The following is a 54363-nucleotide window of genomic DNA, read 5'->3' as shown; positions in this document are numbered from 1 at the left end:
ATCTTGTAGGCGGCGGTGTCGTAGGCCTGGGCGAAGACCTTGCCGAGGATCAGATGCGGCGCGTTGAGGCCGTTCAAATGATCGATCCGCGCCAGCAGCTCGGACGCCATGCCCTGCACCAGCCGGTGGGCCTCGCCGTAGACATTCCCATGCAGGCCGCAGAAATTGGTGACGCCGGCAGCGGTGCCCATGCCACCGAGAAAGCCGTAGCGCTCGATCAAGAGCGTCTTCCGTCCCGCGCGTGCACTTGAGGCCGCCGCGACGATGCCGGCCGGACCGCCGCCGAGCACCACGACTTCATATTCGCCGTAGAGCGGCACCTGGCGCGCCGGTTCTTCGATCGTGGTGGCCTGCATGGCGCGTCCCGTCCCTGAAAATCTCTTGCTTGGGCGGACTATGAATTAACGCAAGTGGGGCTACAATCTACCAAAATAAGCGATCACCTTTCTCGAATCGCGAAAGGCCGAAAATGGACATCCTGGTAAACCTTCAGGCGTTCCTCGCCACCGCAGACGCCGCCGGATTTTCCGCCGCGGCGAGAAAACTCAATGTCGCAACTTCGGTGGTCGCAAAGCGGGTCACCCAATTGGAGACGCGGATCGGCACGCCGCTATTTCATCGCTCGACGCGGCAATTGCGGCTGACCGCGGCCGGCCAGGAATATGTCCAGAGGGCGCGGAGCGTGGTCGCCGATGTCGGCGATCTCCTGTCGCGCATGGGCGAGAAAGGCCATGATCTTATCGATCATTTGCGTATCAAGGCACCGACATCGCTGACCATCGCCCGGCTTGCCGATGTGTTCAGCACCTTCCAGACCCAAAACCCGAAGCTGAAACTCGAAATCGTCTTGATCGACCGTCCCGTCGATCCGGTGACCGAAGGCTTCGATATCGCCATCGGCGCGTTTCCGCATTCGTTCGGCGGTGTGGTCGACGAGCCCCTATGCCGATTGAAGCGCTTGTTGTGCGCGTCGCCGGCCTATCTCAGGGCGCACGGCGTGCCGCGACATCCGCGCGATCTGGTCGATCATCGTTGCCTGAGTTTTCTTCCCACCGGTCCGGACTGGGTGTTCGACGGGCCGCGCGACCGTATCACGGTTCAGGTCCGGCCGCTGTTGAGTTCGAACGAGGGCCACGTGCTCGTGAAAAGCGCGATCGCCGGCAACGGCATCGCCTTCATCTCGCACTACCTTGCGGAAGAGGCCCTACGTCAAGGCACGTTGCAGGTCGTGTTGCCGGATTTTCCAATCCCGGATTTATGGGTGAAGGCAACCATTCCAGAGCGACGGGTCCAGGCTGCAGCGGTTCAGGCGTTATTGCGCGAATTGAAGAGCTCGCTGTTGCCGGTGCTGTGAGGCCCGTTTCGTTGGCACCCGCGGCATCGCCGGTTTCTCGGGAATTCAGGCCGCCGAGCGGATGGTGTGGAGGAAGTCGTCGACGTTCGACTTCATTGAATCCGCCTGCTGCTTCAGGGCCGCTGCGACCGTAAGAGCGGCTTCGGCACCGGCGTCGGTCTCGCCCGCCACCGCGCGCACCTGACCGATTTCCTGCGTCACCGCCGTGGTGCCGTTGGCCGCCTCTTCGACGTTGCGCGCGATTTCGCCCGTTGCCGCGCCCTGCTCTTCGACCGCCGCGGCGATCGCGGTGGCGATGTCGGCCATTTCCTTGACGGTGGTGCCGAACTGCTTGATCGCCTCGACCGATTGGCCGGTCGCGCTCTGGATCGTCGCAATCTGGCTGGCGATCTGCTCGGTCGCCTGCGCTGTCTGGGTCGCGAGACTCTTGACCTCGCTGGCGACGATCGCGAAGCCCCGGCCGGCGTCGCCGGCGCGCGCCGCTTCGATGGTCGCGTTCAGCGCCAGTAGATTGGTCTGGCTGGCGATGGCCTGAATCAATTGAATGATGGTACCGATCTTTTCAGCCGCATCCGACAACCCATGGATCAAATCGGAGGTTCGGTTGGTCTCGTCGGTCGCCCGGTTCGAGACCGCGACGGAGCGGTGCACCTGGCTCGAGATTTCGCGGATCGAGGCCGCGAGCTGCTGGGTGGCGGAGGCGACGGTCTGCACGTTCATCGATGCCTGCTCGGCGCGGGTCGCGACCGCTTCGGCGAGCCCGCGACCGCGCTCGGCGACCTTTGCCAACTCCTCGGCGCTACGCCCCATGTCGTCGGCCCGGCCACCGACACCGGCAATCACCCCCTGCATGCCCTGCTCGAAGCGGCCGGCAAGATCAGACATCATGCGGGCACGGTCGGCCTCGGTGGCTTCGCGCTGTGCCGTGGCCTCGCCTTCCATGCGACGAACCGCCAGTGCATTTTCGCGGAACACCTCGACGGCACGCGCCATGCGGCCGATTTCGTCGCGCGATTCGCCGCCGGGAATGGGCTCATCGAGCTCGCCCGCCGCCAGCGATTGCATCCGGTCCGTCATGCCGCGAATCGGGCCGGATACGCTGGCTCCGATAAGCCATGCGAGCACCGCTCCCAGCAGCAGCGCGCCGGCCGCGGTCGCGATGACGGTCCGTTTGGTTTGATCGACCGCTGCCGAGGTCTTGTCGCCCTGCTCGGCGCGCACGGTGCCGAGCTTCGCATTGATCTTGTTGACTTGATCGTCGATCGCCGCACTCGCCTTCTTCAATTCGGCCTGCCTGGCGCGCAGATCGGCGGCGACCTTGATGACCTCTTCGAGCGCCGTCGTGTCGGCGGCGATCGCGGTCTTGAGTGCTGCGACCAGCGTCTTCAATTTGGGGGCGTCCACCGTCGCCAGCTCAGCCTCGGTGTCTGCGATCGCCAATTGGGCGTAGGACAACGCCTGCCTGGCGTCGTCGGCATCGCCCGTCGACAAAGTGGATCCATAGCGCATCACGGTGACGCGCAGCGCGTCGACGACGCCGGCCAGGCGCATCGGGTTGACAAGTCGTTCCGCATCTTCCGGGCGATTGGCAAGCGCAACCTGAATGCCGCCGACATTGAGGCCGGCGGCCGCGCCCTGGGCGTCGGTCTTCGTGGTGGCGGCGCGCAGCCGATCCGCGGCATCCGCCGCCGCGGTGAACGACGCACGATAGGTTTCCAGCGCCGTCTTGACCGGGCCGATGCCTTCCGCGATCGCTTGCAGTTTGCCGAATTGCCGATCGGCCTGATCGGCCAGTTTGCCCACGCCGTCGATCGCCTTGGCTGCGGCATCCTTGTCGCCGACATTCCAGGTCCGGATGAATTTCTCGACCGCCGAGTTCGCTTCCAAGAGCGCGGCACGCGCCTGCGACATGCCGGCGTCGCCAGCCGCGCTGGTCACGAGGTCATTGACCGTTCCGCCGATCCGCTCGACCTGAACCACGGCGAAGCCCGCGAGCAGGACCAGAAAGCTGAGAACCAGCGCGAAACCGCCGAACACGCGCGGACGGACACCGACCCGGGACATCATGTGCGATAATTTCATGGGAATCCCGAAATTCTTACTGGGTGGACCGGATGGTGGCGAGCAGATCCTTGCCGAACCGCTTCTCGAATTCCTGATCGAGCGGCTTGACCGCGTCGACGAAGGGTTGGCGATCGAATTTCTCGATCACGTCCATGCCGCCGCTGCGCACCTGCTCGAGCGCCGCGGCATCGAGCTTCGCCTGCCATGTCGCCTCCGCCCCCGCTTTTGCCTGCGCGATCAGTGTTGCCTGGTCGGCCGGAGTGAGCTGCTCGAACATGGCACGGTTGGCGATGAACACGATCGGCGCGAAGAAGTGGCCGGTCAATGTGAGGTATTTCTGGACTTCATAGAGGCGGGAGCCGGCAATGGTCGGCACGGGATTTTCCTGCCCATCGAGCCGGCCGTCCTTGAGCGCGGTATAGACCAGCGGAAATTCCATCGGGACCACTTCGGCACCGAGCGCCTTGAACGTCATCTGATAGATCGGGTTCGGGATCACACGAATCTTCAGACCCTTGATATCGTCGGGGCTGCGAACGGGCCGCTTGGAATTCGTGACGTTGCGGAAGCCCTGTCGGCCAATCGCCAGCAAGGTCAGCCCCTTATCGCCGAATTTGGCGGCGATTGCGGCGCCTGCCGGACCTTGCGCCACGGCTTTGGCGTGAGCCGTATCGCGAAACAGGAAGGGAATGTCGAACACGCCGAGTTCGGGGACGACCGCACTGACCACCGAACCCGACAGCACCGCCATATCGACGGCGCCGGCCTGCGTCGCGGCGAGAATGGCGTTCTCGCTACCGACTGCATTGGTGGCGCGCTGGTCGATCACGATGGGCTTGCCGGGCAATGCCACCAGCTTCTGGCGAAACTCATCCGCCCCGATCTGCTGCGGGCTCCCCAGCTGGGAATTGAACGCCAGAGAGACCAGTCGAGGTGAAGCGGCAACCGGATGCAGGACCAGCAGCGTTGCCGCCGCGACGATCGATCCGGCCTTCCAAAATCCCAGAACTTCTCTGTGCATCCGACACCATGGCGTGACAATTGTCGTAACCATAATGGTCGGGAATGATTGAACTCTTAAGGATGGCCCCGCGGAATTACGGGGATTCGAATCGATCCCGCGTGCAGGATTTGGGGAAGGTGCACGATGCAGATCGTATCGGGTTGCTGCTGAGCGGCGCGCTCAGGCCTTGCCGCCACTCCAATTCGCCGCGCGCTTCTCCGCGAACGACGCCAGCCCCTCCGCGGCTTCCGCACTCTGGCGCTTGACCGAATGCAGGTGCACGAGCCGCTCGTAGGCGGCATCGTCCACCGCCATTCCGCCGAACGAGCTCTCCAGTGCCAGCCGCTTGGTCTCGGCCATCGCTTCAGGTCCGTTGGCAAGCAACTGCTCGACCACCTTCGCGCTGGCGGCTTCCAGCTCGGCGAGCGGCACCACCTCGTGGACGAGGCCGATGCGGCGGGCGTCCTCGGCGCCGAAACGTTCACCGGTCAGCGCGTAGCGGCGGACTTGCCGTACACCAATGGCATCGCAGAGCTGCGGGATGATGATCGCCGCCGTGAGGCCCCAGCGCACTTCGGTGATCGAGAACAGGGCGTTGTCGGCCGCGATCACGACGTCGCAGGCTGCGATCACGCCGGTGCCGCCGCCAAAGCAGCCGCCCTGCACCAGCGCGACCGTCGGGATCGCCAGCGTGTTGAGCCGCTGCACGGCCTCGAACGTCGCACGCGACGCGGCCTCATTCGCATCAGTCGATTGCGGCCGCACGCCGTTGATCCATTTGAGGTCGGCGCCGGCCTGGAAATGCTTGCCGTTGCCCTTGAGCACGACCACGCGAAGGTTGGGCTTGCTGCCGAGATCGTCCATGGCCGCGAGCACGCCCGCGATCAATGCACCGTCATAGGCATTGTTCACTTCGGGCCGATTCAACGTGACGGTCGCAACCCCACGCGCATCCAGGGTCCACAGGACGGGGCTGTCGGTCATCGGTGTTCCTCCGCTCGTTTGTTTGGCGCGTACTATGGCCGAGGCACCGCACCTTGATCCATATCTTTCGAGCGTAGGGCAGCCGCGTCCATCGCATGGCGGCTTGTGTCATGCTGTCGCGGGGCGGCATCAAGGGATCAGGGACGGACATCACATGCGCATCTGCATTTTCGGCGCGGGCGCCGTCGGCAGCCATCTCGCGGTCAGGCTGGCCCGCGCCGGCCACGAGGTCTCGTGCGTAATGCGCGGCGCGCACCTGGAGGCGGTCCGGGCCAACGGCCTCAAGCTGCGCGTCGGCGATTCCGAGGTCTCCGCCAAGGTGAACGCCTCGGGCGATCCGGCCCAACTCGGCCCCCAGGACGTCGTGATCAGCACCTTGAAGGCAACCGCGTTGACCGGGCTGGTCTCCAGCCTCAAGCCGCTGCTGCAGGACGACACCGCGATTGTGTTCGCGCAGAACGGCATTCCCTGGTGGTACGGGATCGGCCTGCCGCCGCGGCACCCGACCCCGCCGGACATCTCCTTCCTCGACCCGGGCGGGCGCTTGCGCGCCTGCATCCCGAAAGAGCGGATCGTCGGCGGCGTGGTCTTCTCCTCCAACGAGGTAATCGCGCCTGGCGTGGTGCAGAACCTGACGCCGGACCGCAACCGCCTGCTGATCGGCGAATGCGACGACCGCAATTGCCAGCGCATCACGACGCTCCGCGGTGTCTTCACGGACGCGCGGCTGGAATCGCCACCGGTCGCCGAGATCCGCGAGGCGATCTGGTCAAAGCTGCTGACCAACATGTCGTTGTCGGTGCTGTGCCTGCTCACCGGCCAGACCGCGCGCGGCGTGCGCGACGATCCTGCGTTCGCCGAGGTCATCCCGCGGATGCTGAACGAGGCCAACGAGATCGCCCAGCACTTCATCCCCGAGGTCAAGCGCGTGAGCCGCAGTGGTCCCGCGCCCAATCACAAGCCGTCGCTGCTGCAGGACTACGAGCTCGGCCGCGCCATGGAGATCGACGTCCTGGTGAAGGCGCCCCAAGCCTTCGCGCGCACCGCCGGCCTGTCGACGCCGACCCTCGATCTCATTGCCGCGCTCGCGATCCAGAAGGCGCGCGACAAGGGGCTATATTCGGCGTGAGATTTCAGGCGAGCTTGTCGATCCAGTCCGCGAGCGTGTCGAGCACCTCCGCAAGCGCCTCTTCGTTGCTGCGACCGGACTTTTTCAGCACCGCGAAGGAGTGATCGCCGCCCTCGATCTCGTGCAGCGTCGCCTTCGGGGCAAGAGCGGCGATGACGGGCTTGAGGAGGCCGAGATCGGCGAGCCCATCGCGGGTGCCTTGCAGGAACAGCATCGGGATCTCGATACGGGCAAGGTGCTCGGCACGCTCGGTCGATGGCTTCTTGTCGGCGTGCAGGGGAAAGCCAAGGAAGGCGAGCCCTTTGACATCAGGCAGCGGCGTCTTCGACTGCGCCTGCGACGTCATGCGCCCGCCGAAGGATTTTCCGCCCGCAACGAGCATCACACCGGGGCAGAGCCGCGCGGCTTCCTCGACTGCCGCGCGGATCGTGGCATGGGCGACCACCGGCTGGTCGGGACGGCCCTGTTTGTTTTCCATGTAGGGAAAATTGAAGCGGAACGTCGCGATGCCGCGGTTCGCGAGCCCCTCCGCAATCTTGTCCATCGATGCGTGCCGCATCCCTGCACCGGCACCATGCGCCAGAACGTAGCAGGCGCGCGCCTTGTCCGGCTGCGTCAGGATCGCTGACACCGTGCCGATGCGCGCGATGTCGAGCTTGAGCTCTTGAGTTTTGACAGCCACAATCAACCATCCCGAAAGACGCGTTTCCGGTCGCCTTGGTAGCGTCACCGGCGCAGCCTGAAAACACAATAATTGCCGCCGAAGGCTGGCCTACCAAGCCGGCAAGCCGCATTGACCGAGGTGACCATGTCCTACCGCTCCTCCTGGATGACCGAAGAGCTCGAAATCTTCCGCGATCAGTTCCGGAAGTATCTTGCCAAGGATCTGGCCCCGCATGCCGAAAAATGGCGCGAGCAGAAGATGGTCGACCGCTTCGCCTGGCGCGGGCTCGGTGAGATGGGCGCGCTGCTGGCAAGCGTGCCGGAGGAATATGGCGGCCTCGGCGCGACCTTCGCCTATGATGCCGCCGTACTCGACGACCTCGAAAGCACGGTGCCGGAGCTGACGACCGGCGTCTCCGTGCACAGCGCCATCGTCGCGCACTACATCCTCAATTACGGCTCCGAGGAGCAGAAGAAGCGCTGGCTGCCGAAGATGGCCTCGGGCGAGATGGTCGGCGCCATCGCCATGACCGAGCCCGGCACCGGCTCGGATTTGCAGGCCGTCAAGACCACCGCCAGGAAGCAGGGCAATTCCTACGTCATCAACGGACAGAAGACTTTCATCACCAACGGCCAGGCCGCCGATCTCGTCATCGTGGTCGCGCGCACCGGCGATGACGGCGCCAAGGGCATTTCGCTGATCGTGGTCGAAACATCAGGCGCGGATGGATACAAGCGCGGGCGCAACCTCGACAAGATCGGCCTGCATGCTTCCGACACCTCAGAGCTGTTCTTCGACAACGTCACGGTCCCGCCGGACAATTTGCTCGGCGGCGAAGAAGGCCAGGGCTTCGTGCAGCTGATGCAGCAATTGCCGCAGGAGCGCCTCGCGCTCGCGGTCGGCGCGGTCGCCGCGATGGAGCGCGCCATAAAACTCACCGTCGACTACACCAAGGAGCGGAAAGCGTTCGGCAAGCCGCTGATGGATTTCCAGAACACCGCCTTCAAACTCGCCGAGCGCAAGACCGAAGCGATGATCGCCCGCGTCTTCGTTGACTGGTGCGTCGAGCGGCTGGTCGCCAAGGACCTCGACACCGTCACGGCGTCGATGGCGAAATACTGGTGCTCGGAGAAGCAGGTCGAGACCGCCGACGAATGCCTCCAGCTGTTCGGCGGCTACGGCTACATGCAGGAATATCCGATCTCGCGCATCTTCATCGATTCCCGCATCCAGAAGATCTATGGCGGCACGAACGAGATCATGAAGCTGTTGATCGCGAGGTCGCTCTAATCAGCTCGCTTAGCCGGCTATCTCATCCGCTTGTCGGCCGCGACGAAATCGATGAACGTCCGGACCTTGGCGGAGAGGTATTTGCGGCTGGGATAGACCGCGAACAGCTTCCCCTCAAAAAGGACCTGCCCGGGCATGACGTGCTCGAGGCGGCCGGCGGTGATATCCTCCGCGACCAGCCATTTCGGCAGGAAGGCGAGGCCCATGCCTTCGAGCGCCGCCATGTGCAGCAGCGTTTCATTGCCACTGCGCAGCACCGGATTGAGCTTGACGGTCTCGGTGCCGTGCTCGCCCTCGAAGGAGAAGCTTTCACCCGGGTACAGCGCGTAGTGCAGCATCGCCTGGCCGGCGAGATCGGCAAGTTTGGTCGGGCGCCCTGCGCGATCGAGATAAGCGGGCGCGCCGACCATAAGGAACGCAACCTTGGTGATGGGCCGCGCGATCAGCGCCTCGTCGGGCGCGGCGGTCGCGCGAAGTGCGAGATCGAATCCCTCCTCGACCAGATTGACCATCCGCCCGCTGAGATCGACGTCGAGGCGCACTTCGGGATAGCGGCTTTGATAGCCGGCCAAAATTCCCGCGAATAGGGCGTTCGCCATCCACACCGGCGCGGTCAGCCGCAGCGTGCCGCGCGGAACGACCGTCGCTTTGCTGACGGCGGCTTCGACCTCATCGAGGGAGTCGAGCATCTGCCGCGCCTGCTCGAAATAGAGCGCTCCGCTTTCGCTCAGGCTGACGCGCCGACTGGTGCGGTTGAGCAGTCGCGTGCCTAGCCGCTTCTCGAGCTGCATCACATGCTTGCTTGCCATCGCGGGCGAGATGCGCAGGCGTTGCGCCGCGGTCGCGAAGCTCTTCAGCTCGGCCACAAGGCAGAACACCCTCATGCTGACTAAGGAATCCATGAAATCATCAACACCCAGGAAATGAACTAATCCCGGGACGCATAATGATCAAATATGAGGAAACTATCAAATGGTGGCGACCGTCACCTTTTTTGGAGAACCACCCGTGTCCACCACCGCCTTCGAGACTGCCTCCCCCGGCCGCGCCATTCGTATCGGCCTTTGGGTCGCACAGGCCCTGCTCTTTTTCGTTTTCACCGCGGCCGGGCTGGTCAAGCTGCTGACGCCGATTCCAGAGCTTGCCGCGATGATGCCCTGGGCCGGCCAGTATTCCGCAACGTTCGTCCGGTTCATCGGGCTGGTCGATCTCGCCGGCGGAATCGGCATCCTGCTGCCGGCGCTGACGCGGGTCCTGCCCCGGCTGACGGTGTTGGCTGCACTGGGCTGCTCCTTGTTGCAGGTGTTGGCGCTCGTCTTCCACATCTCGCGCGGCGAGGCGCCGGTCACGCCGCTCAACGTCGTTCTGCTCGCGCTCAGCCTGTTCGTGTTGTGGGGGCGCGACCGCAAGGCGCCGATCGCGCCGCGTCAGTTCTGAACAGCTGAACGCCGCAGCCATGATTTCTGCCAACGGATGGTCCCGCAGGGGCCTGCTCGCCGGCACCGCGATCCTCACGGCCGGCGGCACCGCCGCGGCCAAGGAGGATCGTCTCGCCGACGGCGTCGTGATCCTGATCGACAGCAACGAGCCCTATGTCATGGGACACGCGATCAGCTACTCGGCCAACCTCTCGAAGCACTTTGCGGACGGGGGCGCGCGATTGCTGATCGAGGTCGTCGCCAATGGTAAGGGCATCGACGTCTTTCGGGCGGACAGGAGTCCGCTGGTCGAGCCGCTCGCGGCGCTGCGGCAGTCGCTGCCCAACCTCGCCTACAGCATGTGCGCATCGTCAAAAGCGATCGCCGAAGCCAAGGAGCAGGTCCCGATTCCGCTGATAGCAGGTGCCAGCCTCGTGCCGTTCGGCATCGGCCGCGTGGTCGATCTGCAACTCAAGGGCTGGGCCTACATTCATGCGTGAGACCGCGCGCGAAAGCGGTCCATTGCCGTCGCGGCGATCGATCATGATGGCCGCGCCGGCGCTTGTTGCCTCCTTCCGCGCGGCCCATGCGCAGGAAGACTGGCCGCCGGTGTTCGAGGCCGGCCGCAGTCAGTTCACGCTGGTGCGGCCGCGCGCGTCGATGCCAATGCTCAGGCTTCAAGACATTGGCGGGAAGGAGGTCGCGTTGAGCGCGAAGCCGGGCCGCATCACCCTCGTCAATTTCTGGGCCACCTGGTGCGCGGCCTGCCGGCTCGATCTGCCTGTGCTCGCAAGTCTCGCGGGATCACGGTCGGACCGGCTCGATGTTGTCGCGATCTGCACGGATACCAAAGACCTGCGCAAGATCCGCACGTTTCTCAGCGGCCTCGCCGTGCAGAACCTCGCTTGCTATGTCGACGCCTATGGCGCAGCGGCAGAAGCATCGACCGCGATATTCTCCCTCGTCGGCATGCCCATCACCTATCTCGTCGGAACGAGCGGTCACGTCGAGGGCTACATCGCCGGTGCGCCCGACTGGCTTTCTCCGGCAGGCGCGCAGCTGCTGCAATTCTATCGCGAGCGGGGCTAGCGCCGCATCAATTCGGATGCCACCAGCGGCCGCCGATCACGACACCCTCGGAGACGATCTTGCGGTCGCCGATCAGGTGCTCGCCGACCACGTCCTCATAGTCGAACTGGCCTTCCCTCACCGAGATCAGCGTGGCGTCGCCGACGCTGCCTGGCTTGAGGCTGCCGAGTTCGGGCCGCCGCAGCGCCATCGCCGCGTTGACCGTCGAGGTTGCGATGACGTCGGACAGCGGCATGCCCATGCACAGGAATTTCGACAGGGTCGTGACCTGGTCGAAGGCCGGGCCGTCGATGCACAGTTGATGAATGTCGGACGAGATGGTGTCCGGATAGAAGCCGTTGGCGAGCATGGCGCGCGCGGTCTTGAACGCGAACGAGCCCTTGCCGTGGCCGATATCGAACAGCACGCCGCGCTCGCGGGCGTCCAGCACCGCCCGCTTCACCGTGCCCTGCGCGGTCGCGGGCGTGTTGGGGAAGGGCCGGAACGCATGGGTGAGCACGTCGCCGGGGCGCAGGCGGCCCAGCACCTCCTCGTAGCTCGGCGGCGGATGATCGATATGCGCCATCAGGGGCATGCCGACCTCGTTCGCGACCTCGAGCGCGATGTCGAGCGGCACGACGCCCGACGTGCCCGAGGAGTGCAGCCCCACGCGCACCTTGATGCCGACGATGAGGTCGCGGTTGGCATCGGCCACCTTGGCCGCCTCGATCGGATTCATCAGCCGCAGCTCCTCGCTCTCGCCGACCATGATCCGGTGCGAGAAGCCGAAAATGCCGGCATGCGAGACGTGCAGATAAGCGAGAATGCGGACCTGGCTCGGCTCGATCACGTGCTTGCGGAATCCGGCGAAATTGCCGGGCCCCGCGCTGCCGGTATCGACCGCGGTGGTGACGCCGGAGAGACGGCAGAATTCCTCGGCATCGATGCCGAGCGACGTACCGCCCCAATAGACATGGGTGTGGAGATCGATCAGCCCCGGGGTCACCATGAACTTCGAGACGTCGCGCACGTCAGTGCCCGGATCCGCCTTGAGCCCGCTGCCGATCGCAGCGACCTTGCCACCCGCAAAGGCGACATCGGCCACGGCATCGAGCTTCTGGGACGGGTCGACCACACGGCCGCCGCGCAGGATCAAGTCGAAAGGCATCATGGTCTCCGGATATCGCTGAGGCATCGTGAGAGGCGGGAAACAGACCAGGCTGGAAGGCAGACTTCCAGCCTGGTCACCTCTGTTAGCAATTTTCGCGCCGCCGAAGCAAATCGGCCGCAGTCGGTGCCCGTTGGGCTTGCGATCCGCGCGGCGCCTCGTCCTTCAGCCGCTCCAGTGCATCCGGCATCATTCGGCCGGACATCGAGCTCAGCATCGCGGTCGGGATCAGGCCCGACGCAACGCGGACCACAAACGCGGCTTATTTCGTGAACGTATTCGCGACTCTGCGGGAGCGAAGCACGTACGTTATCCAAACCGCGGCACTCATCACACCGACAACCGTTTGTCCGACCTGTCGCGTTTCAATGATGAAAAAATCGCTGAAAGGTCGGTTCAGCGCGGCGGAAAAAAACGATGCGACGCAGAGGAGATCGACGAGCGGCATCAGCACAGCGCAGATCATTTGCACGATGAAAAAGGCGGGAAATCTGTGGGAGTGTCTGAACAGGAGCACCGTTGTCCAGACCGAGAAGCCTATCATGGCGGCATTTATCAGCATTTCGCTCCAGATCACCGTCGGAAAGTAAGTCCAGGTTTCGTCGGTGATCGACTGCACGTATTGTCCGACGTTGAAGATCAGGCGCAGAATGCCCATCACTTGGCCGAACGCGAGTAGCGCGAGCCAACCGCTGATACCGGTCATCTCGGGTTGGACGTTCTTGAAGGCAGCAGCGTCTTCTGCGGGAACGGACGGCTCCCGCGTGGCGTTGACCGGTTGCGGTGCCGGCATCGGCGACTGCGTTCGAAAGAGGTGCTCCGTGATCTCACGCACCTCCGCGACCGGCTTCCAGCCCTCCCGCCAGACCAACACGCGCGGTGAATCTGCGATGCGAGCCAGTAGCGGAAGGAGCTCCGATATCGGCATCGGACCGCGTTTCTGCCCACCTTCCGCGTAGAACCACGAATCCGCCATGCGAACGCCCCCCTGCACCCGCCATATCCTAGCCGGCGATCGACACACGTCACGATAGAAAGTAATTGGAGGGGCGACCAGTACCGCGGCCGTCGCGGCGCTTAGCTCTCGAGAAAATGGCGATCCCGGGAAGACTCGAACTTCCGACCTACGGTTTAGGAAACCGTCGCTCTATCCGGCTGAGCTACGGGACCGCGGAACCCGCAGAGCGGGCTACCGGGGCTTCATATCAAAGCGGAGGGGAGATCGGAAGCCCTACGCGTTGCTCAATGCGGAGGGCTGCCGGTCATCTTACGCCCGGATATTGTTGTCCCGGACCACCTTGCCCCAAGTGGCAACCTGCTTGTCGAAGAAGGTCTTGAAGGCGGGACCGTCCTCGAGCAGCAGCGTCATCTGCTGCGCCTCCTTGAGCTGGGCGGCGGTCGCGGGCTCGCTCAGTATCTCCTTGGACGCCGCCGCGAGGCCCGCGACGATGTCCGGCGGCGTGCCCGTGGGCGCGAAGATGCCCCACCAGGCCAGCGTCTCGAAATCCGGGAAGCCGGCCTCGATCGCGGTTGGCGTATCCGGCAGGCCGGGCAGCCGCTCGCGGCCGAGCTGCAGGATCGGACGCAGCATGTTGGTGCCGAGCTGGGCTGCGACCAGCGCCGCCGATCCCGCGATCAGGTCGACATGGCCACCGAGCACGTCGTTCATCGCGGGGCCGCCGCCGCGATAGGGCACGTGCATGATCTCGACGCCGGCCTTGTTGCCGAGCACAGTCATGGCGAGATGGCCGAGCGTGCCGATGCCGACGGAGGCATATTTCACCGCGCCGGGCGTCGCCTTGCAGGCCGCCACCACGTCGGCAAAGCTCTTGTAGGGACGGCCGGCGCCGGCGGCGATCACGTAAGGCGCAGTGCCGACCAGCAACACCGGCATCAGCTCGCGCTCGACATCGACGGGCGGCTTGTCGAGGATGGAGGGGATCACCGCGTGTGAATCGAAGGTGACCAGGAACGTCGAGCCATCAGGCGGGCTCTTGGCGACCTGCGCCGCGCCGAGCGCGCCGGCGGCGCCCGACTTGTTCTCGACAATGACGATGCGGTTGAGCTTGGTCTGCAGATGGCTCTGGAGCAGCCGCGCCATCGCATCGGTCGATCCGCCCGGCGGAAACGGCACCACCAGCGTGATTTTTGAGGCCTGCGCCAATGCCGGCGTCATCGCGAGAATAGCCGGCGCTGCGAGCAGCGCGCGTCGTGTGATCGTCATGGTCCCCTCCCCTGTTTTCTCGCGCCCGGCTTTTGCTCTTGGCGCTTTAAGTCGTTCCGAAACCGGATCCCGCTTTTCTGTATTCTGGCCGCGGCGGGCTGAAAATGTCCAGCACGCGGGCGCCGTCGGGGCCGGCGCGCATGGTGTGCGGCACGTTGCCGGGCGTGCGCCAGAAATCGCCCTTCTTCACGGCAATCTCCTCACTGCCCTGGACGCGGATGGCGGAGCCGTCGAGCAGCACGCCCCATTGCTCCTCTGGATGATGATGCAGCGTGCCTTGCGCATGCGGCGCCAGCGTCACCACCGACAGCATCGCCTGTTCGCCGGAGAAGATGCGCGTGGTCACCCCTGCCGCGAGCTCGCGAAACAATCCGTCGCCGGTATCGTCGAGATTGTGGAATTCGTCCTTCTGGCTCACGCTATTCTCTCCCCGTTTTTTTTTGCTGATCAGGATTTGCCATACGAGCCCTGATAACGGCCCTCGCGGATCGCCTTCAGCGTCTCCTCCTCGCGCGCGACCTGGGCGCGCACGGCGTCGAGCAGCGCCGCGGCACCTGCGGCGGCAAACGACACCACGCCGTCTTCGTCGCCGACGACGATGTCGCCGGGGGAGATCACGCTGCCGCCGATCGTGACAGGTACGTTGATCTCGCCGGGGCCGTTCTTGTAGGGGCCGCGGTGGATCACCGCGCGAGCGTAGCAGGGAAAGTCATCGGCCGCGAACGCCGCGACATCGCGGATCGCGCCGTCGATGACATAGCCTTCGGCTTTGCGCCATTGCGCGATATTCTTCATGATCTCGCCGACCAGCGCGCGGGTCTCATCGCCGCCGCCATCGACCACGATGACGTCGCCGGGGCCCACCAGTTCGAGCGCCCGGTGGATGGCGAGATTGTCGCCGGGACGGGTGCGAACCGTGAAGGCCGTGCCCACCAGCTTGGCGCCGCGATGATAGGGCTTGAGCCCCACCGCGCCCGGCAGCCGGCCGAGATTGTCCGAAATGACCGAGGTCGGCGCACCGCGAAAACCCTCGATGATCTCGGCCGGCGGCTTCGGCACGGCTTTCGCGGCGATGGTGATGGTCATAATCTCAGTCCTTCCCGTGAATTCTCTTAATCGGCGTGCGCCCGCGCCCTTGCCGGCAAAATCCGGAAGGCGCGCCCCTCCTTCATCCATGTTGCGCGCTCGTCGCGCAACAGCGTGCGGCGAACTTTTCCGGAATCGTCGCGCGGCGGGGCGCTGACAATCTCGAAACTCTCCGGATGCTTGTAGCGGCTCAGCCTGTCCTTGAGGAAATCCGCCATGCCGTCGGCGATGGCCTGACCGTCCGCATCGCAATCCGGCTCGATGATGGCGTGCACGCGCTGGCCCAATTCCGGATCGGGCAATCCCACCACCACGCAGGAGCGCACGCCCGGACAGGCGGAGACGGCAGCTTCGACCTCGGCCGGATAGATGTTGGCGCCGCCGCGCAGCACCATGTCGGCGAGGCGGTCGCCGAGATACAGATAGCCTTCCGCATCCAGTCTGCCGATATCGCCGAGCGATTCCCAGCCGTCGGCGCGGCGCTTCGGCTCGGCACCGAGATAGTGATAGGTGGCATCCTTGCCGTCATTGTTGAGGAAATAGATCTCGCCGCTCTCGCCCGGCGCGACGTCGTTGCCGTCCTCGCCGATGATGCGCAAGCGCGCCATCTCGCCGATCTTGCCGACCGAGCCCTTGTGCGTCAGCCATTCCGTGCCGGAGATGATGCAGGAGCCTTGTCGCTCGGTACCGCCATAGAGCTCCCAGATCCGCTCAGGCCCGAGCCAGGCGATCCAGTTCTCCTTCAGCCAGGGCGGCATCGGAGCGGCCATGTGGAAGACGGTCTGCAGGCTCGACACGTCGTAGGCGTTGCGCACGTGCTCCGGCAGCGCCCAGATCCTGTGCATCATGGTCGGGACGAAATTGACCCATTGCACGCGCTCGCGCGCAATTTGTCGCAGCGCCTCCTCGGCGTCGAACTTGACGAGGCCGGTGAGCTGGCCGCCGGTGAACAGCGCGTAATGCGACACGATGAACGGCGCATTGTGATAGAGCGGACCGGGATTGAGCAGCGAGACCCCAAAGGGAATATTGAGCGGCGGCGCGGCGACCGTGTCGATCACGGCCGGCTGGTGATCGAGGATCACCTTCGGCCGCCCGGTCGATCCGCCGCTGGTCATCGCTTTCCAATAGCGCGCCACCGGTGCGGTGAGCGGCTCGTCCGAAAACCCTTCCGGCATGAAATCCGCGGGCAGACGGTTCGGCGCATTCCAATCGGCTTCGCCGCCGACCACCAGCGCCGGCTTCAGGATATCGAGCACCGCGGCGGCTTCGCCGCGCGGCAGCCGCCATGACAGCGAGGTCGGCGTCGCTCCGCATTTCCACACCGCAAACGAGGTCTCGAAGAACGCATTGCCGTTGGGCAAACCGATTGCGATAAAATCGCCGGGCCTGACGCCCTTGGCCATGAACGCCCGTGCGCGCCGGTTGGCGCCGCGTTCGAGCGCGTCCCATGTCAGCGTATCCTGCCCGTGACGGACGGCGATCGTGCCTTGCGGTTTGCGCTCGGCGTACCAGCGCGGCACATCGGACAGGGGCAGCAACATCAGGCGTTTCCACTTCGTTTTCTTGGCGTCGCCAATGAGGCGAACGCAGGATGAAGTGACGCTGTGACTCCTGCGCCACGTCAAGCAAAAAATGTCAGCATCACAGCCATGAAAATCCCGGGTTCCATGGGTGACAAGCCGGCCATAAAGGGGCAAAAATCAGCCCGACTCAGTTCGGGTTGAGTTTTGCAAGGAATGCTCTCGTAGAATGTCGGACGTAGTTGCATCGCGTCGTGCGGCGCTTGTCGTTGCCGCAGCAGGATTTTTCCTGCTGGCGCCGTCGCATGCCCAGGCACAATGGTGGAAGCGCGCGCCTGTTGACTTCGAGGCCTGCGCCGACGCCGCCGAGAAAGCCACGACCAAATCCGAGAAGACGGCTGCGCTTGCCGATTGCAACGCCAAATTCGCCGGCCGGCGCAAGGCAGGCGGCGGCTATTCCTATTACGACTTCCTCCAGGACCGCACCTTCGACATCGCCGGCCCCAATCCGACGCCGGAGGAGCAGAAGAAGATCGACGAAGCCTACACCGCCTATCTCGCCAATCAGCGTCGCAGCAATGAAGCCGCTCAAGCTACCGCGCGCCAGCAGCGCGAGCAGCAGGAACAACAGGTGCAGCAGCTCCAGCGGGTCGCGTTGCGAACCGAGGTCGAGCGCGTGCCCGTGCCGGTCGAGCGGCCCAAGGTCCAGCAGGCCGCCATCGGCGACGCGCGGCCGCGGCCGAAGGGCGCGCCCTGCACCAAGGGCTCGTTCTCCTGCGAATGGCCGCGGCTGTCGGATGGTTTGAACGACATCAAGAAGCTGTTCAGCCCGACGCCGAGCAAGCCGGCGAAGAAGGGCTGAGTTGCTTTGGTGTCATTCCGGCAGAGCTACACCCTCCGCCGTCGTCCCGGCGAAGGCCGGGACCCATTACCCCGAGGGGTAGTTGTGGCGCGAGACTAGTAACCGCGAGTCTTCGCCAAATCCAATTCGGTGGTTATGGGTCCCGGCCTTCGCCGGGACGACGGTTGAGGATGCGGCCTCAGTTCGTGTGCTTCTTCTTGCTGCGCTTCGGTTGAGCAACCGGCGCATTCACTGGCGCCGTTGTGGTCGGAGAACTGCCCAACTGCGACCTGCTCTCCTGCAATCGCCTGTCATAGCCGGGAGAGTTCATGACCGTCGGCGGCCGGGCCTCCGCGACCAAGGACGCGGCGCAGAGCACGGCCAGCGCGAATCCGATCATCAGACGACGCTTCATCGTTGCTCCTCCCCTCGCGCAGCCTGCACTCATGCGTTACCCGCGAATCTGCTGCGGCGTCAGCCGCGGCGGACCCTTGCCCGCGGCCTCAGCCTGTTTGATCAGCGCAACAATGCGGCGCGACAGCGGCACGTTGACATTGTTCTGCTCGGCGAGCGCGATGATCGCGCCCTGGAGATAGTCGATCTCGGTCTTGCGGCCCTGCTTCAAATCCTGCCACATCGAGGAACGCGCCTCGGGATCGATCTTCATGGTCCTTCCCAGGATCAGGTTGAAAATCGGGTCGGGCAGTCTCAGCAAGGTCGGCGTCAAGGACGACGGGATCGGCGTCGCCGAGACCGGTGTGATGCCGGCAGCCCTCATTGCAGCCAGCCCCTCCGCCATCTGATCGGCGAACAGCCGTCGCCAGTCGCGGTTCGCCAATTGCGCGGCGAGCGGCATGTCGGACAAGGCGCTGAGCGCGTTGTTCAAATTGATGATCAGCTTGCCCCATTGCACGCCGATGATGTCACGGCTCGCGCGCATGGTGAGCCCCGGCACCGACAGCGCTGCGGCCGTGTTCGTATCATCTTGACCAACATGAATGTCGCCGGAGGTCGAGCGGTGGAAGCGGCCCTCGCCCATCGCGACCACGTTGAAAGGCACCATGCCGGCGAGCACGCGGCGGTCGCCGAGGCGCTCGCGCAGCACCGCGACATTGCCGACGCCGTTTTGCAGCGAGACGATGACGGCCTCCTGCGGCGCATGCTGCGCGATCTGGTCCGCGATACCGGCTGTGTCGGCGCTCTTCACCGTGACCAGCACGATGCCGGCGCTGTGGAAGATCGCGGGATCTTCCGACAGCGCGAGTTGGCCCGCGCCGATCTTCTTCTCGGAGCCGTCGAAATCGGTCAGAAGCAGGCCGAACCGCTCGATCTCGGCCTTCACCCGCGGCCGCACCAAGAACGCGACGCGGCGGCCGGCAGCCGCCAGGGTGCCGCCGACGAAACATCCGATGGCGCCTGCGCCGGCCACCACGATCGGTCGATCCGTAACCACCTTGGCTTGTCTCCTTAACGGTCTGCCCTCGATAGCAGAGGCGCTGCCTGCTGCCCATTCCCGCAGTTGCGGCGCAATCGCCTTGTAACCGTCATGACGGCCTCATATGTTTTCGATCGGGGCTTGTTACCAGCAAGAAAGCGCCAAGGGAGAACGCCATGGGTTTGCTCGACGTCCTCAACGGCATGCAGAACGGCCCGCGCGGCCCAAGCACGCCGAGTTCACAATCCTCATCCAGCGGCGGCATGTCGCCAATGACCATGGCGCTCCTTGGCCTGCTCGCCTGGAAGGCATTCAAGCATTTGAGCGGCAACCAAACCGGCAGCGCGCCGCAGCCGTCCCCGGCACCGACGCCGACGCATCTCCCCCCGTCGGTGAATGCAGGCGCTGGCGGCGGCCTCGGTGACCTGTTGAAGGGTGGCCTTGGCGGCCTGCTCGCGGGCGGCGCGGCCGGCAGCGTGCTCAGCGGCGGTCTCGGCGATCTCCTCAACCAGCTCCAGCAGAGCGGTCATGGCGATACTGCCAATACCTGGGTCGGCAAGGGCGAGAACAAGGCGATCGCACCAGGCGATCTCGCCAATGCGCTCGGCGCCGACCAGATCGAGAGCCTGTCGGCCCAGAGCGGCTTGTCGCGTGACGAACTGCTCTCCGGCCTCAGCCAATATCTGCCGCAGGTGGTCGATCATCTGACGCCGGACGGACGGCTGCCGACCGAGCAAGAGATCGCGGGCAGAGTCTGATTTAGTTTAGTCAAACGAGGGGAGCACGGACATGAGCATGGGTGGCTTGTTGTGGATCATCGTCGTCGGCTTCGTCGCCGGCCTCATCGCGCGTTGGCTGGCGCCGGGACCGAACAATCCGAGCGGCTTCATCCTCACCACCATCCTGGGCATCGCCGGCGCGTTTCTCGCGACGTTCATCGGCCAGGCCATCGGGCACTACAGTCCCGACCAGGGCGCGGGATTCATCATGGCCACCGTCGGCGCCGTGGTGGTGCTGTTTATCTGGCACCGGCTGGTGGCGAGCGGCGTGATCAAGGGTTGACGCTTCAAAGCGCCCGAAAGCGGCACACCGCCACCTCATCGTCATGCCCGGGCTTGACCCGGGCATCCACCTCTTTTGATCCGCGCAGCAACACGTGGATGGCCGGGTCAAGCCCGGCCATGACGTGGAGAGAGTGTGCCTCGCGATCACGTCACCAAATGCATCCCCGCATCCATGCGCACGACCTCGCCGGTCATGTTGCTAGAGGCCGGCATCGCCAGAAAGCAGACGAGCTGGGCGATGTCTTCCGCCGAAGATGCGACCTTCAGCGGCACCTTGGCCACGACGCTGTCGCGCACCTGCTTGGCGCCCGCCTCGCCGCGGCCCTTGGTGAACCAGGGTGTGTCGATATAGCCGGGACACACCGTGTTGACGCGGATCAGCGGCGCCAGCGCACGCGACAGCGACAGCGTCATTGTGTTGAGCGCGCCCTTGCTCGCGGCATAGGCGATCGACGATCCGACGCCGCTGATGCCGGCGACCGAGGAGATGTTAACCACGGCGGACGGCCGCCCAGAGGCCTTGGCGCCGGCCTCGAGCAGGCTGCGCGCCGCGCGCACCATCTGGAACGGGCCGATGGTGTTGACGCCGTACAGGCGCTGGAAATCTTCCGCAGACAATCCGTCGAGATCGGCATGGGCGACATGCTTGGTGGTGCCGGCATTGTTGACGAGCACGTCGAGCCGGCCCCAGCCGCCAGCTGCCGCAACGATCTTGCGGCAATCGTCATCCTTCGAGACATCGCCCTGCGCGACCAGAACTTCCGGTGAGCCCGCCTTGCGGCAAAGCTCCGCGGTCGCCTCCGCTTCCTTCTGGCTCGAGGAATAGTTGATGACGAGCCGCGCCCCGCTCCGTGCGAGAATTTCCGCGGTCGCAGCACCCAGGCCGGAGGCGGACCCCGTCACGATTGCGTACAAACTGTCCTTGGCCATCCGGATGTCCTTCCCCTTGATTGAATATCGACGTTCTGTTTAGCGAGTTTGCCGCGCCCTGCAAATCGAGCAAACTCCGCTAAGCGGAATTAGCCTTCTATAGTCCCTTGCGCCCATGCCCGCGCCGCAGGTTGATCTGCGATCAACGCTTGTCAGGGCCATGGCTTTTTCGGATCATCGGGCGCAAGAAGAACCTGCGCGTCCGCCCCTACTGGGCCGGATGCGCCAATGGCAAGACACGGGGAACGCTGTGGCGGAGAGTGACAATATCGTCGTCGAGACCGCGGAGAAAATCTTCGCCGATCTCGCCGATCCGCAGACCGTCAACAACGACAAGAAGGATTCGTGGCAGGCGCCGCTGTGGCAGGCGCTGAGCGAAGCCGGCCTGCCGTTGGCCTGGGTGCCGGACGATCTCGGCGGCTCCGGCGCGAGTCTTGCCGACGGTTTTGCGCTGCTGAACGCCGCCGGCCGTTTCGCAGTCGCGGTTCCCCTGGCCGAAACCATGCTGGCCGGCTGGCTGCTGGCGCAGGCGAAGATCGCATCCCCCGAGGGCGAGATGACGGTGCTGCCGGCCTCGCCCAAGGATCGCATCACCTTGGATGCCGATGGTGCGCTCTCCGGCCGAGCTCGCGGCGTGCCCTTCGCAAAGGCGGCAAAGCACTTCGCAGTGCTGGCCCACGGCAAGGACGGCGCCTCGATCGCACTGGTCGACGCAAGCAAGGGTCGGATCGAGACCGGACTCAATGTCGGCTACGACCACAGCGACACCGTTACGCTCGACAAGGTCCAGCCCGTCGCCATCAAACCCGCCCCGAAGGGCTTTGACCAGACCACAATGATGCTGATGGGCGGCGTCGCGCGCAGCCTTCAGATCGCGGGCGCGCTGGAATCAATGCTCGACATCTCCGTGCGCTATTCCAATGAGCGCGTCGCCTTCGAGAAGAAGATCTCCAAATTCCAGGCGGTGCAGCACAATCTCGCCCGCCTCGCCGGCGAGTCGGCTGCCGCTCTTGCCGCGGCGACCTCGGCCGCCGATGCCATCGCGAACGCAAGATCGTTCGACGACGCGGTCTACCTCGAAGCCGCCTCGGCGAAAATCCGCTGCGCGGAAGCCGCGGAAAAGGGCGGCGCCATTGCGCATCAGGTCCATGGCGCGATCGGCTTCACCCTGGAGCACATCCTGCACCGCTATTCGCTGCGGGCATTGGCCTGGCGCGACGATTTCGGTTCGGAAAGCCACTGGGCCGTCGAGCTCGGCAAGCTCATTGCCAACCGCGGCGCCGACGAATTATGGCCGCTCGTGGCTTCGCGCTGATCAGGGACGAGACAACAATGACCGCTGCCCTCCGTTTCGATCCGATCCGCCTGCCCGAGAAATGCGAGCAATTGCGCAAGGAAGTGCGCGCCTTCCTCGCCGAGGAAATCGCGGCCGGCACCTTCGATCCGCACAAGCCCAACCGCGAAGACACCGACGCGCCGGAATTTTCACGCCGGGTCGGCGCCAAGGGTTGGCTCGGCATGACATGGCCGAAAAAATATGGCGGCCAGGAGCGCTCGTTCCTCGAACGTTACGTGGTGACCGAGGAGATGCGCGTCGCCAACGCGCCGACGCGGCGGTTCTTCGTTGCCGACCGCCAGAGCGGACCGGTGCTGATCAAGTACGCGCCCGAGCACATCAAGATGGACATCCTGCCGCGCATTTGCCGCGGCGAGATCTGCTTCGCGATCGGCATGAGCGAGCCGAACTCCGGCTCGGACCTGTTCGCCGCGAAGACCCGCGCGACCAAGACCGACGGCGGCTATCTCATCAACGGCACCAAGATCTGGACCTCGTCGGCGCACATCGCCGATTACATGATCGCGATCTTCCGGACGTCGCAGCCGACCAAGGAGAACCGCCGTCACGGCCTGACGCAGTTCCTGGTCAAGATGAAGCAGCCGGGCATCCGGGTGAACCCGATCGGCCAGATCACCGGCCAGTACGAGTTCAACGAGGTCGTGTTCACCGATTTCTTCGTACCCGACGATCACGTGCTCGGCGAAGTCGACGGCGCCTGGAAGCAGGCGACGAGCGAGCTCGCTTATGAGCGTTCGGGCCCCGAGCGTTTCCTGGAGACCTATTACGTGCTGACCGAGCTGGTTCGCGCGGTCGGCCCCAATCCTGATACCCGCAGTGCCGAAGGCATCGGCCGGCTGGTGGCGCAGCTCCACACCATGCGGCGCATGTCGGTCTCGGTCGCGGGTATGCTGCAAGCGGGCAAGGAGCCGGTCGTCGAAGCCTCCATCGTCAAGGACATCGGCACGGTGTGGGAGCAGCAGCTGCCGCACCGCGTGCGCGATCTCGCCGCTTTCGTCGAGGAGACCGCGACCAACCGCGAGACGCTGGAGCGGCAGCTCGATTTCGCCATCAAGACCGCGCCGAAACTCACCATCCAGGGCGGCACTACCGAGGTGCTGCGCGGCATCATCGCGCGCGGGCTTGGTTTGCGCTAACTCTTCGAGGACATCATGAGCACCTATAAAGATATCGGCGTCGAAAAAGTTGGTCACGTCGGCACCATCGAGATCCGCCGCCCGCCGCTCAACTTCTTCGACATTTCGCTGATCAACCAGATCGCGGACGCGCTCGACGAGTTCGATCGCGACATCGAGATCCGCAGCTCGGTACTGTCAGCGCAAGGCAAGGCGTTTTGCGCCGGCGCCAATTTCCAGGACCCGGCACGACAGGCGCAAGAGGCGCGCGAAGCCGATAAGACGGCCAAGGGCGATCCGGCCGACAGCCTCGGGGCGATCAATCACCTCTACATCCAGGCCGTGCGCATCTTCCGCGCCAAGAAGCCGATCGTCGCCGCCGTGCAGGGCGCCGCCATCGGCGGCGGATTGGGCCTCGCGGTCTCCGCGGACTTCCGGGTCACCTGCCCCGAAGCGCGCTTCTCCGCGAACTTTACAAAACTCGGCTTCCATCCCGGCTTCGGCCTGACCGTGACGCTGCCCGAGCTGATCGGCAAGAACAACGCCGAGCTGATGTTCTACACCAGCCGCCGCGTCACCGGCGAAGAGGCCTTCAAATGGGGCCTCGCCAACGAACTGGTGCCGCAGGACCAGGTCAAGGCGGCCGCACTGAAGCTCGCCGGCGAAATCGCCGAATGCTCCCCGCTCGGCCTCGTCTCCACCCGCGCCACCATGCGCGCTGGCCTCGCCGATCGCGTGATGGCGGCGACCAATCACGAGCTCGAGGAGCAGACGCGGCTGCGCGCGACGGAAGACTTCAAGGAAGGCGTGAAGGCCACGGAAGAGCGGCGGGCGGCGAATTTCAGGGGGCGGTGATTCCGACTTTTGGCCGGATCACTTTGGCGCGGCCACAACTTCCCATGTCGTCCCGGCGAAGGCGTTAATTGTGACTGTTATCTCCGCCCCACCACCAGCGCATCCACGATGGTCACGCCCTGGCCTTCGGCGTGCACCAGCACCGGGTTGAGCTCGATCTCCGCGATCTCCTCTGCATGCTGCGCGGCAAGCAGAGAGATATCCGCGATCAACTGCGACAGTGCCGCAACATCCGCCATCGCGGCCCCGCGAAATCCTGTCAGCAGCGGTGCGGCTTTCAAGCGCGCCAGCATCGCGCCGGCTTCTTCTGCGCCGACCGGCGCCGGGCGGTAGACGACGTCGCGGAATAGCTCTGTCGTGATGCCGCCGAGGCCCACCATCACCATCGGCCCAAACGTCTTGTCCGTCATCGTGCCGATGATGATCTCGACACCCTGCTTCGCCATTGGGCCGACCAGCACACCTTGGATGGCCGCCTCAGGCCTGTGCTTGCGCGCGTTGTTGAGCAGCGCCTCGAACGCCAGAAACACTTCGCCCTTTGTGGTGATATTGACGCGCACGCCGCCGACCTCGCTCTTGTGCGCGATGTCCGGCGACTGGATCTTCAGCACCAGCGGAAAGCCGATGCGGGCGACGGCGTCGTCGAGCCCGCCCTTGTCCTTCACCAGCACTTCGTCCGGCAGCGCGATGCCCGCGGTGCGGAGCAATGCCTTGCTGTCGGCTTCCGAGAGCGCCGGCGATTGCAGGTGCGCAGAGATGTCCCGCACAGGGACTTGCGCAACGTCCAAGGGCTTCTGGAGCTTGAACTTGGCGTAGTCCACGAGTTGCCGCATCGCGACGCCGACATGGGTGAGGCCCGAGAGCACCACGACGCCGGATTTGGCAAGCTCGCGCCGGGCGAAATCGGACGGCACCGTGTAGGAATAGAACACCACAGGCTTGTGCTGCGCTGCCAGCACCGGCGTCAGCTCGGCTTCCCTAAAGGGCTTGCGGATCTCGCTCGACAGCGACAGCACGACCAGGATCGCGTCGATCTCGTCGGATGCGGTGAGCACATCGACGCTCTTTTGCAAGCCGCCCGAGGTCACGCCCTGCGCGGTGACGTCGATCGGGTTGCGCGCGGTTCCGTAGGACGGCATCAGCGTCCTGATCTGCGCCTGGACTTTTTCGGAGAGCTCCGGCATCTGCAAACCTTGCAGCGCCACGGCATCGGCGCCCCAGATGCCGGCACCGCCGGAGACGGTGACGACGGCGACGCGATCGCCTTTCGGCAACGGATTGCTCGCAAGCACCGCTGCGATCGTCAGGGCTTCGTCGAGATCGTTGGAGACGATGAAGCCATATTTGGCAAACACCGCGTCGTAGGCCGCCGACCATCCGGCCATGCTCGCGGTGTGCGAGGCGGCAGCGCGCATTCCGGCGCCGGAGCGGCCGACTTTCGTCACGATGACAGGCTTTTTCAACTCGGCCGCGCGCCGCGCTGCCGCGAGAAACTTGTCGACGTCGCGAATGCCTTCGATGAACAGCAGGATCACGTCCGTGGAAGCGTCCTGCACCATGTAGTCCAGGAACTCGCCGGCCCCGAGATCGGATTCGTTGCCGGCACTGACGACATAGCTCACGGCAATGCCGAGCGCGCTGGCGCGGTGATAATAGGCAAAGCCGATGCCGCCGCTCTGCGCGACGATGCCGATCCGCTTCGTCGCGGCGACCAGCGGCACCACGCCCGGCTTGACGTCCACGGCGGGACTGAACGTCGCCGCCACGCGCTGCATCTGGCTGAAAAAGCCCTCGGCGTTCGGACCGGAAATCCGCATGCCGGTCCGCCTCGCCAGCGCCGCGATCGCGTCCTGCATCGCCGCGCTCTCCCCACCCTCCTCGGCAAAGCCGGAGGAGATGATGACGGCGTTCTTCACGCGGACGGCGGCGCATTGTTCGAGCGCGGCAAGCACCGCGCGGGCGGGGATGAGGATGATTGCGAGATCGATCGGCGCGCCGATGTCGGTGATCGATTTGTAGCAAATGAGGCCGTCGATCTCGGCGTAATTCGGGTTCACCGGATAGATTTTTCCGGGATACTCGTTCTTGCGCAACATCGACAAGAGCCGCCCCGGAATCTTCTCATGATCGCGCGAGGCACCGATCAGCGCGATGCTGGCGGGTGCAAAGAAGCTATCGAGCGGATGCGGCATGGAGTGATCCCCTTCTTATTCTTCGTGCACCCGCCGTATCCAGACCGTCATCCTGAGGTGCGAGCCGCGCGGTGCATAGCACCGTGCGGGGAGCCTCGAAGGATGAGCGGCCCCGCCGGTGGCCGTCGCCCTTCGAGGCTCGCCGAAGAGGTGAGCACCTCAGGGTGACGGATCACTACCAAGCACTCAACTGACGCGGAACGTCACCCCACCGAGCAAGAACTCGTTGCCCGCCACGGCATGTCCCTTCGCCCTCGCAGCATGCAGCACGCCGGCAACATCAGTGACCCGAAACTCCAGCGCGCTCATGATTTCGCTGGCGCCCTTCACGAAGCGGAATGTTGCGTTGGGCAGCTTCAGTTCGGCATCGCCACCCGGCGCAACGCCGATGATCTTGCCCCAATGCTCGGCCAGCCGTTGCGGGTCCGGGCTCTGCATTTCCACGCTCGTCAGCGCCTGCGTCACGTCCTTGCGGATGAATTTTTGCCAGTCAGGGCCGGCAGGTGGATACGGCCCCAAAATGTCGTCGCTGCCTTCGGTGTGGTTGAACTCGATGAAGGCGGCCCGGCAGTCGCGGGGGTGGAGCTGCACGCCGTGATAGGGCGCGTGGTCGATGACGTTGGCGGTGCGCACGCCCAGCGCGTTGGCGTTACGACCGCGCTCGTCGGGATCGTTGCAGCAGAAGATCGCCATGTAGCCGCCGCGCCCGCCGCTCTTCTCGATGAAGCGGCCGGCCGTGGTGCCGTCCTTGAACGGCGCGACCACCTCCAGCAGGATCGTGTCGACCGGCAGCAGCGCGTTCTCCAGGCCGTATTTCGCAACATTGCCGTCGCGGTAGCAGACAGCGAGGCCCATGATATCAGCGATGTCGGAGATCACGGGCGCGAGCTGCGGCGCGACCAGGCAGATCTGCCGCAACCGCATATAGGGCGCCATCGTCATGCGCCCTTGAAGGTCGGCTTGCGCTTCTCGACGAACGCCTTTGCGGCCTCCTTGTGATCCTCGGTGTCGCTGCAGCGGGTGTGGTGGATCGCCTCGCCGTCGAAGCAATCCTCCAGCGCGAGATGCTCGGCATTGTTGATGTTGCGCTTGATGAAGCCGAGCGCGATCGACGGGCCTTGCGCCAGCGACAGCGCGAGCTCGTGCGCGGCCGCGTCGATCTCGGCGTCGGGGACGACCTTGGTCACCATGCCGATCGCATGAGCCTCCTTCGCGGTCAGCACCGGCGAGGTCAGATAGAGCTCGCGCGCCCGCGCACTGCCGAGCAGCTGGGTGAGGAAATAGGTGCCGCCGTAATCGCCGGAGAAGCCGACTTTTGCGAACGCGGTCGTGATCTTGCAGGATTCGGAGGCGACGCGGAGGTCGCACGACAGCGCCATCGACAGACCCGCGCCGGCCGCCGCGCCATCGAGCTGCGCCACCACGGGTTTCGGCATCTGGTGCAGGATGCGCGACACCTCCATGCCGCGGCGCAGGTTCGCCATCTTCACTTCGAACGGCAGCGGCGCCCGGCCCTCCGCCATCGACTTGACGTCGCCGCCGACGCAGAACGAGCCGCCCGCGCCCTTCAACAAGACCGCGCGCACCTCCGGATCATCAGCCGCGCGACGCGCCGCCACGACCAGCCCGGCGACCATGTCCGGGTTGAGCGCGTTCTTCCGCTCGGGCCGGTTCATGGTGATGGTGAGCAGCCCACCCTCGAGCTTCTGCAGAACCATGTCGTTCATGGGACGTCTCCCTTGTCGTTGTTTTGCTTGATCTATCACCACACTCGTCATTGCGAGCGAAGCGTTTCCGCGGAGACAGCCTGGATTGCTTCGTCGCTTCGCTCCTCGCAATGACGGTGTTTATTTCTTCACCAGCGGACAGCGCGACTGCTCCAGCGACTGGAACGCCTCGCTGCCGGGCACCGTGGCGAGCAGCTTGTAGTCGTCCCAGCGGCCCTTGGATTCCGACGGCTTCTTGACCTCGAACAGGTACATGTCGTGCAACATGCGGCCGTCCTCGCGGATCTTGCCATTCTTGGCGAAGAAGTCGTTGATCGGTGTCTCCTTCATCACTTTCATCACCGTCGCGGCATCGGTCGTGCCGGCCGCCTTCACTGCTTTCAGATAGTGCGTCACGGACGAATAGACACCGGCTTGCGCCGAGGTCGGCGGCCGCTTCATGCGCTCCTGGAAGCGCTTCGAGAACGCGCGGGTGTCGTCGTTGAGATCCCAGTAGAAGGCCTCCGCAAGCAACAGGCCCTGCGCGGTCTCGAGCCCGATCGAGTCGATGTCGGTCACGAAGGCGAGCAGCGGCGAGACCTTCTGGCCGCCCTTGGTGATGCCGAACTCGGCCGCCTGCTTGATGGCGTTGACGGTGTCGCCGCCGGCGTTCGCGAGCCCGATCACCTTTGCTTTCGAGGCCTGGGCCTGCAGCAGGAACGACGAGAAATCCGACGTGTTGAGCGGATGGCGCACGCTGCCGAGCACCTTGCCGCCGGTCTTGGTCACGACGGCGCTGGTGTCCTTCTCCAGATCCTGGCCGAAGGCGTAGTCGGCGGTGAGGAAGTACCAGGTGTCGAGGCCCGACTTCACGGCCGCAAGGCCGGTCACATTGGCCTGGCCGTAGGTGTCGAACACATAGTGAATGGTGTAGGGACCGCAGGCCTCGTTGGTGAGGCGGATCGAGCCCGGGCCGTTGAACATGATGATCTTGTTGCGCGCTTTCGCGATCTCGCCGGCGGCAAGCGCGGTCGCGGACGCCGCGACGTCATAGATCATTTCGACGCCCTGATTGTCGAGCATGTCGCGGGCGATATTGGCGGAGAGATCGGCCTTGTTCTGATGGTCGGCAGCCAGCACCTGGATCTTGCGGCCGAGCACCTCACCGCCAAAGTCCTCCACGGCCATCTTGGCCGCGGTCTCGCTGCCGGGGCCGGTGATGTCGGCATACAGGCTCGACATGTCGAGGATGCCGCCGATCTTCAGTGGCGGCTTGTCCTGGGCCTGTGCGGCGCTTGCACTCAGCGCCAACGCAGCAGCAAAAATACCCGACACAACATGCTTCATCGAAAAAGGCCTCCCTTATCGCGCCGTACTCTGATGGCGGCTTGGTTATTGGTGTTGCCGCAATCATGCCGCATGCGCGACAGCGCAGCAAGCGCGCGGGACGATGCAGATGAGCGATCAACACGCGCTTTCCGCAAAGCGGAATGACGAGATGCGGAAGAGTGCCTCCGCCGTCATTGCGAGCGCAGCGAAGCAATCCAGGATCTTTCCTCTGAGGGACTCTGGATTGCTTCGCTGCGCTCGCAATGACGGAGTATGAACAAACAGTCTTCGCGCCCCACCGCGCTTGAGTTATAATTGGAGCGCAACGCAACCTCACCGGGCAACGTGACGCAACGGCTTCAGCTGATCGCAATCCTTCTCGTCGCGGGGCAGAGCGCATTCGCGAGCCCGTGCCAGTTCGAGTCCCAGGGCGAAGGCCGCGTCACCGCGATCGATGCGCGCAGTCTGCGGCTCGATGACGGCCGGGAAATCCGCTTGACCGGCATCGAGCCGACCGCGACCACGAAGCAGGCGCTGACCTCGCTGCTGGTCGGGCACGACGTGATCCTGCGCAGCGCCGACGACACGCCTGACCGCTATGGCCGCCAGGGCGCGCTGGTCTTTGTCGGCGAGAGCGACATCTCCGTGCAGGCGACGCTCCTCGCCCAGGGCGACGCCATCGTCTCCGCCGAGATTGCCGATAAGGACTGCGCGGCGGCCCTGATGGCGTCGGAGGCCGAGGCGAGGCGCCAAAAAAAGGGCAGCTGGGCTGACCCGTCGGCCATAAAAAACGCGGAAAGTCCGGACGATATTTTGGCGGGGATCGGGCGTTTTGTGGTGGTCGAAGGCAAAGTCCTGTCGGTCCGGCAAGCTGGGGCAATGACCTACCTCAACTTCGGACGAAACTGGACACGCGGCTTCGCCGTGACTATTTCAAAGCGCATGGTACCCGCGTTCGAAAGCGCCGGGATCGCTCTTAAGTCTCTGGAAAATAAACGTATTCGTGTCCGAGGCTGGGCTGAGGGGAATACGGGGCCGCGTATCGATATACGCCTCGTAGGACAAATCGAGTTGCTGGGCGCAAACGAGCCGACAGGGGTAAGGCCCTAAAAAGGGCCAGGCACGGGTTAAGCGACGTGAATGGGGTGCTAGGACGGCACGGACAAGGTGAACGCCGCCTGCGGGCAGCGCCGGCTGTGCTATGCCTCGTGCTGGGTTCAGCCCTTGGCGGCTGCGGCGATATGGGCCGCTTCCAGACCGCGGCGGCCCCGCCGACCGTCGCGATGCCCAAGCCGAAGCCGGCCGTCGCCCAGACCCCCGCCACCGAGAAGGAGCATGAGCGCATCCTGGCGAGCTATGGCGGCACCTATGACGACCCCAGGCTCGAATCGCTCGTCACCAAGACCGTCGACCGGCTGGTCGCTGCGTCCGACCGGCCCGACCAGGGTTACCGGGTCACGATCCTCAATTCCGGCGCGGTGAACGCCTTCGCGCTGCCGAACGGCCAGCTCTATGTCACGCGGGGCCTGCTTGCGCTGGCGAGCGATACGTCGGAATTGTCCTCCGTGCTCAGCCACGAGATGGCGCATGTGCTGTCCAAGCACGCGGCGATGCGCGAGGACCAGGCCCGCCAGGCCGCGATCGTCACCCGCGTCGTCACCGACATGAGCAACGATCCCGATCTCACCGCGCTCGCGCTCGCCAAGACCAAGCTGACGATGGCGAGCTTTTCGCGCAATCAGGAGTTCGAGGCCGACGGCGTCGGCGTCGGCATTTCCGCCAAGGCCCATTTCGACCCTTATGGTGCCGCACGCTTTCTCTCGGCGATGGAGCGCAATGCCGAACTGAAGGTCGGCAAGACCTCGCTCGATCCGCGCGCGCAGGATTTCACCTCGTCGCATCCGGCAACGCCCGAGCGCGTGCAGAACGCGCAGACCATCGCACGGCAATACGCAGCGCCAGAGGGCGGCGAGCGCGACCGCGAGACCTATCTCGCCGCGATCGACAATCTCGTCTACGGCGAAGACCCCAGCGAAGGTTTTGTCCGCGGCCGGCGCTTCCTGCATCCGAAGCTCGGCTTCACCTTCCAGGCGCCGGACAATTTTACGCTCGACAACACTGCGCAGGCCGTGATCGGCGTGCGCGACGGCGGCTCGCAGGCGATGCGGTTCGACGTCGTGCGGGTGCCGGCTGAACAGTCGCTCGGCGATTACCTGAATTCCGGCTGGATGGAAGGCGTCGAGAAGGCCTCCACCGAGGACATCACCATCAACGGTTTTCCGGCTGCGTCCGCCACCGCCAAGGGCGACCAGTGGCAGTTCAAGGTCTATGCGCTGCGGTTCGGCAGCGACGTCTACCGCTTCATCTTCGCGGCACGGCAGAAGTCCACCGAGAGCGAGCGCAATGCGCGCGAGACCGTCGGTTCATTCCGCCGCCTGACGCTCGACGAGATCCAGGCCGCGCGCCCGCTGCGCATCAAGGTCATCACCGTGCAGCCCGGCGACACCGTGGAATCCCTCTCCCACCGCATGGCTGGCGTCGATCACCCGGCCGAACGTTTTCGCGTCCTCAACGGGCTCGATCGCAACGCGCAGGTGAAGGTGCGCGATCGTGTGAAGGTCGTGGCGGATTGACGTACGCTAAACTGCCGTAGGGTGGGCAAAGCGAAGCGTGCCCACCATTCCCGATCAGGATTATTGAAAGATGGTGGGCACGGCGCTTACGCGCCTTTGCCCAGCCTACAAGCTCCGCCCGATCAGCGCCCCGCGTCCATATCGCCGGCCTCGCGCTGGCCGCTGAGCCAGAGCGCGAGCAAGGTCCAGAACGCGCCCGACAGCAGGTACGCACCCGAGGCGATGACGCCGAGGTTGGTCGCCAGCAACAGCGCGACCAGCGGTGCAAAGCCGGCGCCGAACAGCCAGGCCATGTCGGAGGTCAGCGCCGAAGCCGTGTAGCGATACGCCTGCTTGAAGTTCGAGGCGATCGCACCCGACGACTGGCCGAACGACAGACCGAGCAGGATGAAGCCGATCACCATGTAGATGGTCTCGCCGAACGCGCCGGCATCGAGCAGCTGCGGGGCAAAGCCGCTGTAGATCGCGATCGCGATCGCCGATCCCATCAGCAGCGACTTGCGGCCGACGCGGTCGGCGATGACGCCGGAGAGCACGATCGCGCCGACGCCGAACACGGCGGCGACGATCTCGATGATCAGGAAGCGCACCGGGCTTTCGCGGGTGAACAGGAATACCCAGGACAGCGGAAACACCGTGACCATATGGAACAGAGCGAAGCTTGCCAGCGGCGCAAACGCACCGAGCATGATGTTCTGGCCTTCGCGCGCCACCGTCTCGGAGATGCGCGAGGGCTGCAATTCGCGGGTCTCGAACAGCGAGGCATATTCTTCCGTCGTCACCATGCGCAGGCGCGCGAACAGCGCCACGACGTTGATGGCAAAGGCGACGAAGAACGGATAGCGCCAGCCCCAATCGAAGAAGTCGTCGGCCGAGAGATTTCCGGCGAAATAGGCGAACAGCCCGCTCGCCACGATCAGACCGAGCGGCGCACCAAGCTGCGGCACCATCGCGTACCAGCCGCGCTTTGAAGGCGGCGCGTTCAGCGCCAGCAGCGAGGCCATGCCGTCCCAGGCGCCGCCCCAGGCCAGACCCTGTGCGATGCGCGCCAGCGCCAGCAGCCAGATCGCGGCAACGCCGATCTCGTGATAGCCGGGCAGGAACGCGATCGCGACGGTGGCGGTGCCGAGCAGGAACAGCGCCGAGATCAGCTTGGCCGTCTTGCCGTATTCGCGGTCGACCGTCATGAAAATGACGGTGCCGATCGGCCGGGCCATGAAGGCCAGCGCGAAGATCATGAAGGAATAGAGGGTGCCGGTCAGTTCACTCGTGAACGGGAACACCAGGCGCGGGAACACGATCACCGAGGCGATCGCGAAGACGAAGAAGTCGAAGAATTCCGAGGTGCGGCCGATGATGACGCCGATAGCGATCTCGCCGGGACTGGCCTGGTCGTGGCCGTGCTCGCCCGAGTGGTCTGCCATTGCGGGGGTCTGTGCCATCGCCATTCGCGCGCCCTTAACGTCCTGAAAACCAAAGCCGACCGCCCGGCGAGGCGCCAGGCAATCTAGCCTTGTCTGGCGCAACATCCCGCAGTGCAACATTGGACAAATTGTCCAATGTCCGGATTGCTGCGCCGCAGCTACCCCTTGGCCCCGCAAAAGAAACTCATTCTCATAAGGCTCGGCCCTTGTCCCGTTTCAAGATTCTAGCGCTGCTACCCCTGGCGGTTGCGCTCAGCGGCTGCAACTACGTCGTGCTGGCGCCGGCCGGCGATATCGCAGCGCAGCAGCGCGACCTCGTCATCATCTCCACCGTCCTGATGCTCCTGATTGTCGTGCCCGTGATGGCGCTGACGGTGCTGTTCGCCTGGCGCTATCGCCAGTCTAACACCGACGCCCGCTACGAGCCGGAATGGGACCACTCGACCAGCCTCGAGCTGGTGATCTGGTCGGCGCCGCTCTTGATCATCGTTTGCCTGGGCGCGCTGACCTGGATGGGCACGCATCTGCTCGACCCCTATCGCGCGCTCGGCCGCATCCATGCCGACCGCGCCGTGGACCAGTCCAAGGCCCCGCTCGAGGTCGACGTCGTCGCGCTCGACTGGAAGTGGCTCTTTATCTATCCGGACTACGGCATCGCCACTGTCAACGATCTGGCAGCTCCGGTCGATCGTCCCATCAACTTCCGCATCACCGCGTCCTCGGTGATGAACTCGTTCTACATCCCCGCGCTGGCCGGCCAGATCTACGCGATGCCGGGCATGGAGACCAAGCTCCACGCCGTCGTGAACCACGCCGGCACCTACCGGGGCTTTTCCGCGAACTACAGCGGTGCCGGCTTTTCCGGCATGCACTTCAACTTCCAGGGTCTCGACGACAAGGGCTTTGACGCCTGGATCGCAAGCGCCAAGTCCGGCGGCGGCTCGCTCGGCCGCGCCGAATATCTCCAGCTCGAAAAACCCAGCCAGAACGAGCCGGTGCGGCGCTACGGCACCGTCGATTCCGATCTCTACCGCCTGATCCTCAACATGTGCGTCGAGACCGGCAAGATGTGCCAGAGCGAGATGATGGCAATCGACGCCAAGGGCGGCCTCGGCCATGAGGGCCTGAACAACACGCTGCCGCTGGCCTACGACAAGTACGCCCGCCGCGGCACGGCGCTTGGGCCGGAGCCGACCTTCGTCGCCGGCACCTGCACGCCCGATGCGCCGCAGGGCAGGACCACCGCCTCCATCACGGCGCCTCTCGACACCGCGCCGCTGCTCGGCGCCGGCCTGAAGCGGCCGAGTTTCACGCCGCTGAAGTCCTCGTCCTTCTTCCTCGGACAACGTCCGAAGTCAGATTCGTAAAGAGATCCCGCATGTCTCCTGATCTTCTCAAGCTCATCTTCGGCCGGCTCACCGTCGAATCGCTGCCGCTGCACGAGCCGATCGTCGTCGGCACCTTTGCCGTGGTGGCGACCGGCGGCCTCATCATGTTTGCCGGCCTGACCTATTTCCGCGTCTGGGGTTATCTCTGGAGCGAGTGGTTCACCAGCGTCGACCACAAGCGCATCGGCATCATGTACATGATCCTCGGCATCGTGATGCTGCTGCGCGGCTTCGCCGACGCGCTGATGATGCGGTTGCAGCAGGCCCTCGCCTTCGGCGGCTCGGAGGGCTATCTCAACTCCCATCACTACGACCAGGTCTTCACCGCCCACGGCGTGATCATGATCTTTTTCGTGGCGATGCCGCTGGTCACCGGCCTGATGAACTTCGTCGTGCCGCTCCAGATCGGTGCGCGCGACGTGTCGTTCCCGTTCCTGAATAATTTCAGCTTCTGGATGACGGTCGGCGGCGCGGTGCTGGTGATGGCCTCGCTGTTCATCGGCGAATTCGCCCGCACCGGGTGGCTCGCTTATCCGCCGCTGTCGAACATCGGCTACAGTCCGGATGTCGGCGTCGACTATTACATATGGGGACTACAGGTCGCGGGCGTCGGAACGACACTGTCCGGCATCAACCTGATCTGCACCATCGTCAAGCTGCGGTGCCCCGGCATGACCATGATGCGGATGCCGGTGTTCACCTGGACCGCGCTCTGCACCAACGTGCTGATCGTCGCTTCCTTTCCGGTTTTGACCGTCGTGCTCGCGCTGCTCTCTCTCGACCGCTACGTCGGCACCAACTTCTTCACGAACGATTTCGGCGGCAGCCCGATGATGTACGTGAACCTGATCTGGATCTGGGGTCATCCCGAGGTCTACATCCTGGTTCTCCCCGCCTTCGGCATCTTCTCGGAAGTGACCTCGACCTTCTCGGGCAAGCGGCTGTTCGGCTACACCTCGATGGTCTACGCCACGGTGGTCATCACCATCCTGTCGTACCTGGTCTGGCTGCACCACTTCTTCACGATGGGGTCGGGCGCCAGCGTCAACTCCTTCTTCGGCATCACCACGATGATCATCTCGATCCCGACGGGCGCGAAGATGTTCAACTGGCTGTTCACGATGTATCGCGGCCGCATCCGCTTCGAGCTGCCGATGATGTGGACGATCGCGTTCATGCTGACCTTCGTGCTCGGCGGCATGACCGGCGTGCTGCTCGCGGTGCCGCCGGCCGACTTCGTCCTGCACAACAGCCTGTTCCTGATCGCGCACTTCCACAACGTGATCATCGGCGGCGTCGTATTCGGCGCGTTCGCCGGTATCGGCTACTGGTTCCCGAAGGCGTTCGGCTTCAAGCTCGACCCGTTCTGGGGCAAGCTGTCGTTCTGGTTCTGGGTCACGGGTTTCTATCTCGCCTTCATGCCGCTCTATGTGCTTGGCCTGATGGGTGTGACCCGCCGCCTCCGCGTGTTCGACGATCCGAGCCTGCAGATCTGGTTCATCGTCGCCGGCATTGGCGCCTTCCTGGTCTTCCTTGGCATCCTCTCGATGCTGATGCAGTTCGCAGTCAGCTTCCTCAGGCGCGAGCAGCTCAAGGACGTCACCGGCGATCCCTGGGATGCGCGTACGCTGGAATGGGCGACCTCCTCGCCGCCGCCGGCCTACAACTTCGCCTTCACTCCTGTCGTTCACGACAATGACGCGTGGTGGGACATGAAGAGGCGCGGTTATCAGCGCCCGCTCACCGGGTTCAAGCCGATCCACATGCCCAGCAGCACCGGCACCGGCATCATCCTCGCCGGCCTTGCCACCGCGATGGGATTCGGCCTGATCTGGTACATCTGGTGGTTGGCCGCCGCGAGCTTCATCGCGATGCTCGCCGTCGGCATCGGTCACACCTTCAACTATCACCGCGATTTCGACATTCCGGCCGAGGACGTCATCCGGGCCGAGGACGCGCGCACCAAACTGCTCGCCGGAGCCAAGTAAATGACTGTCGCTGTCAATCCCACGCAAACCGGCGAGCCGGTGTTCTACCTCGCCGACGAACACCCGCATCCGGAAGGCTACAGCACCTCGCTCGGCTTCTGGATCTACCTGATGAGCGACTGTCTCATCTTCGCGATCCTGTTCGCCACCTTCGGCGTGCTCGGCGGCAACTACGCCGCCGGTCCGGCGCCGAAGGATTTGTTCGAGCTGCCGCTGGTCGCGGTGAACACCTCGATGCTGTTGCTATCGTCGATCACGTATGGTTTTGCGATGCTGACGATGCAGCAGAACAAGATCGCCCAGACCCAGATCTGGCTGGCGATCACCGGCCTGTTCGGCGCCGCGTTCATCGGCATCGAGCTGTCGGAGTTCGCCCACATGATCCATGAAGGCGCGACGCCGCAGCGCAGCGCCTTCCTGTCCGCCTTCTTCACCCTGGTGGGGACGCACGGCCTGCACGTCAGCTGCGGCCTGATCTGGCTGGTGACCCTGATGGTGCAGGTCTGGAAGTTCGGCCTGATCGAGGCCAACCGCCGCCGCCTGATGTGCCTGTCGATGTTCTGGCACTTCCTGGACGTGGTCTGGATCGGTGTCTTCACCTTCGTCTATCTCCTGGGAGTTCTGCGATGAACACCGATACTCACGTCGCCCACGCGGACGATCATCACCATGGTGACGGCCATGCCAACGCGCACGGCTCGTTCTCGACCTACATGCTCGGCTTCGTGCTCTCGGTCGTACTCACCGCGATCCCCTTCTGGCTGGTGATGAGCGGCGCGCTTCCGAGCAAGCAGATCACCGCGCTCGTGATCATGGCCTTCGCGGTCGTGCAGATCGTCGTGCACATGATCTACTTCCTGCACATGAACACGACGTCCGAGAACGGCTGGAGTATGATGGCGCTGATCTTCACCATCGTCATGGTGGTGATCGCCCTGTCCGGTTCGCTGTGGGTGATGAACCATCTCAACAGCAACATGATGCCGATCCACCAGATGAACGGGATGAAATGAACGAAATCCGGACCGAGACGAGCAAGGCAAACGGGGCGCGCCGCGACGCTGCGCACCCGTCCTTGTGGCTCACGGTCCTCTCGCTCGCGGCCATTGCACTTCTGATCGCGCTCGGCGTCTGGCAGATCGAACGCCGCGCCTGGAAGCTGGCGCTGATCGACCGCGTCGAGCAGCGCGTTCATGCCCCGGCCCAGCCGATCCCCTCGCCGGCGGCATGGCCGACCGTCTCCGCCGCAAACGACGAATACAGGCATGTCAGCGTCAGCGGCCGTTTCATGCATGACCGTGAGACGCTGGTTCAGGCCGTCACCGAGGAAGGCCCGGGCTATTGGGTGCTGACACCGCTTCGGCGTAGCGACGGCACGCTGGTCCTGGTCAACCGTGGCTTCGTGCCGTCCGACCGGCGCGACGCGTCGACGCGCCGGGACGGCAATCCGGACGGCCAGGTCGAGATCACCGGCCTCTTGCGCATCACGGAGCCAAAAGGCGGATTCCTCAGGACCAACGTGCCTGAGCATAATCGCTGGTACTCGCGGGATGTTGCCGCGATTGCGGCGGCACGCGGCCTCGACCATGTCGCGCCCTTCTTCGTCGATGCCGACGCTGGATCACAATCCGGCGGCGGCCCAATCGGCGGATTGACCGTGATCAGCTTTCCCAATAACCACCTGATCTACGCGCTGACGTGGTTTGCCCTGGCTTTCATGCTAGCCGGCAGACTTATCGTCACATTCGGCGGCGGGCTGTTCCGCCGCAGGAAGCCCTGGAGCGGCTTCGTCCACGAAGCGGCCGACGGCTCCGATGCCGACGCCCGCAGGACGGGATCAGATGCTGGAACGATCGTCGAGCCCACCTGACGACGGAAGAACGCATGTCGCCGTCACGCTGCAATCGCAGGCGGACGCGCGCAGCGAGCTGATCGGCGCTGCGCCGACCGACGACGAGACCAACCGCAAGAACATGGCGCTGCTGATCCAGCTGCGCTGGACCGCAGTGGTCGGGCAGATCGTGACTATCGGCGGCGTGCATGTCTGGCTCGGCATTCCCCTGCCTCTCACCCGCATGGGCGCGGTGATCGGCGCACTGATATTTCTCAACGTCTCCAGCCTGGTGTGGGTGCGCCATCGCGCCGCGATCACCAACAACGAGCTGCTGGTCGCCCTGATGCTGGACGTCGCTGCGCTGACCGCGCAGCTCTATCTCAGCGGCGGCGCCACCAATCCCTTCACCTCGCTGTTCCTGCTCCAGGTGACGCTGGGCGCGGTGCTGCTCGATGGCCGCTCGACCTGGTCGCTGGTCGCGCTGACCTGCGCGAGCTTCGTCTGGCTGACCGTCGCCTATCGGCCGCTCGATCTGCCGCCGAACCCGCTGAGCGAGACCTATACGCTCACGGTTGCCGGCATGCTGCTGGGCTTCGTGCTCAACGCCGTGCTGCTGGTGGTGTTCGTCACCCGCATCAACAGGAATTTGCGCGAGCGCGACGCGCATCTGGCGGCGCTGCGCCAGCATGCCGCCGAGCAGGATCATATCGTGCGCATGGGCCTGCTCGCCTCCGGCGCGGCTCACGAGCTCGGGACGCCGCTCGCCTCGCTCTCGGTCATCCTCGGCGATTGGCGCCGCATGCCCGACCTTGCCGCCGATCAGGAGCTGGCCGAGGACCTCGCGGAGATGGAGACCTCGCTGCAACGCTGCAAGTCGATCGTGACAGGCATTCTGGTGTCGGCGGGCGAAGCCCGCGGCGAAGGATCGTCGCCGACGACGGTGGCGGCTTTCGTCACGGCGCTGGTGGAAGAGTGGCGCGACGCGCGCTCGGCGCGCACGCTGTATTTCGTCAACACCTTCGGCGAAGACGTCGCGATCGCCTCAGACGTCGCGCTGAAACAGGTGATCTTCAACGTGCTCGACAACGCCTACGAGGTCTCGCGCGACTGGGTCGAGCTCGTTGCCGAGCGCGAGGGCGATAATCTCGTGCTGTCGATCAGCGATCGCGGCCCCGGCTTTGCGCCGGAGATGCTGGCACAGCTCGGAAAGCCCTATCAGTCGAGCAAGGGCCGCGCCGGCGGCGGGCTCGGCCTGTTCCTGGTGGTGAATGTGGTGCGCAAGCTTGGCGGCAGCGTGACTGCCGAGAACCACAGGAAGCGCGGCGCCACGGTCCGCCTCACGCTGCCGCTCGCCACGCTCGCGATCGGAGGCAGCTTTGACGCCTGACCGTTCGCTCATCGTCGTCGAGGACGATGCCGGCTTCGCCCGCACCCTGAAGCGTTCGTTCGAGCGCCGCGACTACGAGGTCGTGCTCGCCGCCTCGATCGAGGACGTGCGGAAAGTTCTGGAGGAGCGATCGTTCGGCTATGCCGTCGTCGACCTCAAGCTCGGCGGCGCCTCGGGGCTCGCCTGTGTCGAACTCTTGCACACGCACGATCCGGAGATGTTGATCGTGGTGCTGACGGGCTTCGCCAGCATTTCCACCGCGGTCGAGGCCATCAAGCTCGGCGCATGCCACTATCTCGCCAAGCCGTCGAACACCGACGACATCGAGGCCGCCTTCAACAAGGCCGCAGGCAATGCCGAGGTTGCGCTCGACGCCCGGCCGACATCGATCAAGACGCTGGAATGGGAACGCATCCACCAGACCCTGATCGAGACCGATTTCAACATCTCGGAAGCGGCAAGACGGCTCGGGATGCACCGGCGGACGCTGGCGCGGAAGCTCGAGAAGCGGCCGGTGAAGTGAGGTTGGTTAACTTTGTAGGGTGGGTTAGCGAAGCGTAACCCACCACTTCTTTGCGGCAGCATCGTGGGTTACGCCTTCGGCTAACCCACCCTACGGACCGAGCAAGATCATCCGGCGCCCCAAACAAAAAGCCCGGCCAAACGGCCGGGCTTTTGATCTGTTGCGATCGACGCGCGAGCCGCTTACGCGGCCTCGTCGGCGACCGTGGCTCCGCCCTCGGTCTCGTCGCTATCGCCCTCGGCGTCGGCTTCGCCTTCGGCGGCTTCGGACTTGGCGCCGGTGCGACGCGGGCTCTTGGCGAGCTGGGCCTCGATCTCCTTGACCGCTTCGGTCTCGGTCGAGTGCTGCACCACCGCGATCTCGCGGGAGAGACGGTCGAGCGCGGCTTCATAGAGCTGGCGTTCGCTGTAGGACTGCTCGGGCTGCGATTCGGAGCGATAGAGGTCGCGCACGACTTCCGCGATCGCGACGATGTCGCCCGAGTTGATCTTCGCTTCGTATTCCTGGGCGCGGCGCGACCACATGGTGCGCTTGACGCGGGCACGGCCCTTGAGGGTCTCGAGCGCACGCTTCACCAGCGCGGGCTCGGACAGCTTGCGCATGCCGACATTGGCGACCTTGGCGGTCGGCACGCGCAGCGTCATCTTGTCCTTGATGAAGTTGATGACGAACAGCTCGAGCTTCGCGCCGGCAATCTCCTGCTCCTCGATGGCCAGGATCTGGCCGACGCCGTGGGCGGGATAGACGACGAATTCGTTGGCCTTGAAGCCCTGACGCTGGGTCACGACCTTCTTTTCCTCGACCTTCGGCGCAACAGCCGCGGGCTTCACGGCCGGCTTGGCGGCAGCGACGGGAGCCTTGGCAGGAGCAGCCGCAACAGGAGCCTTTGGCGCGGCGGGCTTGGCAGCGGGAGCCTTGGCAGCGGGCGTCTTGGCAACAGCGGGCTTGGCGGCAGGCTTGGCGGCAACAGGCTTGGCAACGGTCGCTTTCGCGGCCGGCTTGGCAGTCTTGTTAGGCATTGCGCTTCTTTTGTTCTTCGAGGACTTTGCAGCCGGCGCCTTAGTCGCGGTCCGACCCTTGGATGCGCTACGGCTGGCCGCGGCGACTTTCTTGGCGTCCTTATGGGAAGCCTTCGCTGAAGTACTCTTTTTACGCGTTTTCTGTGACACAGCCTGCGCGCGGAAACTGCCACGCCCCTGTTCGACATTTGGTTTCACGGGAACCCAACGGGGCCGACGGGGCTAACCAGGGTTCGGCTCAATGTGCCCAATATAGCACATTTCCCGCAAAAATCAATGATTTAGGGGTCTTAAGGGCTGGTTTTCGGCGGTAACGCCGCTAATAGGGTTAAGTTTGACCCGAATTAGTCGCCGGAGCCGGGGTTCGCGGAGAAATACTTGTCGAACTTGCCCTCCATGCCGTCGAAATCCTTGGCGTCGGCAGGTGATTCTTTCTTCTGGGTGATGTTCGGCCAGCTCTTGGCGTAGTCGGCGTTGACCGTGAGCCACTTTTCCAGGCCCGGTTCCGTGTCCGGTTTGATGGCATCGGCGGGACATTCCGGCTCGCACACGCCGCAATCGATGCACTCGTCAGGATGGATGACGAGCATGTTCTCGCCCTCGTAGAAACAATCGACCGGGCAGACCTCGACGCAGTCGGTGTACTTGCACTTGATGCACGCTTCAGTGACGACGTAAGTCATCCAACGCTCCGAAAAGCTCTTTTAAAAGTCGCGGCTTGCGTAGCGCGGATGGCCCGGCGCCGCAAGCTCAGGAACGGCCGATCATGACGGCTTTATGCGCTTGATCGACCAAGAAATGAATTCAAAGCGCAATTAATTGCGCTGAGAATTCGGATGGCCTTCACCGAGCTCTTCGTAGAGCACACGGGCCGAGGCGGCATCGCCGCGGCGTTCGTTGAAGGCGGTGACTTTCAAGACGCGCACAGTGCGATCGAGCGCGATGGTGAGCACGTCGCCGATCTTGATCGCATGCCCCGGCGATTTCTCGCGTGCACCGTTGACGCGAACATGGCCGGACTCGACAAGCTCGGCAGCGGAGGTGCGCGCCTTCACCACCCGCGCGTGCCATAGCCATTTGTCGATGCGCTGCCGCTCGGTCGTGACTCTATTCCCTCTGACGCGTTTTCTTCACGCGAACCGCTCCGCACTTCGCTTGAAAACGCTACGCTACTCCTTACGCCCGGACAGCTGCTCCTTTAGCGCAGCGAGCTTTGCGAACGGCGAGTTCGGATCGACCGGGCGATCGCGCTCGCGCGGATTGGCGCTCGATGCATAGGGGCGCAGCGAGGGTCCGCCCTGGCGGTCGCGGCCCTTGTCGCGGTCGCGGCCACGGTTGTCGCGACCCTTGTCGCGATCACCGCCACCAAACTTGCCCTTGTTGCGATCCTTGTTGTCGCGGTCCTTGTTGCCGCCATTCTTGCCCTCGAAGCGGCGGTTCTTGTCGTCGCGTCCCTCGGGCCGCGGCGCAGCTTCGGCGCCACCTTCGCGCGGCTTGCGGAAGTCCCTGCCGCCATCGCGGCCGGAATCCCGGCGATGACCGCCGCCATGGCGATGACGCTCACCGCGTTTCTCGCCGTCGGCGGCAGGCTGGGCTTCGCCTTCGGCAGGCGCAGTGCCTGCTTCAGCAGCCGCCTGCGGACGCGGCTGGTGATGACGCTGGTTGCGATGGCGCTCGTGGCGCGGCTTGCGATCGTCGTGACGGCCGGCGGGACGCCAGACCTCGATGAGCTCGGGCTCGGCGGGCGTTGCCGCGGCTTCCACAGGCGCAGCCGCATCGGCCGACGCAGCGGCTTCGGTTGCAGCAGTCTCTGCAGACGCGGTCTCGGCAGGTGCGGTCTCGGCAGGTGCGGTTTCGGCGGCTTCAACGGGTGCCGCAGCCTCTTCCGCAGGCGGCGCGATGCCGGGAGCGTCTTCCGGCGTGACGGAGGCTTCGAGCGCCGGCTCGTCTTGCACGGGCTCGTCGTGCTGCTCCATGCCGGGCGCGTCTTCGACGGTCACAGGCTCGGCGGCGGCTTCGATCGCGGTTTCCGCAGGCACTGCGGCGTCCTCGACCGACGTTTCGGCTGCGGGCGTCTCTTCGCTGGAGGCTTCAGCAGCAGCCGCGTCAGCAACAGGGATCTCGGCAACAGCCGCGGCGGGTTTCGCCGGCAGCGGCGGGCGCTTGTCCATGCGATAGCCGAGCGCACGCAGCACGGAGGCAAAATCTTCGCCGGCCGAACCGGTGAGCGAGGTCATCGCCTGCGTCACCACGAAGCTGCGGCCGTCGAACGCACCGGCGGGCTTTTCGCCGGACGCGTTCTCGCGCCAGGCCAGCGCCGGACGGATCAGATCGGCCAGGCGCTCCAGGATGTCGACGCGGACGGCGCGCTCGCCGGCCTGCTTGTAGCCGAGCACGCGATAGGCGTCGCGCGGCAGCTGCTTGTCGACCGGGAACGAGGTGCGGCCGGAGCTCGCCAGATGCTGCGCGCCCGACAGCGCGGAGGGATCGACATTGTCCTGCTTCAGCGCCCAGAGCAGCGCGGCCAGAGCACGCCCGGCCGGCTTGAGCAGGCCGGGGAAATAGAGGTGATAGGCGCCGAAGCGGACGCCGTATTTGCGCAAGGTCGCGCGCGAGGGCTGGTCGAGGTCCTTCAGCTCGTTGGCGATCTTCGGGCGCTCCAGCACGCCGAGCGCCTCCACGAGCTGATAGGCGATGCCGCGGGCGATGCCGGTGACGTCCTCGGCCTTGCTGAGCTCGAACAGCGGCCCGAGCAGCTTTTCGATATGCGTCTTGAGCCAGAGCTCGAGCCGGGCCTGCACCTTGTCGCGGGGGGCGCCCGTGAGGCGTTCGTCGGAGATGATGCGGATGCGCGGATGCAGCGCGTCCTCTGCGGCAGACAGCCGCGCCACGGCATCGCCGGTCCAGCGGATGATGCCTTCCGAGGTCAGCACGAACTGCTCGTCCGGCGCATTGCCCAGTTTTTCGGCGCGCGCGTTGATCTCGCCGGCGAGCACGGCCTGCGCTGCAGCCTGCAACGCTTTCGCATCGGAGCCGGCTTCCGCCGCATCCGGTGCAAAGGTGAAGCCATCGAGGCGGCCGATGACATGGCCTTCGACGATGACTTCGCCGGTCTTGCCGATTTCAGTATTCAAGCTCGTGTTCTCCCGCAGGCGGCGCATCAATACACTGGTCCGGCGATCAACGAAACGCTCAGTCAAGCGTTCATGGAGCGCATCCGATAATTTATTTTCGACCTCGCGGGCGATCCCCTGCCACCGTTCGGGGTCTTTCAGCCAGTCGGGACGGTTGGCGACGAAGGTCCAGGTGCGAATCTGCGCGATCCGGGCCGACAGCGTGTCGATATCGCCGTCGACGCGGTCGGCCTGGTCGATCTGGGTCCTGAACCAGGCGTCGGGGATGCACCCCTTCCGCATCAGGAAGCCGTACAGCGTCGTCACCAGCTCGGCATGGGCGGCCGGCGACAGTTTTCGATAATCCGGGATTTGGCAGGCCTCCCACAGCCGTTCCACCGCATCCTTGCCATGCGCGACATCGCGCACCTCGGCGTCGCGGGCGGCGTGGTCGAGCACGCGCATGTCCTCGGCGATCGGCGCGCGGGTCAGCGCCTCATGGCCGGGGGCTAGGTTCAGCGAGACCTGGAGCGCGCCGAGGGAAGCGAAATCCAGCTTCGAATTGCGCCATTGCAAAACCTTCACGGGGTCGAAGGTGTGGTTCTGCAGCGCATTGACGAGCTCGGGCTCGAACGGTGCGCAGCGGCCGGTGGTGCCGAAGGTGCCGTTGCGGGTGGCGCGGCCGGCGCGGCCGGCGATCTGGCCGAATTCGGACGGCGTCAGGCGGCGGAACTGGTAGCCGTCGAACTTGCGGTCGGAGGCAAAGGCGACGTGGTCGACGTCGAGATTGAGGCCCATGCCGACGGCGTCGGTGGCGACGAGGTAATCGACCTCGCCGTTCTGGAACATCGCAACCTGCGCGTTTCGGGTGCGCGGCGACAGCGAGCCCAGCACCACGGCGGCACCGCCATGCTGGCGGCGGATCAGCTCGGCGATGGCGTAGACCTCGTCAGCCGAGAAGGCGACGATGGCGGTGCGGCGCGGCTGCCGCGTGATCTTGCGGTCGCCGGCGAATTCCAGCTGCGACAGACGCGGCCGCGTGATCATGGAGACGCCCGGCAGCAGCCGCTCGATAATGGGCCGCATCGTCGCTGCGCCGAGCAGCAGCGTCTCGTCGCGGCCACGCCGGTTGAGGATGCGATCGGTGAAGACGTGGCCGCGCTCCAGATCGGAGGCGATCTGCACCTCGTCGACGGCGAGGAACGAGACGTCGAGATCCCGCGGCATCGCCTCGACGGTCGAGACCCAATAGCGCGGCGCTTTCGGCTTGATCTTCTCCTCGCCGGTCACGAGCGCGACGGCGTCGGGGCCGACCCTTGCTGCGATCTTGTTGTAGACCTCGCGCGCCAGCAGGCGCAGCGGCAGCCCGATCATGCCGGAGGGATGCGCGAGCATCCGCTCGATGGCGAGATGGGTCTTGCCGGTGTTGGTGGGACCGAGCACCGCAGTGACGCCGGCGCCGGGAAGCCGCTCGGAAGCGAAGGGGGAGGAGGAAAAAGGCATCTGGGGGATTAGGTAATGGCGATTGGGGCGAATGTCAGTGCTGTTTTGGGGCGGTGGCGCGAAGGGCTCGCCTCACACACTGCTGTCCTCGCCCGGCTCGACCGGGCGATCCAGTATTCCAGAGGCGGCGCAGATCAAACCGAGAGGGCGCGGCGTACTGGATGCCCCGGTCAAGCCGGGGCATGACGGCGGAGAATGCGGCGCCCCTTCCCAAATCCCGCGCAACTGTCTCACTTTGCGACGCTTTTCCCGTTGGCTTTAAGCTTCGGAACGAGTTGAGAACGAATCGCGGCCGAATCGCTGACTCCCCCTTGAGTCCTGTTCCGTTCTCGCAAGATGTCGCGGGAGGCTTATTGGGTTCGCACTAGATGGAGTTTTGGCCCGCCGCACAAGCGACGTTTCGGTGGCGGATTCGTTAAAGCTGGGGACGGCGCGGAGTCGAATCAGAATCGGGGAGGAGTCAAATGGATTCCCGGCCCTGGAGCCCTCCCAAACAAAAAGTGCGAAAACAACCCCATGCACAGTAGGGATGCCATTGAAATCGCTTGCGTTTATTTTCACCAAAAAGGGAGATTCAGCACGGGACGCCCCTCTACTGCGTCTTCGCGATCCTGGGCGGCTGGGCCGTGGTGATGAAGCTGGTGGCTTCCAGCATGGCCGGCCCGAGCGGGGTCGGCACTTTCAGCCAGAACGGGACCAGGATGCGCGTTCCCGCGATCGGCGCGAACGCGACCTCGATGTTGCGCTGGGCGGCGAGATATTTGATCACGGGACGGTCGGGGATGTAGCCGGCGATGGGCACGAAATACAGCGAGCAGACCACGACCTGGCCGTGATAGCCCTTCTCCGCCTTCACGCTCTCCATGCGCTTGAAATCGAGCTTGAGCTCGTAGCGCATGCGGCCGTCGAACACGGCGGCGCTGCCGTGGCAGGCGTCCGCCGACAGCACGTCGCCGCTGCCTGCTACGCGCACCAGCGAGGCCGTCATCGGATCCCAGACGCCGCGGCGATGCGCGTCGATGACGACGATGCGGTCGGGATCGACCGGCGGCTCCGGCAGGATGGCAAAATCCTTCACATTGCCCTTGTCGAGCGTGATGCGGATCTCTTCGGTCTTCTTCGAGGTGGTGGTGGAGGCCTGGTAGCCGGTCGCCACCAGCGCGCCGTTGACGACGCGGCCCTGCGAGGCGCCGGTGCCCGACCCGCCCGCGAACGATTTCAAGAGCCCCGAGGTACCGCCGGAGGCCGCGGCCGCGAACACATCGTCCTGGATGTCGATGTTCCAGGCGCCTCGGCCTACGGGAATGCCCGACAGCGTCGCCTCGTATTGCGCCTCGAGCTTGCCTTGCGCCGCCGCGGGCTCCGCCGCCCACGCCAAAACCAGCCCGCCAAGGGCCGCCATGACCCAGCGGCCGGCAGAGCGCGGATGACTTGCGCGTGGATTCCTTGCGCGCCGCTCCGCTGAGCGCAGCTCATTTGGGCGCAGGCTTGGCGCAAGATGAGACGTTGTGAGCACGAAACAATCCAATCGGGGCGCGAACGGTTGTTACTTAAGCCAAAACCCGCGCCAAGCAATGTGTCCGGGCCACTCCGCGTCCGGAACTCCACTGGACTCTTCGGGCGCGAATACGCCCTTTATGTGATGGTAAGGCGCGATAATCATTGCCGTTTTGGTGATCGGGGCGGGTCAGAACCGCGCACCTCACCCCGCCACCTCCACCGCTGTCATGCCCCGGCTTGACCGGGGCATCCAGTACGCCGCGGCCCCTCTGGTCAGCCGTACCGTCTCGGCGTACTGGATCGCCCGGTCGAGCCGGGCGATGACAGCTACCTTGGAGCACGAAACCCGCCCCAAAACCTTGACGTCCCGCCGCTTCCCCCCTATACGTCCGCCCGCTCCCTGCAAGGACAGAGAATTTGCCCGTGGCGCCCCGAATGGCGGCCGCACATCGTTGGGAAAGATTGAGGATTTTGCCATGTCTCGCCGCTGCGAATTGACGGCCAAGGGCCCCCAGGTCGGCCACACGGTCAGCCACTCCAACATCAAGACCAAGCGCCGCTTCCTGCCGAACCTGGTCAACGTGACCTTCATCAGCGAAGCGCTGGGCCGCAACGTGCGCCTGCGCGTCTCCACCAACGCGATCAAGAGCGTCGACCACAATGGCGGCCTCGATCCCTTCCTGCTCAAGGCCAAAGCCGCCGTGCTGTCGCCGCGCGCCCTCGAGCTGAAGCGCGCCATCCAGAAGAAGATCGGCCCGGCCCCTGCGCCAGAGAAGAAGGCGAGCTAAGAATTTTCGAATTGGGCGAGGGCTTGCGTCGCGAGGCGTAGGCTTAGCTGGATCAAGTTTTGCGTAACGGCCGGATCGGAAGATCCGGCCGTTTTTTCTTGTGCATCAAGGCTATGGCCTCGGAACACGGGGACTCCCCTCTCATCGATTCGCAGCCTATGCTTTAGCCTTATTGATCATCAACCGAGGCGTGCAAGAATAAGAAGGGAAATCGGCTCGGCTCATTGTGGCTAGTCGTCAGGGGCGGGAATGAACGTTGCTGTAAAAGCCGTAAAACATGCTGCACCCGGACCATACCTGGGCTTTTCCCTGCAACAGGTCCGTCTCTGCTATCATCTCTTAACCTGCCCTAGTGGAGCTCAGGTTTCGCTAGAACTGCTGGATGATGTACGCGCGCTCATTAAGACAACCGTGGTCGCCGAGCTAGTCGACGCTCTTTGTCATTCAGCCATCGGAATGGCAAAGGAATGGGCGGATGAAGGTTGGTCGTTTGACGAGAATTGCTGCGACCTGCTCTTCTTCTGGCTTTGAAGATAGGGATGTGAGCAAACCGGGAAGATTATTTCTTTGAACAAAAGCGATGAAGTTGGCCTTGAACTTATCTCCGTCTAGTCGACTGAACGAGGTTCGAGGCGAAATTGGTAACTTGGAGAGAGATTCTGAAGCCGCACGCGAGGTCGCCGATCATTTCGACCGAGTCGAACGCTTTCTAGGTCGCCTCGAACAGGCGTTGCAATTGTATGACCGGGCTGACCAATCATCCGACCTACGCATGGAGATCGAAGGACTTCGAAGGCAAATTGAAACCCTTCAGAAGACAGTCTCTGACGCAGAGATCCGCCGCAAACTAAATAACGCGCTCACCCGAATTGAGAGCATGACCACTCAACTGGTGCCGCAGCTAGATGCCGAGTGGCCGGATGCTCCCGTGAGGCTCATAATCGACGACCTTACGGTAAAGGTAGTTCGCGGCAGCAGAGATGACTATCTTTGGGAAATCGGCAGTGGGGCGAATTGGCTCGCGTATCACGTCAGCTTGACGCTCGCGTTGCAAAAATTCTTTCTCGCTGAGCCTCAACATTTCGTACCTGCTCTGTTGATCTATGATCAACCTAGCCAAGTTTATTTTCCGAAGCGGGCCGCAAGCGATGACGCGACTGAAGCGTTCGCGCTGCGCGATCAGGACGTTCTAGCAGTCCGCAAGGTGTTTGCTCTTTTGGGACGAGAGGTCGAGGCCGCAGGTGGACGGCTTCAAATCATCGTCCTCGACCACGCCGACGAAGGCGTTTGGGGCGGCATCCCAAACGTCTCCCTTACAGAGGAATGGCGCGGCAAGGCACTCGTTCCCTCAGATTGGTGATCGCCATTTCGTGCAACGCGCCGGCGTCGCGTTGGCAGGCTCCAAAGAATGTCGAGCGAGATACCTTGCTGAGAGCAGCCCCCTACCCCCGAAAATCAATGCTCCGCAGCACGATCCCCGGCGGCGTGCCTTCGAACTCCGTAGCCTGATATTTGCGTCCGGTGCAGGCTTCGATGCGTTCGCGCAGGCGCGTGAACTGCTCTTCGCGCTCGCTGGGCCTGGCGCGCGGGCCGCGCTCGAGGTCGTCCATGGCGGAGGTCGAGATCGCGCAGGCGATCTCCTTACTGCCGTCCTGCATCGAGAACTGGACGATGCCGCGGTCCTGGTCGTGGGCGATGAAGCGGCTGGTGGTGAGCGTCATGGGGTACTCCTTTGCGTCCGCGTCGTGCCGGCCTTGTGCGCAATTACACACTGGGGGCGTCGGTCAGCGTATCGAAGCACGCTGTGGCACGAGGATGCACAACAACTGACTTCGGTGGTTATGGGTCCTGGCTTTCGCCAGGACGACGGGTGTGCTTGCGAGCGTTGCGCGATGGCGCCACGAGTTGGCTTGCCGTCAGCCGTCGCCGTTGAGCCTTGCGAAATCGTCGAACAGCGCGGCGACCAGCGCACGGTGACGGGTGTCCTCGGCGGGGAGGCTCGCGGCATAGAGATTGAGCAGATGGCGGGCCTTCACGGCGGCCTCCGGCCAGGACGTGGCGGGCACCGACATCATGCGGTTTTCGAGCTCGGCCTCGCGCTCGCGCAGCTCCCTGACCTGGGCCTCGACATCGGCCAGCGCGCGGCGCAGATCGGTTGCCTTCTGGGCGGCCATGCCGCGGTGGCTGTCGAGATCGACCGGAATGTCAGTCATTTCAGGCACTCGCGTCGATACGTTGGGCATCCGCAAGGTCGACCGAGCCGATCGACAGCATCTCCGTCGCACCGCGCACGCCTTCGGAGGGCACCGTGATCATGGTGGCGACGCGGCGATAGGACGCGAAGGACAGGCCCTCGATCATCTCCTCGTCGGTGACGACCTCATAGGCGCCCGCCGGCAATTCGCGCGCGACGCCGCGGATGTGGAATGGATGTTTGAAGGTGATGGTTTCTCGCCGCGAGCGGATGGTCATGCGCGCCTGCCTTTCGCAAAGAAGGGGCCCCAACCGACGCCAGCCGTGGCGAACCATGCGCTTGTTACCCGGCAATAGCCAGCTTTATGTCAGCGCGGGCCGGGACTTAAGCTGCAAGCGCGACACTCGCGCGCGGCGTTTTAGTCCTCGCCATCGGCGCGGCGCGGGCGTACGCTCCAACGTGTCAGCGCAGCTCACGCAATTGCCGCGCGTCGATGTTGCGCTGCATCTTTCGCGCCTCGTGTGCGCAGCGGCGATCTTTCAATGGCTCGGGCAGGTGTAACTCGTCGCCTCGCCCAGCGACCATTGCAGCGCCGATCTCGCACGCGGACGAATTCGAAACCCAGGAGGAGACGACGTCATGGCCAAGGGACAGCAACGCAGCAATCGCGAGACCAAGAAACCGAAGAAAGACAAGATCAAGACCAGCGCCGCGGCGCCCAGCCGCAAGGATGCGGCGTGGCAGCCGGAGATCGGGCAGAAGAAGAAGTAGCGGCGAGGCCTCTTTCAAAACGGCGGGGCTCTCGCATAGGACGCTCAGCGGCGCCTGAGCGAGCGCCTCGTCCTTCGAGACGACCGCTTCGCGGTCTCCTCAGGATGAGGCTTGGCTGCACTCATGTGCGTTGAAATGCCGCCGCATACTCATCCCTCATCCTGAGGGCCCGCCGCAGGCGGGCGTCTCGAAGGATGGCCGCAGTCGAACTTCCGGCCATACATCTCCTTCTCCCCGCGCTTTTCCGCTATACTCGCCCGGGTAGCATCAGCGGGAGGGGTATCCTGTGGAGCACGAGCGCAACGCCGACCACACATCCGAGCCGAAGAATCTCGTCATCTGCTGTGACGGCACCGGCAACGAGATTTCCGAAAACATCTCCAACGTCCTGAAGCTGTATCGCTGCCTGCGCAAGACCGACAAGACGCGACCGCGGCAGATGGTGTTCTACGATCCCGGGGTCGGCACGGTGACCGAGCCGTCGACGTGGCACCGCTGGAAAGCCAACATCAATCTGGTGCTGGGGCTCGCCACCGGCTACGGGCTCGATGACAACACGCTGTCGGCCTATTGCTTCCTGGTCGAGCACTACGCGCCGGGCGACAGGATCTACCTGTTCGGCTTCTCGCGCGGCGCCTATACCGTGCGCGTGCTGGCGGGGCTGATCCACAAGATCGGCCTGATCTCGCCGGAGCAGGCCAACCTCGCAGGCAGTGGCCTCGTCGCCTACAAGCAATATTCCGGCACCGGGCGCGGCAACGATGTCAGCGACCTCGTCGATGAGGGTTTTGACGACAGCGGGCCGCTGCCGAAAAACAAGTTCGATCTCGCCGCCCAGTTCGCACGCATCACCTCGTCGCGCTGGCCGACCATCCACTTCATCGGCGTCTGGGACACGGTGGCGAGCGTGATCGTGCCGCGCGCCGACCGGGGCTATTTGCCGAGCTTCGAGGAGCTCGCCTTCACGCTGCGCAATCCCAGCGTCAACATCTTCCGCCAGGCGATCGCCATCGACGAGCGGCGCTGCATGTTCCGCCTCAAGCAGTATGAGGAGCCGCAGGATTACTGGCGCAACCGCTTCGTGCCCGACGACAAGAAGGAGCCGCAGGACATCCTGCAGGTGTGGTTCGCCGGCGTGCATTGCGACGTCGGCGGCGGCTATCCGGAAGCCGAGAGCGGCGAGTCCAAATATCCGCTGCTCTGGATGATCGAGGAGGCGGCCAAGGCCGGGCTGAACTTCAACCCGCGCACGGTGAACCAGCTCGCCTGGGGCATCCAGCGCAAGAACTCACCGTTTCAATATGTGGAGCCGGCCTACACCGGCAAGACGGGCGAGCTGCACAATTCGATGACGGCGCCCTGGCGCGTGCTGGAGTATCTGCCGAAGAGCGCGACCTACAAGGAATGGCCGGAGCGGAAGGTGTTTATGGGGCTCTACATTCCCGATTGCGAACCGCGCCTCATTCCCGAAGGCTCGCATGTGCATGAGAGCGTGTTGAAGCGGATGGCGGTGGAGCCCGGTTATCGGCCGGTGAATCTGCCGAAGGATTATGTGACGGTGCCGATGCCGGTGCCGCCGGGTGTGGGCGCTGGAGGCGAGGCGGGGGAGATCGTGGTGGGGTGACTCCGCTCGTCATTGCGAGCGCAGCGAAGCAATCCAGAATCTTTCCGCAGAGGAAGTCTGGATTGCTTCGCTGCGCTCGCAATGACGGACGGGCTTTGATGGCAGCCGCACCCCGCTACCGCTCCTTTCTCCATTCGCCAATACTTTTCATTAAAATTCTCCGCCCCGCTTTAGCCGGATCGAATCAACTCCTTGGCATCATCGACAAACCACCCGCGCCATCCGCGGAAATTGGAGGAGAGTGCCAATGCATCCGCGCCGACATGCCCGCGTCAAACCCGCAGGCCTCGTGTCCCGCCAGGCCAAGATCATCACCGACCCGCGCGCGCCGGTGATCCCCTGCACGCTGATCGACTATTCGCCGGGCGGCGCCTGCGTCGATCTCGGCGGCCAGGTGAAGATTCCCGATCGCTTCGAGCTGCTGCATGTCAACACCAAGAAGCGCTGCCGCGTGGCGTGGAAGCGCGGCACGAAAGTGGGCGTGGTGTTTTGAGTCCTTCCAGCTGTTGAACAAGGCCGCGCTCCACACTCCGCTCGGCTCCCTCCCCCCTTGTGGGGGAGGGTTGGGGAGAGGGGTGGCCCAGCAAAAGGTGTCGGCGACCTGCGAAGTCGTCCGTGAAGAGCGGCTAAGCGATTGAGCTAGGATCGCATTTGACTTTGTGGACTGTTTTTGGAATGCAGGATTTTGATGCTTGGGGCATCGGAACCTTGCAATTTCATTTTCAGGATTCCGTCGAATCGCCAGTCATGATTCGGTGGTCGCATCGGAGGTGGCGATGCGACCGAAGAAGCATAGGACGACGGGATCGGGCGATCTGTTCCGGGCCAGGCTGGACCAGATCATCAATTTGAAGCACGAGCTGGTTCAGCTCGCC

General features: G+C 64.3%; 55 protein-coding genes and 1 tRNA gene (1 of these 56 cut by a window edge). 27 read left to right on the top strand and 29 right to left on the bottom strand.

What is annotated here, in order from left to right; translation table 11 throughout:
- Positions 1 to 356: the start of an FAD-dependent oxidoreductase gene (locus BRA1253DRAFT_RS26190; protein WP_007599345.1), read on the bottom strand. 1009 nt of this gene lie to the left of the window's left edge; only the first 356 of its 1365 coding nucleotides appear in the window; the start codon lies at positions 354 to 356; the stop codon falls past the left edge of the window.
- Between the two features lie 113 nt (positions 357 to 469).
- Between BRA1253DRAFT_RS26190 and BRA1253DRAFT_RS26185 the strand changes: the two genes are divergently transcribed.
- The gene (locus tag BRA1253DRAFT_RS26185) at positions 470 to 1354 is read left to right on the top strand and encodes a LysR family transcriptional regulator (protein WP_007599344.1); all 885 of its coding nucleotides are present in this window, start codon (positions 470 to 472) and stop codon (positions 1352 to 1354) included.
- A gap of 45 nt (positions 1355 to 1399) precedes the next feature.
- Here BRA1253DRAFT_RS26185 and BRA1253DRAFT_RS26180 read toward each other — a convergent pair whose 3' ends face one another.
- The 3 genes from BRA1253DRAFT_RS26180 to BRA1253DRAFT_RS26170 form a co-directional block, all read right to left on the bottom strand.
- Positions 1400 to 3436 carry a methyl-accepting chemotaxis protein gene (locus BRA1253DRAFT_RS26180; protein WP_007599343.1) on the bottom strand — a complete coding sequence of 679 codons (2037 nt, stop codon included), beginning with the start codon at positions 3434 to 3436 and terminating at the stop codon, positions 1400 to 1402.
- A 16-nt stretch (positions 3437 to 3452) separates the two neighbouring features.
- The gene (locus tag BRA1253DRAFT_RS26175; RefSeq protein ID WP_007599336.1) at positions 3453 to 4439 is read right to left on the bottom strand and encodes a TRAP transporter substrate-binding protein; all 987 of its coding nucleotides are present in this window, start codon (positions 4437 to 4439) and stop codon (positions 3453 to 3455) included.
- 162 nt (positions 4440 to 4601) lie between these two features.
- The gene (locus BRA1253DRAFT_RS26170) at positions 4602 to 5405 is read right to left on the bottom strand and encodes an enoyl-CoA hydratase-related protein (protein ID WP_007599334.1); all 804 of its coding nucleotides are present in this window, start codon (positions 5403 to 5405) and stop codon (positions 4602 to 4604) included.
- Between the two features lie 154 nt (positions 5406 to 5559).
- Between BRA1253DRAFT_RS26170 and BRA1253DRAFT_RS26165 the strand changes: the two genes are divergently transcribed.
- The gene (locus BRA1253DRAFT_RS26165) at positions 5560 to 6534 is read left to right on the top strand and encodes a ketopantoate reductase family protein (RefSeq protein ID WP_007599333.1); all 975 of its coding nucleotides are present in this window, start codon (positions 5560 to 5562) and stop codon (positions 6532 to 6534) included.
- A 4-nt stretch (positions 6535 to 6538) separates the two neighbouring features.
- On the opposite strand, the gene BRA1253DRAFT_RS26160 is transcribed toward BRA1253DRAFT_RS26165, so the two are convergent.
- Positions 6539 to 7216 carry an alpha/beta family hydrolase gene (locus BRA1253DRAFT_RS26160; protein WP_007599332.1) on the bottom strand — a complete coding sequence of 226 codons (678 nt, stop codon included), beginning with the start codon at positions 7214 to 7216 and terminating at the stop codon, positions 6539 to 6541.
- Positions 7217 to 7342: 126 nt separating this feature from the next.
- Here BRA1253DRAFT_RS26160 and BRA1253DRAFT_RS26155 point away from each other — a divergent pair, with 126 nt between their 5' ends.
- Entirely contained in the window at positions 7343 to 8488 is a 1146-nt protein-coding gene (locus BRA1253DRAFT_RS26155) for an acyl-CoA dehydrogenase family protein (RefSeq protein ID WP_007599331.1), read from the top strand.
- A 17-nt stretch (positions 8489 to 8505) separates the two neighbouring features.
- Here the strand turns inward: BRA1253DRAFT_RS26155 and BRA1253DRAFT_RS26150 are convergent, their stop codons facing one another.
- The gene (locus BRA1253DRAFT_RS26150) at positions 8506 to 9390 is read right to left on the bottom strand and encodes a LysR family transcriptional regulator (RefSeq protein WP_007599330.1); all 885 of its coding nucleotides are present in this window, start codon (positions 9388 to 9390) and stop codon (positions 8506 to 8508) included.
- Between the two features lie 70 nt (positions 9391 to 9460).
- Between BRA1253DRAFT_RS26150 and BRA1253DRAFT_RS26145 the strand changes: the two genes are divergently transcribed.
- The 3 genes from BRA1253DRAFT_RS26145 to BRA1253DRAFT_RS26135 are packed head-to-tail and all read left to right on the top strand — an operon-like array spanning position 9461 to position 10995.
- Complete coding sequence (locus tag BRA1253DRAFT_RS26145; RefSeq protein ID WP_007599329.1) at positions 9461 to 9925, top strand: DoxX family protein; 465 nt, start codon at positions 9461 to 9463, stop codon at positions 9923 to 9925.
- A 19-nt stretch (positions 9926 to 9944) separates the two neighbouring features.
- Positions 9945 to 10406, top strand: a complete 462-nt coding sequence (locus tag BRA1253DRAFT_RS26140) for a DsrE family protein (protein WP_007599328.1) — start codon at positions 9945 to 9947, stop codon at positions 10404 to 10406.
- Positions 10399 to 10995, top strand: coding sequence for a TlpA disulfide reductase family protein (locus BRA1253DRAFT_RS26135; RefSeq protein ID WP_035993963.1), 597 nt, complete (start codon positions 10399 to 10401; stop codon positions 10993 to 10995). Before BRA1253DRAFT_RS26140 ends, BRA1253DRAFT_RS26135 begins: the two co-directional genes overlap by 8 nt.
- 7 nt (positions 10996 to 11002) lie before the next feature.
- Here BRA1253DRAFT_RS26135 and BRA1253DRAFT_RS26130 read toward each other — a convergent pair whose 3' ends face one another.
- The 7 genes from BRA1253DRAFT_RS26130 to BRA1253DRAFT_RS26100 form a co-directional block, all read right to left on the bottom strand.
- Positions 11003 to 12142 (bottom strand): amidohydrolase/deacetylase family metallohydrolase, encoded by a 1140-nt coding sequence (locus BRA1253DRAFT_RS26130; protein ID WP_007599321.1) that lies wholly within the window; start codon positions 12140 to 12142, stop codon positions 11003 to 11005.
- A gap of 262 nt (positions 12143 to 12404) precedes the next feature.
- Positions 12405 to 13118: a DUF2569 family protein gene (locus tag BRA1253DRAFT_RS26125; protein WP_035993961.1), complete on the bottom strand. Its 714-nt coding sequence runs from the start codon at positions 13116 to 13118 to the stop codon at positions 12405 to 12407.
- A 117-nt stretch (positions 13119 to 13235) separates the two neighbouring features.
- A tRNA-Arg gene (locus tag BRA1253DRAFT_RS26120) sits at positions 13236 to 13312 on the bottom strand.
- A 97-nt stretch (positions 13313 to 13409) separates the two neighbouring features.
- Positions 13410 to 14366, bottom strand: a complete 957-nt coding sequence (locus BRA1253DRAFT_RS26115) for a tripartite tricarboxylate transporter substrate-binding protein (RefSeq protein WP_007599317.1) — start codon at positions 14364 to 14366, stop codon at positions 13410 to 13412.
- Between the two features lie 46 nt (positions 14367 to 14412).
- On the bottom strand, positions 14413 to 14784 hold the full coding sequence (locus tag BRA1253DRAFT_RS26110) for a dimethylsulfonioproprionate lyase family protein (protein ID WP_007599315.1): 372 nt from the start codon (positions 14782 to 14784) through the stop codon (positions 14413 to 14415).
- A 29-nt stretch (positions 14785 to 14813) separates the two neighbouring features.
- Complete coding sequence (locus BRA1253DRAFT_RS26105; protein WP_007599313.1) at positions 14814 to 15452, bottom strand: RraA family protein; 639 nt, start codon at positions 15450 to 15452, stop codon at positions 14814 to 14816.
- A 26-nt stretch (positions 15453 to 15478) separates the two neighbouring features.
- On the bottom strand, positions 15479 to 16996 hold the full coding sequence (locus BRA1253DRAFT_RS26100) for an AMP-binding protein (RefSeq protein ID WP_007599311.1): 1518 nt from the start codon (positions 16994 to 16996) through the stop codon (positions 15479 to 15481).
- Positions 16997 to 17204: 208 nt separating this feature from the next.
- Between BRA1253DRAFT_RS26100 and BRA1253DRAFT_RS44570 the strand changes: the two genes are divergently transcribed.
- A complete protein-coding gene (locus BRA1253DRAFT_RS44570) occupies positions 17205 to 17837 on the top strand; it encodes a hypothetical protein (protein WP_007599309.1) in 633 nt (210 codons plus the stop codon).
- 178 nt (positions 17838 to 18015) lie between these two features.
- Here BRA1253DRAFT_RS44570 and BRA1253DRAFT_RS26090 read toward each other — a convergent pair whose 3' ends face one another.
- Positions 18016 to 18231 (bottom strand): hypothetical protein, encoded by a 216-nt coding sequence (locus BRA1253DRAFT_RS26090; RefSeq protein WP_007599307.1) that lies wholly within the window; start codon positions 18229 to 18231, stop codon positions 18016 to 18018.
- Positions 18232 to 18267: 36 nt separating this feature from the next.
- Positions 18268 to 19269, bottom strand: a complete 1002-nt coding sequence (locus BRA1253DRAFT_RS26085; RefSeq protein WP_007599305.1) for a 2-dehydropantoate 2-reductase — start codon at positions 19267 to 19269, stop codon at positions 18268 to 18270.
- A gap of 158 nt (positions 19270 to 19427) precedes the next feature.
- Here BRA1253DRAFT_RS26085 and BRA1253DRAFT_RS26080 point away from each other — a divergent pair, with 158 nt between their 5' ends.
- Positions 19428 to 20009 (top strand): YidB family protein, encoded by a 582-nt coding sequence (locus tag BRA1253DRAFT_RS26080; RefSeq protein ID WP_007599303.1) that lies wholly within the window; start codon positions 19428 to 19430, stop codon positions 20007 to 20009.
- 31 nt (positions 20010 to 20040) lie between these two features.
- Entirely contained in the window at positions 20041 to 20313 is a 273-nt protein-coding gene (locus BRA1253DRAFT_RS26075; RefSeq protein WP_007599301.1) for a GlsB/YeaQ/YmgE family stress response membrane protein, read from the top strand.
- A gap of 146 nt (positions 20314 to 20459) precedes the next feature.
- Here the strand turns inward: BRA1253DRAFT_RS26075 and BRA1253DRAFT_RS26070 are convergent, their stop codons facing one another.
- Positions 20460 to 21245, bottom strand: a complete 786-nt coding sequence (locus BRA1253DRAFT_RS26070) for an SDR family NAD(P)-dependent oxidoreductase (RefSeq protein ID WP_007599300.1) — start codon at positions 21243 to 21245, stop codon at positions 20460 to 20462.
- Between the two features lie 250 nt (positions 21246 to 21495).
- On the opposite strand from BRA1253DRAFT_RS26070, the gene BRA1253DRAFT_RS26065 reads away from it, so the two are divergent.
- Genes BRA1253DRAFT_RS26065 through BRA1253DRAFT_RS26055 form a run of 3 tightly spaced genes read left to right on the top strand, consistent with a single transcriptional unit; the run spans position 21496 to position 24572 of the window.
- Complete coding sequence (locus BRA1253DRAFT_RS26065) at positions 21496 to 22560, top strand: acyl-CoA dehydrogenase family protein (protein ID WP_007599297.1); 1065 nt, start codon at positions 21496 to 21498, stop codon at positions 22558 to 22560.
- A gap of 17 nt (positions 22561 to 22577) precedes the next feature.
- Positions 22578 to 23738 carry an acyl-CoA dehydrogenase family protein gene (locus BRA1253DRAFT_RS26060; RefSeq protein WP_007599295.1) on the top strand — a complete coding sequence of 387 codons (1161 nt, stop codon included), beginning with the start codon at positions 22578 to 22580 and terminating at the stop codon, positions 23736 to 23738.
- A 15-nt stretch (positions 23739 to 23753) separates the two neighbouring features.
- Entirely contained in the window at positions 23754 to 24572 is an 819-nt protein-coding gene (locus BRA1253DRAFT_RS26055) for an enoyl-CoA hydratase/isomerase family protein (protein ID WP_007599292.1), read from the top strand.
- 77 nt (positions 24573 to 24649) lie between these two features.
- Here the strand turns inward: BRA1253DRAFT_RS26055 and BRA1253DRAFT_RS26050 are convergent, their stop codons facing one another.
- The 4 genes from BRA1253DRAFT_RS26050 to BRA1253DRAFT_RS26035 form a co-directional block, all read right to left on the bottom strand.
- A complete protein-coding gene (locus BRA1253DRAFT_RS26050; RefSeq protein ID WP_007599290.1) occupies positions 24650 to 26764 on the bottom strand; it encodes an acetate--CoA ligase family protein in 2115 nt (704 codons plus the stop codon).
- Positions 26765 to 26950: 186 nt separating this feature from the next.
- Complete coding sequence (locus tag BRA1253DRAFT_RS26045; RefSeq protein WP_007599288.1) at positions 26951 to 27700, bottom strand: hypothetical protein; 750 nt, start codon at positions 27698 to 27700, stop codon at positions 26951 to 26953.
- A 2-nt stretch (positions 27701 to 27702) separates the two neighbouring features.
- Positions 27703 to 28491, bottom strand: coding sequence for an enoyl-CoA hydratase (locus BRA1253DRAFT_RS26040; protein WP_007599286.1), 789 nt, complete (start codon positions 28489 to 28491; stop codon positions 27703 to 27705).
- A gap of 120 nt (positions 28492 to 28611) precedes the next feature.
- Positions 28612 to 29817, bottom strand: a complete 1206-nt coding sequence (locus BRA1253DRAFT_RS26035; RefSeq protein ID WP_007599285.1) for an ABC transporter substrate-binding protein — start codon at positions 29815 to 29817, stop codon at positions 28612 to 28614.
- 297 nt (positions 29818 to 30114) lie between these two features.
- Between BRA1253DRAFT_RS26035 and BRA1253DRAFT_RS26030 the strand changes: the two genes are divergently transcribed.
- Both BRA1253DRAFT_RS26030 and BRA1253DRAFT_RS26025 read left to right on the top strand, forming a co-directional pair.
- Positions 30115 to 30909: a thermonuclease family protein gene (locus BRA1253DRAFT_RS26030; RefSeq protein ID WP_007599283.1), complete on the top strand. Its 795-nt coding sequence runs from the start codon at positions 30115 to 30117 to the stop codon at positions 30907 to 30909.
- Between the two features lie 131 nt (positions 30910 to 31040).
- Positions 31041 to 32432: a M48 family metalloprotease gene (locus tag BRA1253DRAFT_RS26025; protein WP_018452960.1), complete on the top strand. Its 1392-nt coding sequence runs from the start codon at positions 31041 to 31043 to the stop codon at positions 32430 to 32432.
- A 122-nt stretch (positions 32433 to 32554) separates the two neighbouring features.
- Here BRA1253DRAFT_RS26025 and BRA1253DRAFT_RS26020 read toward each other — a convergent pair whose 3' ends face one another.
- Positions 32555 to 33880 (bottom strand): MFS transporter, encoded by a 1326-nt coding sequence (locus tag BRA1253DRAFT_RS26020; protein WP_007599274.1) that lies wholly within the window; start codon positions 33878 to 33880, stop codon positions 32555 to 32557.
- Between the two features lie 182 nt (positions 33881 to 34062).
- On the opposite strand from BRA1253DRAFT_RS26020, the gene cyoA reads away from it, so the two are divergent.
- The 7 genes from cyoA to BRA1253DRAFT_RS25985 are packed head-to-tail and all read left to right on the top strand — an operon-like array spanning position 34063 to position 40976.
- The gene (cyoA, locus tag BRA1253DRAFT_RS26015) at positions 34063 to 35223 is read left to right on the top strand and encodes a ubiquinol oxidase subunit II (protein WP_007599273.1); all 1161 of its coding nucleotides are present in this window, start codon (positions 34063 to 34065) and stop codon (positions 35221 to 35223) included.
- 11 nt (positions 35224 to 35234) lie between these two features.
- Complete coding sequence (gene cyoB / locus BRA1253DRAFT_RS26010; RefSeq protein ID WP_007599271.1) at positions 35235 to 37232, top strand: cytochrome o ubiquinol oxidase subunit I; 1998 nt, start codon at positions 35235 to 35237, stop codon at positions 37230 to 37232.
- The gene (cyoC, locus tag BRA1253DRAFT_RS26005) at positions 37233 to 37862 is read left to right on the top strand and encodes a cytochrome o ubiquinol oxidase subunit III (protein ID WP_007599270.1); all 630 of its coding nucleotides are present in this window, start codon (positions 37233 to 37235) and stop codon (positions 37860 to 37862) included. It abuts the gene before it with no gap.
- Positions 37859 to 38245 carry a cytochrome o ubiquinol oxidase subunit IV gene (gene cyoD / locus BRA1253DRAFT_RS26000; protein ID WP_007599269.1) on the top strand — a complete coding sequence of 129 codons (387 nt, stop codon included), beginning with the start codon at positions 37859 to 37861 and terminating at the stop codon, positions 38243 to 38245. The genes cyoC and cyoD overlap by 4 nt, the downstream gene beginning before the upstream one ends.
- On the top strand, positions 38242 to 39102 hold the full coding sequence (locus BRA1253DRAFT_RS25995; protein ID WP_007599268.1) for an SURF1 family protein: 861 nt from the start codon (positions 38242 to 38244) through the stop codon (positions 39100 to 39102). The genes cyoD and BRA1253DRAFT_RS25995 overlap by 4 nt, the downstream gene beginning before the upstream one ends.
- Positions 39074 to 40453, top strand: coding sequence for an ATP-binding protein (locus tag BRA1253DRAFT_RS25990; protein WP_007599267.1), 1380 nt, complete (start codon positions 39074 to 39076; stop codon positions 40451 to 40453). The genes BRA1253DRAFT_RS25995 and BRA1253DRAFT_RS25990 overlap by 29 nt, the downstream gene beginning before the upstream one ends.
- A complete protein-coding gene (locus BRA1253DRAFT_RS25985) occupies positions 40443 to 40976 on the top strand; it encodes a response regulator transcription factor (protein ID WP_007599266.1) in 534 nt (177 codons plus the stop codon). Before BRA1253DRAFT_RS25990 ends, BRA1253DRAFT_RS25985 begins: the two co-directional genes overlap by 11 nt.
- Before the next feature lie 182 nt (positions 40977 to 41158).
- Here BRA1253DRAFT_RS25985 and BRA1253DRAFT_RS25980 read toward each other — a convergent pair whose 3' ends face one another.
- From BRA1253DRAFT_RS25980 to BRA1253DRAFT_RS25960, 5 genes are all read right to left on the bottom strand, one after another.
- Positions 41159 to 41995: a CarD family transcriptional regulator gene (locus BRA1253DRAFT_RS25980; RefSeq protein ID WP_007599265.1), complete on the bottom strand. Its 837-nt coding sequence runs from the start codon at positions 41993 to 41995 to the stop codon at positions 41159 to 41161.
- A gap of 344 nt (positions 41996 to 42339) precedes the next feature.
- Positions 42340 to 42678, bottom strand: a complete 339-nt coding sequence (fdxA, locus tag BRA1253DRAFT_RS25975; protein ID WP_007599264.1) for a ferredoxin FdxA — start codon at positions 42676 to 42678, stop codon at positions 42340 to 42342.
- Between the two features lie 132 nt (positions 42679 to 42810).
- Positions 42811 to 43080, bottom strand: a complete 270-nt coding sequence (locus BRA1253DRAFT_RS25970; protein WP_083869901.1) for an RNA-binding S4 domain-containing protein — start codon at positions 43078 to 43080, stop codon at positions 42811 to 42813.
- An 84-nt stretch (positions 43081 to 43164) separates the two neighbouring features.
- Positions 43165 to 46611, bottom strand: a complete 3447-nt coding sequence (locus BRA1253DRAFT_RS25965; protein WP_007599262.1) for a helicase-related protein — start codon at positions 46609 to 46611, stop codon at positions 43165 to 43167.
- 592 nt (positions 46612 to 47203) lie between these two features.
- Complete coding sequence (locus BRA1253DRAFT_RS25960; RefSeq protein WP_007599261.1) at positions 47204 to 48013, bottom strand: DUF3108 domain-containing protein; 810 nt, start codon at positions 48011 to 48013, stop codon at positions 47204 to 47206.
- A gap of 574 nt (positions 48014 to 48587) precedes the next feature.
- Here BRA1253DRAFT_RS25960 and rpmB point away from each other — a divergent pair.
- The 3 genes from rpmB (at position 48588) to BRA1253DRAFT_RS25945 (ending at position 50259) form a co-directional block, all read left to right on the top strand.
- Positions 48588 to 48899 carry a 50S ribosomal protein L28 gene (gene rpmB, locus BRA1253DRAFT_RS25950; RefSeq protein ID WP_007599259.1) on the top strand — a complete coding sequence of 104 codons (312 nt, stop codon included), beginning with the start codon at positions 48588 to 48590 and terminating at the stop codon, positions 48897 to 48899.
- A gap of 249 nt (positions 48900 to 49148) precedes the next feature.
- A complete protein-coding gene (locus BRA1253DRAFT_RS43730; RefSeq protein WP_007599258.1) occupies positions 49149 to 49430 on the top strand; it encodes a hypothetical protein in 282 nt (93 codons plus the stop codon).
- A gap of 49 nt (positions 49431 to 49479) precedes the next feature.
- The gene (locus BRA1253DRAFT_RS25945; RefSeq protein ID WP_007599256.1) at positions 49480 to 50259 is read left to right on the top strand and encodes a DUF3732 domain-containing protein; all 780 of its coding nucleotides are present in this window, start codon (positions 49480 to 49482) and stop codon (positions 50257 to 50259) included.
- 82 nt (positions 50260 to 50341) lie between these two features.
- Here BRA1253DRAFT_RS25945 and BRA1253DRAFT_RS25940 read toward each other — a convergent pair whose 3' ends face one another.
- The 3 genes from BRA1253DRAFT_RS25940 to BRA1253DRAFT_RS25930 form a co-directional block, all read right to left on the bottom strand.
- A complete protein-coding gene (locus BRA1253DRAFT_RS25940) occupies positions 50342 to 50620 on the bottom strand; it encodes a DUF1488 family protein (RefSeq protein WP_007599254.1) in 279 nt (92 codons plus the stop codon).
- Between the two features lie 195 nt (positions 50621 to 50815).
- Entirely contained in the window at positions 50816 to 51112 is a 297-nt protein-coding gene (locus BRA1253DRAFT_RS25935) for a hypothetical protein (RefSeq protein WP_007599252.1), read from the bottom strand.
- A 1-nt stretch (position 51113) separates the two neighbouring features.
- The gene (locus BRA1253DRAFT_RS25930; protein WP_007599250.1) at positions 51114 to 51371 is read right to left on the bottom strand and encodes a hypothetical protein; all 258 of its coding nucleotides are present in this window, start codon (positions 51369 to 51371) and stop codon (positions 51114 to 51116) included.
- Between the two features lie 361 nt (positions 51372 to 51732).
- Here BRA1253DRAFT_RS25930 and BRA1253DRAFT_RS45890 point away from each other — a divergent pair, with 361 nt between their 5' ends.
- The 3 genes from BRA1253DRAFT_RS45890 to BRA1253DRAFT_RS25920 all read left to right on the top strand — a co-directional run bounded on the left by BRA1253DRAFT_RS45890 (position 51733) and on the right by BRA1253DRAFT_RS25920 (position 53981).
- The gene (locus BRA1253DRAFT_RS45890; protein ID WP_007599247.1) at positions 51733 to 51864 is read left to right on the top strand and encodes a hypothetical protein; all 132 of its coding nucleotides are present in this window, start codon (positions 51733 to 51735) and stop codon (positions 51862 to 51864) included.
- Positions 51865 to 52150: 286 nt separating this feature from the next.
- Complete coding sequence (locus tag BRA1253DRAFT_RS25925; RefSeq protein WP_007599246.1) at positions 52151 to 53488, top strand: DUF2235 domain-containing protein; 1338 nt, start codon at positions 52151 to 52153, stop codon at positions 53486 to 53488.
- A gap of 247 nt (positions 53489 to 53735) precedes the next feature.
- The gene (locus BRA1253DRAFT_RS25920) at positions 53736 to 53981 is read left to right on the top strand and encodes a PilZ domain-containing protein (RefSeq protein WP_007599245.1); all 246 of its coding nucleotides are present in this window, start codon (positions 53736 to 53738) and stop codon (positions 53979 to 53981) included.
- Positions 53982 to 54363 lie beyond the last annotated feature (382 nt).

This window comes from Bradyrhizobium sp. WSM1253 (assembly GCF_000244935.1).
Taxonomy (GTDB): Bacteria; Pseudomonadota; Alphaproteobacteria; order Rhizobiales; family Xanthobacteraceae; genus Bradyrhizobium; species Bradyrhizobium canariense.
This window is presented reverse-complemented; position numbering and strand designations above follow the sequence as displayed.

Excerpts from the sequence above, each read along its gene's own strand:
- BRA1253DRAFT_RS26185 (WP_007599344.1), top strand. The coding sequence starts at position 470 with ATGGACATCCTGGTAAACCTTCAGGCGTTCCTCGCCACCGCAGACGCC.
- BRA1253DRAFT_RS26180 (WP_007599343.1), bottom strand. The coding sequence starts at position 3,436 with ATGAAATTATCGCACATGATGTCCCGGGTCGGTGTCCGTCCGCGCGTG.
- BRA1253DRAFT_RS26175 (WP_007599336.1), bottom strand. The coding sequence starts at position 4,439 with ATGCACAGAGAAGTTCTGGGATTTTGGAAGGCCGGATCGATCGTCGCG.
- BRA1253DRAFT_RS26170 (WP_007599334.1), bottom strand. The coding sequence starts at position 5,405 with ATGACCGACAGCCCCGTCCTGTGGACCCTGGATGCGCGTGGGGTTGCG.
- BRA1253DRAFT_RS26165 (WP_007599333.1), top strand. The coding sequence starts at position 5,560 with ATGCGCATCTGCATTTTCGGCGCGGGCGCCGTCGGCAGCCATCTCGCG.
- BRA1253DRAFT_RS26155 (WP_007599331.1), top strand. The coding sequence starts at position 7,343 with ATGTCCTACCGCTCCTCCTGGATGACCGAAGAGCTCGAAATCTTCCGC.
- BRA1253DRAFT_RS26150 (WP_007599330.1), bottom strand. The coding sequence starts at position 9,390 with ATGGATTCCTTAGTCAGCATGAGGGTGTTCTGCCTTGTGGCCGAGCTG.
- BRA1253DRAFT_RS26145 (WP_007599329.1), top strand. The coding sequence starts at position 9,461 with ATGGTGGCGACCGTCACCTTTTTTGGAGAACCACCCGTGTCCACCACC.
- BRA1253DRAFT_RS26140 (WP_007599328.1), top strand. The coding sequence starts at position 9,945 with ATGATTTCTGCCAACGGATGGTCCCGCAGGGGCCTGCTCGCCGGCACC.
- BRA1253DRAFT_RS26135 (WP_035993963.1), top strand. The coding sequence starts at position 10,399 with ATGCGTGAGACCGCGCGCGAAAGCGGTCCATTGCCGTCGCGGCGATCG.
- BRA1253DRAFT_RS26130 (WP_007599321.1), bottom strand. The coding sequence starts at position 12,142 with ATGCCTTTCGACTTGATCCTGCGCGGCGGCCGTGTGGTCGACCCGTCC.
- BRA1253DRAFT_RS26125 (WP_035993961.1), bottom strand. The coding sequence starts at position 13,118 with ATGGCGGATTCGTGGTTCTACGCGGAAGGTGGGCAGAAACGCGGTCCG.
- BRA1253DRAFT_RS26115 (WP_007599317.1), bottom strand. The coding sequence starts at position 14,366 with ATGACGATCACACGACGCGCGCTGCTCGCAGCGCCGGCTATTCTCGCG.
- BRA1253DRAFT_RS26105 (WP_007599313.1), bottom strand. The coding sequence starts at position 15,452 with ATGACCATCACCATCGCCGCGAAAGCCGTGCCGAAGCCGCCGGCCGAG.
- BRA1253DRAFT_RS26100 (WP_007599311.1), bottom strand. The coding sequence starts at position 16,996 with ATGTTGCTGCCCCTGTCCGATGTGCCGCGCTGGTACGCCGAGCGCAAA.
- BRA1253DRAFT_RS44570 (WP_007599309.1), top strand. The coding sequence starts at position 17,205 with ATGTCGGACGTAGTTGCATCGCGTCGTGCGGCGCTTGTCGTTGCCGCA.
- BRA1253DRAFT_RS26090 (WP_007599307.1), bottom strand. The coding sequence starts at position 18,231 with ATGAAGCGTCGTCTGATGATCGGATTCGCGCTGGCCGTGCTCTGCGCC.
- BRA1253DRAFT_RS26080 (WP_007599303.1), top strand. The coding sequence starts at position 19,428 with ATGGGTTTGCTCGACGTCCTCAACGGCATGCAGAACGGCCCGCGCGGC.
- BRA1253DRAFT_RS26075 (WP_007599301.1), top strand. The coding sequence starts at position 20,041 with ATGAGCATGGGTGGCTTGTTGTGGATCATCGTCGTCGGCTTCGTCGCC.
- BRA1253DRAFT_RS26070 (WP_007599300.1), bottom strand. The coding sequence starts at position 21,245 with ATGGCCAAGGACAGTTTGTACGCAATCGTGACGGGGTCCGCCTCCGGC.
- BRA1253DRAFT_RS26060 (WP_007599295.1), top strand. The coding sequence starts at position 22,578 with ATGACCGCTGCCCTCCGTTTCGATCCGATCCGCCTGCCCGAGAAATGC.
- BRA1253DRAFT_RS26055 (WP_007599292.1), top strand. The coding sequence starts at position 23,754 with ATGAGCACCTATAAAGATATCGGCGTCGAAAAAGTTGGTCACGTCGGC.
- BRA1253DRAFT_RS26050 (WP_007599290.1), bottom strand. The coding sequence starts at position 26,764 with ATGCCGCATCCGCTCGATAGCTTCTTTGCACCCGCCAGCATCGCGCTG.
- BRA1253DRAFT_RS26045 (WP_007599288.1), bottom strand. The coding sequence starts at position 27,700 with ATGGCGCCCTATATGCGGTTGCGGCAGATCTGCCTGGTCGCGCCGCAG.
- BRA1253DRAFT_RS26040 (WP_007599286.1), bottom strand. The coding sequence starts at position 28,491 with ATGAACGACATGGTTCTGCAGAAGCTCGAGGGTGGGCTGCTCACCATC.
- BRA1253DRAFT_RS26035 (WP_007599285.1), bottom strand. The coding sequence starts at position 29,817 with ATGAAGCATGTTGTGTCGGGTATTTTTGCTGCTGCGTTGGCGCTGAGT.
- BRA1253DRAFT_RS26025 (WP_018452960.1), top strand. The coding sequence starts at position 31,041 with ATGGGCCGCTTCCAGACCGCGGCGGCCCCGCCGACCGTCGCGATGCCC.
- BRA1253DRAFT_RS26020 (WP_007599274.1), bottom strand. The coding sequence starts at position 33,880 with ATGGCGATGGCACAGACCCCCGCAATGGCAGACCACTCGGGCGAGCAC.
- cyoB (WP_007599271.1), top strand. The coding sequence starts at position 35,235 with ATGTCTCCTGATCTTCTCAAGCTCATCTTCGGCCGGCTCACCGTCGAA.
- cyoC (WP_007599270.1), top strand. The coding sequence starts at position 37,233 with ATGACTGTCGCTGTCAATCCCACGCAAACCGGCGAGCCGGTGTTCTAC.
- cyoD (WP_007599269.1), top strand. The coding sequence starts at position 37,859 with ATGAACACCGATACTCACGTCGCCCACGCGGACGATCATCACCATGGT.
- BRA1253DRAFT_RS25995 (WP_007599268.1), top strand. The coding sequence starts at position 38,242 with ATGAACGAAATCCGGACCGAGACGAGCAAGGCAAACGGGGCGCGCCGC.
- BRA1253DRAFT_RS25990 (WP_007599267.1), top strand. The coding sequence starts at position 39,074 with ATGCTGGAACGATCGTCGAGCCCACCTGACGACGGAAGAACGCATGTC.
- BRA1253DRAFT_RS25980 (WP_007599265.1), bottom strand. The coding sequence starts at position 41,995 with ATGCCTAACAAGACTGCCAAGCCGGCCGCGAAAGCGACCGTTGCCAAG.
- fdxA (WP_007599264.1), bottom strand. The coding sequence starts at position 42,678 with ATGACTTACGTCGTCACTGAAGCGTGCATCAAGTGCAAGTACACCGAC.
- BRA1253DRAFT_RS25965 (WP_007599262.1), bottom strand. The coding sequence starts at position 46,611 with ATGCCTTTTTCCTCCTCCCCCTTCGCTTCCGAGCGGCTTCCCGGCGCC.
- BRA1253DRAFT_RS25960 (WP_007599261.1), bottom strand. The coding sequence starts at position 48,013 with ATGGCGGCCCTTGGCGGGCTGGTTTTGGCGTGGGCGGCGGAGCCCGCG.
- rpmB (WP_007599259.1), top strand. The coding sequence starts at position 48,588 with ATGTCTCGCCGCTGCGAATTGACGGCCAAGGGCCCCCAGGTCGGCCAC.
- BRA1253DRAFT_RS43730 (WP_007599258.1), top strand. The coding sequence starts at position 49,149 with ATGAACGTTGCTGTAAAAGCCGTAAAACATGCTGCACCCGGACCATAC.
- BRA1253DRAFT_RS25945 (WP_007599256.1), top strand. The coding sequence starts at position 49,480 with ATGAAGTTGGCCTTGAACTTATCTCCGTCTAGTCGACTGAACGAGGTT.
- BRA1253DRAFT_RS25940 (WP_007599254.1), bottom strand. The coding sequence starts at position 50,620 with ATGACGCTCACCACCAGCCGCTTCATCGCCCACGACCAGGACCGCGGC.
- BRA1253DRAFT_RS25935 (WP_007599252.1), bottom strand. The coding sequence starts at position 51,112 with ATGACTGACATTCCGGTCGATCTCGACAGCCACCGCGGCATGGCCGCC.
- BRA1253DRAFT_RS25930 (WP_007599250.1), bottom strand. The coding sequence starts at position 51,371 with ATGACCATCCGCTCGCGGCGAGAAACCATCACCTTCAAACATCCATTC.
- BRA1253DRAFT_RS45890 (WP_007599247.1), top strand. The coding sequence starts at position 51,733 with ATGGCCAAGGGACAGCAACGCAGCAATCGCGAGACCAAGAAACCGAAG.
- BRA1253DRAFT_RS25920 (WP_007599245.1), top strand. The coding sequence starts at position 53,736 with ATGCATCCGCGCCGACATGCCCGCGTCAAACCCGCAGGCCTCGTGTCC.